Origin of the sequence: Endozoicomonas sp. ALC020, assembly GCF_049275935.1 — a bacterium.
Taxonomy (GTDB): Bacteria; Pseudomonadota; Gammaproteobacteria; order Pseudomonadales; family Endozoicomonadaceae; genus Endozoicomonas_A.
This window is the reverse complement of the sequence record NZ_CP184830.1, coordinates 4,368,432-4,426,102: the sequence shown is the minus strand read 5'-3', so window position 1 is coordinate 4,426,102 and position 57,671 is coordinate 4,368,432. Positions and strand designations below refer to the sequence as shown.

Here is a 57,671-nt window from a genome sequence, read left to right as displayed (position 1 = left end):
GAGATCTGTGATTAAAATCAATGTGTAAACGTTGCCAATGGAGAGGTTTTTTTTATTAACTTCTGAAAAGTTTTTACAGCACTGAACGGAACAATTTTTTTGATGGATAAGTATAAATACAGAGACTAGACTTCTTCTCGATTGCTTCAAGGGGTCCTGAGCATGATCACGCTGAAACACTATTTATTAGCCCGATTAGTCGTACCTTTACTCCTGTTGATGGCTTTGTTTGCAGAAGCCCGGACGACTCAATCTCCAAACGTCAACTCTTCTCCAGCCACAACCTCTTCTTCTACAGCACCCTATTCTCCTCTGCCGACAGTATTGTGTGACTCTCTTACGGGACTAACGACGGGGGTTATTCAGCGGCTGAACCAGTACAGCAAACTTTTTAGTGGACGACAGTGTATTGTTCTCACTGCTGATCCGACAGGGGAGACAGAAGATCTGAGTGAGACGATCAAACGGATTCCTGAAGACACTGTTATACTGCTCTCTTCCGAGACTCTGTCTACTGCGCCATCTACTTCTACATCCTCTCTCCCTCCGGTGGATAAAACCCAGGTTGAGTATCTTATTGATAAAGCAATAGTTTTGAAGAACGGTCAGGACATCATTGGTGCAGCAGACGATGGTTTTGAAATAGTTATCAGAGTTGATGCAGGTTTTAGAGATCTATCTATGGTCTTTATTGATGACATGCACGATTTCGATAAAACCAGAGACAGTCACATAAGGCATGTTACTTTCCAGCCCGTTGGACCTGATAACAATGTGGGGGCTTTTTCTATTATTTATGCTGGTTGTTATAACCGGAAACTGATTGTAGAAAATAACCTGTTCCATGTGTCTGTCAGACGGGCCGGACTTTACTTCTCTTGCGCAGGACCCCTTGATGCATCGGTGAACCAGAGTTCGGGCCTGCGGTTTGCCACTAACATCATGATAGGTAAATCCATACTCTACGACGGGAGGGATATTGTTCCCAAAGGGATAGATATTTATTATGCCGGTACGCAGCAGTTACAGAAGATCGCTGTTATTGGAAATACATTCAAGGGCGAGATGGCACACGCGGGTGACTTTTACCTACCGGCAGGGAGCAGTATGGATATTTTCAGAAACATTGTTGATATCAACAACAATACTCTAGGCAAGAAACCTCTTCCAACAGGATTAGCTCGTTTTAGAGATGGTTTCCTTCTCAGAGGTAGTTATGATACTAAAGTCAACTTGGTACCTCCTCTTTTTAATCTGGCAGGCAATCGGATACGCTCAAAAAATACAGCTATAGGTATCGAAGGACACATTAAACTGGCACTGGCCTGTAACCATCTCAAGGCGGTCAATCCGTGGCGACAATATCCACCTTCATGGTGGTGGCGACCACAACAATACGGCTTGAAAGCCGTTGATCCACTACCATTGGCAGGAGAGTGTGAAGGCACTGCGGATTCAACCGGTGCCATAGTAACGCCCACTTCAGCGAAAGTCTGCCAGGTTTTCAATACCTGGAGGTCTATCAATGGTTCCATGATCAATCCTTTGAGTGGACTGGACAGCCTTGATGGTCAGCTATTCAGTCTTGATGGTCAGTTATTTTTGATTTATGAGTCTGCCCCTCGGTGACTGTTGTTTCCTACAACACGAGCTCAGAGGCCGACGAGGTCGGCACGGTGTCCACTTAAACACCTTCAACCATTTTCCCCTGGCAGACGGTCGTTAAACTTCTGGAAAATGGTATTCCGCTTTCCAAACTCACAGGAGGTCACGCCATGGAATACCTATACGAATGAGATAAAGCATACGATCAGGCTTGTTATTTATACGGGCTTGTTTGAGAATTGGCTGAAGTTTCAACCAGTGCTTGTCACAGAGCATGAGGCGGGGCATAAAAGATTCGTATCAGGGCTTGTGGGAACTGCAATGATACGGGTCTGTGAACCTTTCTCAAGCCTGCGAACAAAACCTCAAAAGCCCCCGGGGCCACCAAAGCCCGAATTCGATTGAAAAGTATAAGAAACAGCTTGCAAAAACAGAGAGCTGATTTTTCCAGGGAAGCGTGTTATGCACCTTAACGTAGAAGAAATGTCTGATACACAAGCCTATCACTTATTGACCCAAACTGTGATTCCCCGGCCTGTGGCCTGGGTGCTCACTGCCAATGAAGAGGGCGATTTTAATCTGGCACCGTTTTCATTTTTTACCGCAATCAGCAGTAACCCACCGCTGATTATGTTTTCTGTCGGAAGTAAGCCCTCTGGCGAAATAAAAGACACACGTCGCAATATTTTGCGTAGCAGATCGTTTGTTGTTCATATTGCACCTTCCTCATTAGCAGAAGAAATGACTGAGACAGCTCGAACGCTGGACTATGGCCAATCTGAATTAGAGCGTATTCATCTGACAACCAACAATGATTGGCAACAATCACTGCCTCGCTTATCTGAATGTGATATCGCTTTGTACTGCCAACTCTATGAGTATCAGGAAATCGGCAAGAACAAACAGGGACTTGTATTCGGCGAAATCAAACAAGCGTATCTGTCGGATAAAGTCGCATCTAAAGGCGAACGGCTGGTCATTGATGCAACTCAGGTAGATCCCATTTCTCGACTGGGTGGTAATGATTACGCTGCGCTGGGTAAGATCATTACCATTCAGCGACCCGTTTAACTGACGCTATTTTTCGGGATGAAAGTCATTCAGAGGCCTTTGATGATCTCTTGAAGAAAGCGAAAATGACGATAACGTCCCGAACTGCGATCAGTCGCTGAATCCTTGGAGGCTTCTTGCTCAAAGACGGCAACGTCGAAGCTGGGCACCGTAGTTTGAGGCTCGGCTGTGCACTTTTTTAGAGGTATTCAACAGCCAGGTTTTTTTCTTGTGACTACCCCGTTTGTAGCCGCCCCAACCCTCATGGTAATTCAGGTACAGCAGATCGGTATGCCACAGAGAGACACCATTGATGGTACGCGTTTTATGGGTATACCAGCCAATAAAATCAATGGCATCCTCAAAGTCATCCCGCGCCTTGAACCAGCCACCATTCTCTTTCAGATACATCTCCCAGGTGCCGTCCAGGGCCTGGGCATAGCCGTAGGCCGATGAACTTCTGGGCAGTGGTATGAACAGGAAACGGGGTCTGGGGGGCCTTACATCATGACGATAAGCGGACTCCTGATACATAATAGCCATCATGACCTGGATGGGAGTCCCCCATTTTTCATTGGCTTTTTTAGCATGGCGATACCAGCTACGCTTTTCTTTAAAAATACTACAGAGGTTATGAGGGTTGGCAGGTGGTGTTGTACTGGTGGCACAGCCGGTCAGAAAAAGAAATCCGGCTATGGTTACGATCAGTGCCAACCTTCGTTTCACTTATCAAACTCCCCATTCCTTCAGCAAATGAGCAAACTCATCTTCTGTGACGACACGAACGCCGAGATTTTGAGCTTTAGTCAGCTTGGATCCTGCCTTTTCTCCGGCCAGTAACGCCGTGGTTTTTGCTGAAACAGAGCCGGTGACTTTGGCTCCCAGCTTCTGTAATACAGCCTTGCCTTCATCACGGGTCATAGTGAGCAGGGTACCTGTCAGCACCCAAACCTCACCTGCCAGTGGTTGAACCACGTCGGCTTCCGGTTCGGCTTCTTCTTCCCAGTGCACCCCAACCTTCAGCAGTTCATCAATCACTTCAAGATTATGTTCCTGCTTAAAAAACTTTTCAATATGAGCGGCAACGACCGGGCCAACGTCATCCACTTCCTGTAACTGCTCAAGGGTCGCTGACCTGATCGCCTCAAGATCACGATAATGAGCCACCAGACTCCGGGCAGTCGCTTCACCTACCTCACGAATGCCGAGGCTGTAGATAAATCTGGCCAGTGTCGTTTTCTGACTAACCTTCAGAGCATTGATCAGGTTAGTGGCTGATTTCTTACCCATGCGCTCCAGGGATGCAACAGGCTCTACTCCGAGCTTGTGGAGATCAGCGACAGTATTCACAAGACCTTTGTCGACAAACTGCTCCACCAGCTTATCACCCAGGCCATCGATATCCATGGCTTTTCTGGAAGCAAAGTGCTTGATAGCTTCCTTACGCTGGGCGGAACAATAAAGACCTCCGGTGCATCGGGCTGCTGCTTCGTCTTCATCTCTTTCAACGTCTGAATGACAAACCGGGCAGTGTTCAGGCAACTCAATATCTCTGGCATCATCCGGTCTTCGGTCGGGAATGACCCGAACCACCTTCGGAATCACATCCCCGGCACGGTGAATCACAACGGTATCACCGATTTTCAGCCCCAGACGTGCTACCTCGGCCATATTATGAAGGGTTGCATTGCTGACGGTGACCCCACCCACAAACACCGGCTCGAGTCTGGCAACCGGGGTAATGGCACCGGTTCTTCCCACCTGGAACTCGACCTCTTTCAGAATGGTCATTTCTTCCTGGGCGGGAAACTTGCGAGCAATGGCCCAGCGGGGAGCACGGGCGACAAACCCCAGTTGTTCCTGCTGGGCCAGACTGTTGACCTTGTAAACGATACCATCAATTTCGTAGGGCAAGGCTTCGCGCTTGTCTTCCATTCTGGAGAAATATTCAGCGCAGGCAGCAGCCCCTTTCACTACGCGCAGTTCAGGGTTTACCCGCAGGCCCCAGGTTCTAAAACACTCAAGAATATCGGCATGTCTGTCTGGTAACTCACCCCCTTCAACAATGCCGGCACCATAACAATAAATCTCCAGGGGTCTTTTCGCCGTTATTTTTGAGTCAAGCTGCCTCAGACTGCCCGCTGCTGCATTACGTGGATTGACAAACACTTTTTCATCCCTGGCTTTAGCTCTCTGATTGAGTCTTTCAAAACCTTCCCTGGGCATAAAGATTTCACCACGGACTTCCAGACGATCAGGCCAACCATCGCCCAGCAACTTCAGAGGAATAGAAACGATGGTGCGCACATTCAGAGTGATATCTTCACCGGTCCTGCCATCCCCCCGGGTAGCACCTCGCACCAGTGAACCCCTCTCGTACAGAAGGCTGACCGCAATGCCGTCCAGCTTGGGTTCGCAGGCATATTCCACCACTGAACCAGTGCCCAGACGCTCCCGTACCCTGCGGTCAAAGTCATCGAGATCATCCTGGTTAAAAGCGTTATCCAGTGACAACATGGGCAGTTCATGACGAATCTGTCCAAACGCCGACAGAGGTGCGGCGCCCACACGCTGGGTGGGTGATTCAGGTGTGACCAGCTCCGGAAAGTCCGCTTCGATGGACTTCAGCTGTTGCATCAGGCGATCATAACTGGCGTCGGCAATGACGGGATCGTCGATTACATAATAACGATAGTTATGATCATCAATCTGTTCTCGCAGCTTCTGAGCTTGTTGTTCGGCTTCCTTGAGAGAGAGCTTAGTCTGGGTCATGATTCTGTTACTTAAGCGGCCTGAAGTGATTGTAAACAGCCTTGAGCTATTAAACTGACAATTCCCGGGAGGTACGAAGCCGTCTCTGGTTCCCTCGCCGACGTCGAAGGAGCCTGATCGCGAGGAAACGAGATGTTGGAGTTTTGCGACCCTCAGTCCGGGAGAGGATTTGGATTGATGAAGGCTAGAAAGAAATCAGTCAACCATCTTCTGGGTTAACTGTTTTCTTTCGAAATCACGAATGCGTTGACGATAGTGCTCCAGCGTCTGTTGAGTCAGTACACTGAAGTGCTCGTCTTTTAGCTCTCCACCCAGATCCAGTGCTAACTGACGAACCGTTTCTTCCATCAGCATAAACGATTTGAGTGGCTCACGGGGCCCCGGCAATCCCATAAAGATACTGACTGCCGGTGTATCAGTCGATTCCAGTTTGCCGATGTCAAAAGTGCCCGGCTCTACCCCGTTTGCCATGCTGAACAGAATCTGCCCGGTTCCATCTTTGTTGGCATAACGATGAAAGATCGACATATCACCATAGCGCATGCCCGAAGCCAGCAGGCTTTGGAGCAACCTTGCTCCGTTAAACTTTTCGCCTCCTTTAGCCAGCAGATTGATGACCAGAACTTCACTGGCAGCAGGACGATCCGCCAGTTTTTCCTGATTGACAGGACGGTGACTTTTTTCCGCTCTTGCAGGTTTGGTCGTTGTAACAGGTGGGACAGCCACCTGGAGTTCTTCAACAAACCCGGGCGTCAAAGTAAAGCTTTCCTGCACAGGTGTGCGCTCTTCAACTCCGGGGGCTGGTTTTTCAATCTCTGGAGTGGGCTCTTCAACTCCAGCTCCGGGCCCTGCAGAAAGCACTTCCGAGACATCATCCACCTGGGTCAGGACGGGTAAGGGTTCCGACGCTTTCTGAACCTCTGGCGCTTCGACAGGCTGCGCCTGCACCGATGTCACTGGCCTGGCAGGCGCTACTATTTCTGATTCAAGACTGGATATTTCCGGCTCGATTCGCTCCCTTACAGGCAAATGGGATGATTCTTCCGAACGTACCCAGCCCTTGACTGTTTCCAGCTTCTGGGGGCTTCCCTCAGACTTTCTGGCTCCACCATTGGGCAATTCACTACCAAATTCGTCTTCGTTACCTTTTACATCTTCAAGACCGAAAGACAGTTCTGACGCTCTTTTTCTAGCCAGACGCATACGGCGGTATCCATCAGCCAGAACGCCAATAATGACGACGATTCCGATTACTACCAACCAATCTCGTAAACTCATGTCCATGCCGCCTGCTTACCCAATGGATTGTTGCTGCCTGAAAATCAACAACCCGAAAACGCAAAAAAATCTGAAAATTGTAAATCAGTAAAATGTGCTACTATATTACAGCAAAAAATCTTGTAATCAGACCGTTGTCTATGACTATTGTCCAAGACTGCTGCTGAAACACGTCCTTGATCGTTACTTTCACATCGCTGTTCGGAAAGTGCCAGAATCAGGACAAACGAATCGCTCTGACCTGAAGCCCTATTCTGGCGAGTATTTGTTGTCCCTTCAAGCGCAGACCACGGATATCATTAACAATCTTCTTCAGGCACCTGGCCAAATGGGCAGGCACCTGAATAGTGATAACTTTTTCCAGCCGCCAGTGCAACTCTGTAAACAGTTCACCATTCACAAGAGGGTTGCACAGCAACAAATTTCCGAATCTTAACAACGAATAACAAACCAATATATTAGAAAACAGCCTGTAAAGACTGTTCCCGAGACTCAGAGTTCTGCCATGGCTGCGGCCTCTTCCACATCCACAGATACGGGCCTGGAGACACCGGGTTCCTGCATCGTTACACCCACGAGTTGATTCGCTGCCTGCATGGCGATCTTGTTGTGAGTGATATAGATGAACTGAACCTTGTCACTCATTTCCGAAACCATTTTGGCGTAACGGCCCACATTGGCATCATCCAATGGCGCATCCACCTCATCAAGCATACAGAAGGGTGAGGGGTTCAACTGGAAGATGGCAAAAACCAGGGCAATCGCCGTCAGCGCTTTTTCACCACCAGACAGCAAATGAATGGTACTGTTCTTCTTACCCGGTGGTTGCGCCATAATCGCCACCCCGGTATCCAGCAAATCTTCACCGGTCAACTGCAGATATGCCCGGCCACCGCCAAAGACTCTGGGGAACAGCTCCTGCAAACCGGAATTGACCTTATCAAAGGTCACTTTAAAACGCTGGCGGGTCTCCCGGTCGATTTTGCGGATAGCATTTTCCAATGTTTCCAGTGCGGACTCCAGATCCTGGTTCTGTGCATCCAGATAGGTTTTGCGTTCCGACTGGGTTTCGTATTCTTCGATCGCTGCCAGGTTGATCGCTCCCAGCCTTTCAATCCGCGCCTGCAGTCTTTCCAGCTCCTGCTCCCAGGTTTTCTCGGTGGCTTCTTCCGGCATGTTGGCCAGAACGGTATCCAGATCAAACTGGTCTTCCCGCAATTGATCCGACAAGGTCGTACGCCGGACCTGCATGCCTTGCCAGTCCATTCTTAATTTCTCAAGTCTTGAACGGGCCGTCTGGGCTTTTTGCTCAGCTGACTGTCGGCTCCTTTCCATTTGTTGCAGTCGTTGTTCAACGTCTTCCAGTTCGCTGCGAGCCTTCTGCATGGCTTCCTCTTCTTCCAGCCTTCTGGCCAGAAGAATCTCCAGCTGTTCCTGCAACTCTCCTTCAGGAGAATGGGACTCTGACAGTGACGCCTGAAGCAACTCCCGGCGCTCCCGCAGCTTTGTGGATTGCTGGCTGAGTCGCTCGATAGCTGCCCGCAGGGATTCCGCCTGACTGTTGATGGTTTGCTGCCTCAAGGCCAGCTGATGCAGACGATCCTTATCCTGACGGGAAGTCTGCCGCAACTGTTCCAGCTTCTCCCGGCCCTTCTCTCTTTTTTCCAGCAAATCCTCTTTCAGACCACTGTCCATTTCCATTCGATCCAGAGCGTCCTGAAGTCGCAAACGAGACTCTCCGATACTTTCCTGTTCAGCCTGACTGAGCTCCTGACATTCAGCAATCTCGTGCTGAAGTCGGGTACGTCTTTCTGAAAACTGCTCGAGCCTGACTTTTCGGGCACCGAGATCCGCTCTGACCTCACCCTGGGTTCGGTTAAGCTCAGTGATCTGGTGTTGAGTCTGCTGTCGGCGGGTTTCCAGCTGCTCGGCCAGAGTTCTGGCATCAGCCAGACGTTCTTCTACCTGCAGGCTAAGCGCTTCCAAAGATCCCATCCGGCTGCCAAGCTCTTCAAGCTCCTGCTGACGGGCCAGAACACCGGAGTGATTGTCTGTTTCACGACAAACTCTAAGCCAGTTTCTGGACAGCCAGATACCCTCTCTCGTGACGATGGATTCGTGAGCCTGCAGGGAAGCTCGAGCAGATAGAGCCGCTTCCAGTGAATCAGTGACATAAATGCCTGCCAATAACCCTTTGGCCTCACTGCCTGACTGTACTTTGCTGGCCAGGCTATCCAGTCCCCCTTTGCCACTCTCAGTGACCTGATGGGCAGAAGCATCCAGCAAAACCGCTGTGCCCTGTTCCAGAGAATTCAAAAACCCTGCAACAGGGTCCAGATCATCCACACAGAGTGCCTGCAGGCTTTCTCCAAGAACGGTTTCAACGGCCAGTTCCCAGCCTGACTCCACCTGCAGTTTTTCGGCCAGCCTGGGTGCCGATGCCAGTCCATGCTGCTGCAACCAGACCATGACCCCGGTGTCCTGCCCCATAGCCGCCTGCTGCAGAGCTTCCAGAGAAGCATGACGCCCTCTGATCATACTCAGCTCATTGCGATGGCTGTCACGATCTTCCTGTAACTGATCAAATTGAAGGCGGTTTTCCTCTATGTCTGAGGTAACCTCTTCCAGTTTCAGTTCGTGATTTTCGCGAGTCAGCTCCAACTCGGTCAGCTTTTCGGAGAGCAATTCCATCTCTTCAATGTCTTCACCACCGCCAAGACTGCTGCTCTCTTCACGCAGACGCTGTTCACGCTCCTGCAAACGCTCCAGTACGGTTTCAGCATGTTGAATCCTGGACTGTTCTACTTCAGCCGCCTTCTGAGGCTCATGGGAGCGTTGATTAAACTGATCCCATTCCTGTTGCACACGATGCACTTCCGCTTCCACCTGGGCAAGGGAGTCACCGGACTGGTACTCCTGCTCCTGAAGCATCTCCAGCTCAGGCTCAATCTGCAATTTTTCTGCTTCCAGAATTTCCAGCTGAGACTGATCTTCAGCCATCTGTTCACGGGCTTCCTGCCAGCTTTGTTCAAGCTGTTGCAGGTCGTGGCTCAGTTCTTTGGCGCGCTCTTCTTTGTGGCGAAGCGTCTGCTCAATCCGGGTGATTTCATTGCCCGTGCCATAATACCTGGCCTGGGTTTCATGGAAATGATCACTCAGCTCCATTTGCTGGGCGCGGTCTTTTTCCATCCCGGCGTCGGAAGAGCGCTGTTCACTGACGGCAGCTTCCAGCTGGACTTCCAGCTCGGAAATCACATGTTCCTGATTCCTGACCTTTTCATCGATGCCGTGCCAGCGCAGGGCCTGAAGCTGGGCTTTTTTCAGTCGTTCATCGGCCTTGTATTCTTTGTACTTTTCTGCCGCTTCGGCCTGTCTCTGCAAATGCCCGAGACGACGCCCCAGCTCCTCACGCAGGTCAGTCAGTCTTTCAAGGTTTTCATTGGTTCGGCGAATGCGGTTTTCTGTCTCACGGCGGCGCTCCTTGTACTTGGAGATACCGGCAGCTTCCTCAATAAAGACTCTGAGCTCTTCCGGCTTGGACTCAATCAGCGTGGAAACGATACCCTGACTGATGATGGAGTAACTGCGCGGACCCAGGCCGGTTCCCAGAAAGATATCCATAACATCTTTCCGGCGACACTTGTTGCCATTGAGGAAGTAAAAGTTCTTGGCTTCCGAGGTGAGCATCCTGCGAACTGAAATCTCGCTGTAGGCAGCAAATTCGCCAGTGACCCGACCTTCGTTGTTATCAAAGATCAACTCTACCGTCGCCTTTGCTGAAGGCTTGCGACTATTGGAGCCCTTGAAGATAACGTCGGTCATGGATTCACCACGAAGGTGCTTGGCAGAAGATTCCCCCATAACCCAGCGCACGGCGTCAATAATATTGGACTTGCCGCAGCCGTTGGGACCAACGACACCGCACATATTGGAGGGAAAATGAACCGTTGTGGGATCCACGAAGGATTTGAAACCGGCCAGTTTGATCGATTTAAGACGCATCTTTTCCTTAGTTCGTAGCTATCAGGACCACAGCTGCCTGGTTATCAGTAGGTAACAATTCTCTACGAGTGTACACAGATTATGCCCATCAGGAAAAGTCGTTGTAACCGAAAGCTTTGATCATTAGCCTTCAGGCAAGTTCAGCAAGAAATAAAGAAAAAAAAGACACCCAAAAAAAAAGAAAAAGAAGAAGAAAAAGAAGAAGAAAAAGAAAACCAAAAGAAAAAAAAAAAAACACCCAAACACACCCACAACAAGAAAAAAAGAAAAAAGAAAAAAAAAGACACCCATGAAAAAGAAAACCAAAAGAAAACCAAAAGAAAAAAAGACACCCAAACACACCCACAACAAGAAAAAAAGAAAAAGAAAAAAAAGACACCCATAAATTTGCTTTACCATACACATAGTCTACTTTTGACCTACAACTGATTTTTTTGCCCAGACAGGTGAGTTCATGGCCCAAGCTCGCAATACCCTGATTGATCCCAGCTCAACTCCTTACTACCACTGCATGGCAAGATGTGTTCGTCAGGCTTACCTCTGTGGAGAGAACCATCTGACTGGCAAGAATTACGAGCATCGCCGCCAATGGGTGGTGGATAAACTTCGGGAACTGGTTTCAGTCTTTGCTATCGAAGTCTGCGCTTACGCTGTCATGTCAAATCATTATCACGTGGTTTTGCACATCAATCAGTCATCTGCCAGAGGCTGGTCACGGAATGAAGTGCTTCATCGTTGGACGACCTTGTTTGCAGGTCCACTACTTGTACAAAGGCATTTGGCTGCTGACAAACTGGGCAGCGCTGAGCTGACCCGTGTCGATGAATATGTTGAAGAATACCGGCGTCGTTTAACGGATATCAGCTGGTTTATGCGCTGCCTGAATGAACATCTTGCTCGTGAGGCCAATAAAGAAGACCAGTGTAAAGGACGCTTCTGGGAAGGACGCTTTAAAAGCCAGGCATTGCTGGACGAAGCAGCGTTACTGACCTGCATGACCTACGTTGACTTGAATCCGATTCGGTCTGGAAAGCTAGAAACACCGGAAGAGTCAGAGTACACGTCGATTCAGGAACGGGTGGAGCAGGTTACACATTCCGAGACTAAAAATCAGCCGCTGACCCTGAAACCTTTTTGTTTGCAGGGTCAGAATACGGACGTTGCCCTTCCCTACCTTCTTCACGACTATCTGGAACTGGTTGACTGGAGTGGCCGCATTGTCAGGACAGATAAGAAAGGTTCCATCCCGTCGTGTACCCCTCCTATTCTTCAAAGGTTGGACATTGATCCGGATGAGTGGCTGAAAACCATGCAATGGAATAATCGTTTTTATCGGGCAGTTGGCCGTCTGGAGGCGATGAAGGCTTACGCACTTGAAGCCGGACAGAAGTGGCTTCAAGGCTTAAACGTCTGTAGCCGTTTGTACCTGACAGGTTAGCGTAGAAGTCAGTTAAGAAATTAAACACTTTCTCTTTATCCCTCCTCGACTTTAAGTTGGAATAAGTTTGTGTTGTCTGAATCATGGCCTGAGCAGCCTCTGTTCGTGGGATGCTTCTGTATGGCTCGCTGATAGACTATTCGAAGATAGGTTTTTAGATCCTTTTTTAGGAATACAGTTTTTAGATGTCTTAATTATTTAATGGGTGTCTTTAAATCGATCAAACTGGCCGGTTTCAAATATTTTTTATTTTATGGGTGTCATGTGCCTCCTTTTGGGTGTCATGTACCTTATTATTTAATGGGTGTCTTATTTTTTTGGGTGTCATGTGCCTTTTGTTTATGGGTGTCATGTGCCTTTGCCTTTTGGGCGTCGTCCGTCGGACTTGTCTCGGAACACTCAATAATGCCCAGAATACTTCCTAAACAAGATGCGCCATGACAATCACCATAATTCTGGCTATTTATCAGCATATTATTCATTTCCTGCCTGACGTAGTCCGTCACACTTGCCCTTGCATCCAGGATAATGCGTAGCAAACCATTCGCATCAGTCCAACGCCTGGTTTTCAGGCTCTCTAACAGCATGTTGCTCAGTACCTGCTGGTCGTCGTCCAGCAGACTTGTCTCAGTGTCCTGAATAACGCCCAGAAAACGACCTACACTATCCCAATCCCAACGCTTCCGGGCCTCTATCAGCATGTTACCCAATACCTGCTGGAGGCCGTTCGTGAGACTTACCCTGGCATCCCGAATAATGCCTACTAAACGATCTACTTCATCCCAGTCCCTATTAATCAGGGCCTCTGTCAGCTCATAACTCAGTTCTTCGGGGGCTTCTTGCATCCCCGTTGCCCCAGTGCCCTGATCACTGAGTTGTTGTGTTCCCTGAGGCAGCAGGGTATCAACCGGCCTTTCCTGATTTGTTGTTGTCTCTGCTCTTTGAGTAGTCGCGTCGGAGACACTGGCAGAAGCCGTTTGTGAGGAATGAGTATCCGTCGGCTCGTTACAGGAATCGGGTAAGTCCACCTGTGCTTCTTCGAGTTCCCGCCGGGCGTCGTCCTTCGGACTTGTCTCGGAACACTCAATAATGCCCAGAATACTTTTTAAACGAGATGCTCCATGACAATCACCATAATTCTGGCTCTTTATAAGCATGTTACTCATTTCCTGCCTGACGTAGTCCGTCACACTTGCCCTGGCATCACGGATAATGCGTAGCAAACCATTCGCATCAGTCCAACGCCTGGTTTTCAGGCTCTCTAACAGCATGTTGCTCAGTACCTGCTGGTCGTCGTCCAACAGACTTGTCTCAGTGTCCTGAATAATGCCCAGTAAACAACTTACACTACCCCAATCCCAACGTTTCCGGGCCCCTATCAGCATGTTACCCAGTACCTGCCGGGGTTCGTTCGTGAGACTTACCTTGGCATCCCGAATAATGCTTACTAAACGATCTACTTCATCCCAATCCCCATTAATCAGAGCCTCTGTCAGCTCATAACTCAGTTCTTCGGGGGCTTCTTGCATCCCTCTTGCCCCAGTGCCCTGATCACCGGGTTCAGGACCCAATATTTCTGTTAACTCAGGCAAGTTTTTTCTACATAGCGGGCAGGTTGACCTTGCCTCAAGTGGAGTATGTTGAAACAACTTCTGCATACAATCTCTGTGAATTTTATTGTTACAACATGGAATGAGTGTCACGCCTCTGCCAAACACGCGCTGACATATACAGCACCTGCCGTTCGCTTCAGCAGGCTGTCTGTTTTGAGAATGATTAACTGAGTTACCTGGCTTTAAGTTATCCATCATTAATACTTCCCTGCAAAATTGTTTAAACCTGGTATTTTGACCACCAGTCTTCAGGAAAGTTCCATTTCGGTCTGCCCGTGGAAGAGCATCAAACTCCCTCTCATTTAAGATCTGGAGAACAACCACGATGAGGAAACTACCGCTCGTATCCACAACAATAATGCTTGCAGCCTGTTAGCAGGCTGTGTCACTGAGCGATGGTTCGGGACTGCATATCAACAATGACTGCTGGACCGCCAAATCTTGTTCTTCTTTACTATTTGCTCTGGCGAGTGAAAAGAGAATAAAACCTTTTTGATTTTCTGAGCGACACCTTTCAATGACCCGCTTGCTGACCTTGGCTCCTCGCGGAATTGACCCCGAATATGCATGAGCGGTCCCTCACGATGCCTTGCGTCTTCGCACGGACATCCGGGATGCAAGGGCTGGCACCAAAGGCGGTGAAACAGGGTCCACACTGATGCCAAAGATTTTACTCATGACGTGATCACCCATCCCGTCGGTAGTGAGTATCTTAAGCAAAGGGCTCAGTATTGTGGGGGTAATAGCCTGGGCAAACCCTGTTTTTAGCTTCTGCCACTGCTGCTGCATTGGTGATATTTCGCTTTGCCCTGACAGTGCTGAAAATTCCCTGCAGGCAGCTTTTTTAGCATCGTTTTCGTCGGCGTATATACCGAGACACTTAAAGCCTTTATCGCCAACATCACCACCTTGATGTTCGATAAATGTCAGCAATTGATCAAGCAAATGGCGCAAGCCCTGTTTATCATGACACGACAGGTTTTTGGCCGATTTCTCACCGATTTTGAAGATGATTCTGGAAAAAAGCATGCCAATTTCAGGGGATAAAAGGCTTTGTATCGCAGGCAAATTTAATGCTTTGGCTAACCCGGGATTATGATCCGATAACTGATCCACCAAGCGCTGAAAATCATTATACTTCTGTCGCAACCCATCAAGATCGGTTTTAATCTGCGAAGCCTCATAAATTAAATCATCCTGAGACAGCATTGCCGATTTTGGAACCGTTGTTGTAAACAGAAAAGATTGACTATCGTGATTGAGGAAACGATCACGGTACTTCTTTTGCGGATGCTCTGCATAAATTTCTTTCAGTTTCTTGTATGGCCACCGTTCGGTATAGCTTGGGCACTCGATGAAATTTTTGCGACCAGCCTGGCAGACAAGGTAGTGCCCCTGTTCACTGTACCCACCATCGACTTTGGGATCTAGCGGGTAACTGACACGGAGAAATGTTTTCTTATCCGTTTTGGCCAGATAACAATTGTCATCATCGTGTTCAACATCGCTTTTGCCCAATATGGTCTGAAGAACAGCCAGCATTGATTTCATTGATGCCAGATAACTCCCTGAGGAGTCCATATAATCGGTAAACTCCTTCAGGGTTTTACGGTATTCACAGCCATTACAGCGGACAAAACCATCTTTAAGATAAAACCCCTTTAGTGCCAGAAGGCTTATTAATTCCTTTACGTCAGCGCCTTGGATGTAAGGTAACAAGGGGTGAAAACTTCGTAATCTTTCAGCGTAATCTGGCACCTCATCAGCCAGAACAAATATTTTATCTTGCCCATGTTGGCCAACTATCCTGGAAGCCTTTATCACTCGCTTATCGGTGTAGTCGTTGACCAGAAATATTTTCACATCCCGGTGCCTGATGGCAGTCATACGAAACTTGCAATCAAACCCTGACACTGGCTGAAACTTCAGAAAAACTGACTCACCCCTGGCCACCGTTATTTCAAAATGATTTATTTGATCAGCTTTATCGCTGACAATTCCTGCCCAAACCAGATAACTCTCTTGGCTGGCCCGAGCATGCATTTCATCCAGATCAATACTGAACTCAGTGTCACCCTTATCATTCTTGACATCCAATTTTTTGATAGAATTTTGGGATACTGATGGTAAAGGTCGAACCGGAATAAAGATCCTTGACTGTGCAGGAAACATAATTAAAACTCCTTTAAAAAATACTCACTCCTTTTTAGGGCTTAAGCACCAAATAAGTACTATGAAACTTAATAATCCCTCAAGCTTTTCGTTGTCCCGACCAGCAGCTAACCGTTTAAGTTTTATACCGTCAACAGCGAATGACAGTCACATTTCTGCCAAACTTTTCTCTTAGCTGAATAATCGTCAAGCTTCGTAACAGCTTAAATTCCAGTAGATCACGAACTTTGTACGCCGTCCTTGCTCCGCTGCTCTTGATAATCTTCTGGAAAATATCTGCTTTATCCCAAGACTCATTATCCAAGGCCTCTATCAGCTTGTCACTCAGTGCCTGCTGAGCTCCGAGCATCAGCCTTGCCATCGTCCATCGGCCTTGCTCCGATGCTCTCCAGAATGCATCGAATTCTATCTGCGCTATCCCAGGAATCGTTATACATAGCCTGTACCCGCATGTCACTCAGTGCCCGCTGGTCGTCGTCTGCCAGCCTTACCCCGGTGATCTGGATAATGCCTTGAAAACTGTTTGCCTTATCCCACAACCTCTTTAGCACAGCCTCAACCAGCTTGTCACTGAGTACCCGCTGATCGTGGTCCGTCAGCCTTGCCACGGTGCCATCGTCCATCAGCCTTGCCCCGGTGCTCTGCATAATGCCTTGAAAACTATTTGCGTCATCCCACGCCCCATTTTGCACAGCCTCTATCATCTTGTTACTCAGTGCCCGCTGGGCGTCGTCCGTCAGCCTTACCATGGTGCCATCGTCCATCAACCTTGCCCCGGTGCCCTGGATAATGCTTTGCAAACTAAATGCTCTTTCCCATAACCCATTATTCACAGCCTCTATCAACATGTTAATCAGTACCCGCTGGTCGTCGTCCGTCAGCTTTGTCATGGTGCCCTGGATAATGCTTTGCAAATTATATGCGTTTTCCCACGATCCATTATTCACAGCCTCTATCAGTTTGTGACTCAATACCTTCATTTCGTCGTTCGGCAGTATTGTCCAGGTGCCTTTAAAAATCTGCTGTAAACGATCTGCGATATCCCAAGACTCATTATTCAAAGCCTCCATCAGTTTGTTCGCCAGTGCCTGCTGGTCGTCATCCGACAGCCTTGCCCTGGTACCCTGGAAAATGCGTTGAATTTTATCTGTGTCATCCCACAAGCCATTATTCACAGCCTCTATCAGCTTGTTACTCAGTATCCGTTCGTCGGCGTCCGTCAGACTTGCCCCGATGCCGTTAATAACCTGCTGTAAAAGATCTGCGTTATCCCACGACCCGTTATTCAAAGCCTCTATCAGCATGTTACTCAGTGCCCGCTCGGCTTCCTGCGTCGGCCTTAACCATAGAATTTTGCCCGTCGGCCGTGCCCCGATGTCCTGGATAATGCGTTGCAGGCTATATACTTCACCCCACAACCCATTATTCACAGCGTCCATCAGCTTATTACCCAGAGCCCGCTCGTGTTCGAACTGCGGTATTGCCCTGGTGCCCTTAATAATCTGCCGTAAAATATCTGCTTTATCCCAGGACTTATCATCCACGGCCTCTATGAGCTTGTTACACAGTGCATCCTGGAAATTGTTCGGCATCCTTACCACGGTGTCCTGGATAATGCATCGCAAACTATCTGCTTCATCCCACAACCCATTATTCACAGCCTCTATCAGCCTGTTACCCAGTGCCTCCTGGAAGTCGATGCTCGGCCTTGCCCCGGTGCCCTGGATAATGCATCGCAAACTATCTGCTTCATCCCACAACCCATTATTCACAGCCTCTATCAGCCTGTTATCCAGTGCCTCCTGGACGTCGTAGATCGGCGTTGCCCCGGTGCTCTTAAAAATCTGCTGTAAAAGATCTGCCTTCTCCCAAAACCCAGTATCCACGGCCTCTATGAGCATGTTACCCAGTGCCAGTTTAGCTTCATAAGTGACCCAGATATAATCGGGCTTCAGCTTTATCCCAGCATCCTGAATAGCGCGTTGAATGTTATATGCCTTATCCCATAACCCATTATTCACAGCCTCTGTCAGATTGCCAATCAGTGCCCACTGATCGTCTTCCGCCAGCCCTGCACTGGTGCCCTGAACACTGTCTTGTTGAAGTTCCGTAGGAGGCAGGGTATCCATCTGTCTTTCATGACTTGTTGTTGTCTCTGCTTTTTGGGTAGCGGAAAAATTACCAGAGGCCGATTGTGAGGAACAGGCACCCAGAGGCTCGTTAAGCGAACCTGGTATGTTCCGTTGCGCCCCGACGCTAACTGAGAAAGGTTCTGATTGCGCTGAATCAAGCTGCCCGGCGTTGCACAATGGGCATCTTAGCCTTACCTCCAGTGGAGTAGCTTGAAGCGCCTGTAGCAAATAGGCTGTATCAATTTTTTTCGAACAACAAGCGGTGACGGTCACATCTCTGCCAAACACTATTTTGCATATAGGGCAGCTACTACCTGCTTCAGCAGGTTGGCTATTTTGAGAATGATCAACTGGCTTAGTGGAGTTTGGATTTATCATGATTAATTCCTACATGAAAGTTTTTTCAGTTAAAGTGCGGACAAGTCATCTGCGGGATCTGCAAACCATTAAATGCCAGCTTGATAGTGAATTCTCTGGGCAGACCTTAGCACCACAGAATTTGATCATATATTTTGACAGCAGTTAATTAATTTGGTTCCGTAACCAACGCATTAAAGCTAATACGGGATTGATGCCAGCCAAGGGAAACAGGAACAGGAACAGGAAAACACCCACTGGAAAAAGAAAAAAAAGCCCCCCCCAAAAAAAAAAAAAAAAAAAAAAAAGACACCCATAAATTTGCTTTACCATCCACCTGGTCTACTTTTCACCTACGATTGATTTTTTTCCCAGACAGGTGAGTTCATGGCCCAAGCTCGCAATACCCTGATTGACCCCGGCTCAACGCCTTATTACCACTGCATGGCAAGATGTGTTCGTCAGGCTTACCTCTGTGGAGAGAACCACCTGACTGGCAAGAATTACGAGCATCGCCGCCAGTGGGTGGTGGATAAACTCCGGGAACTGGTTTCTGTCTTTGCTATCGAAGTCTGCGCTTACGCTGTCATGTCGAATCATTATCATGTGGTTTTGCACATCAATCAGTCATCTGCCAGAGGCTGGTCACGGAATGAAGTGCTTCACCGTTGGACGACCTTGTTCGCAGGCCCGCTTCTGGTGCAAAGGCATCTGGCCGCTGACAAACTGGGCAGCGCTGAGTTGGCCCGTATCGATGAATATGCTGAGGAATACCGACGTCGTTTAATGGATATCAGCTGGTTTATGCGCTGCCTGAATGAACATCTTGCTCGTGAGGCCAATAAAGAAGACCAGTGTAAAGGACGCTTCTGGGAAGGACGCTTTAAAAGCCAGGCATTGCTGGACGAAGCAGCGTTACTGACCTGCATGACCTACGTTGACTTGAATCCGATTCGGGCTGGAAAGGTAGAAACACCGGAAGAATCAGACTACACGTCGATTCAGGAACGTGTGGAGCAGATTGAACATTCTGAAACCAAAAGGCAGCCGCTGACCCTGAAACCTTTCTGTTTACAAGGACAGGATACGGACGTTGCCCTTCCCTACCTTCTTCACGACTATCTGGAACTGGTTGACTGGAGTGGCCGTGTTGTCAGGACAGATAAGAAAGGTTCCATCCCGTCGTGTACCCCTCCTATTCTTGAAAGATTGGACATTGATCCGGATGAGTGGCTGAAAACCATGCAATGGAATAATCGTTTTTATCGGGCAGTTGGCCGTCTGGAAGCGATGAAGGCCTTTGCACTTGAAGTTGGACAGAAGTGGCTTCGAGGGTTAAACGCCTGCAGTCGTTTGTACCTGACAGATTAGCGTAGAAGTCAGTTAAGGAATTAAACACTTTCTCTTTATCCTTCCTCGACTTTAAGTCGGAATAGTTTTGTGTTGTCTGAATCATGGCTTGAGCAGCCTCTGTTCGTCGAATCCTGTTGTGTGGCTCGGTGATAAGCTATTCGAAGATAGGTTTTCAGATCCTTTTTTGGGGATACAGTTTTTAAATTTTTTATTCAATGGGTGTTTTATTTTTTATGGGTGTCTTATTTTTTTTCTTTAGTTTTTTATGGGTGTCTTATTTTCTTGCCGAAAGCTTTGACCATCAGCCTTCGAGCAAGATCAACCCCTGATTTAACACTGAACCTGCCCCTTTGATAACAACGTCTATAATTCCTTATCACTCTTAATAAATACAAGACAGGCAAACACTCACTATGACAAAACTACTGCTCTTACCGACAACAACAATCATACTGTGCAGCCTTTTATCAGGCTGCGTCACCGAGCCAATGGTTCAGGATGATAGCTTCCATAACGACCAGCGCCCCGCTCCGGTATTGACTGAGGAAGAATCTGGCATCAGCCGCCAGAACCGAATTAATCACAACCAATACAGGATGAAACATGACCGACGGATGGAGTATCAGCCCTCTCCCGGACCGCAGACCATGCCCTCCTGGAAAATGACCTTTCCCAACATTGAGCCGGTCATCGTAGACTGAATCACAGTAAACAGGCATGAAGAGGCGAAAATGGAACGAGGTGTACAGGAAGAAAAAATAACGCTGCCCGGTCAGTCAACGAGGCAGCAAATTTAAAGAATTTAGAAGGGCAGCAAGATCAGCTGGCAGGTGCGATTCGCAGCTGAATAACGCCGTTATCCTTGATTTTTACATCACGGACCTCAGCCTGATAATCAGCCTGAGCCACATCGCCTGAAAGTGTAACACGAGCCACCACATCCAGACTTTCTGTATCCGACAGGCTGACTGAGCCCATCATCATGGCAGCATTATCATCCAGTATTACCTCTTTGGGAAGGTCACTGACCTGCAGAGGAACAGCAGCAATAGGGGGCTTTTTGGCACCGCTCTCACGGGCAAAAACAATGACTCTGGCTTTACCCGGAAGATTACTAAGCTCAGGAGCCAATTCGACATTGATCCGCAATTCTGCAACCGTTTCACCCATTAGTTTGCGTGCTTTGGTAATACCGGCAGACAAGGACTGTCGGGCAGCCATATCATCTTCAAAAGAGAGGGCTTTGGTCCAGGCCTGAACTGCCTGCTGGTAGTCTTCCTGCTCAAAAGCATCAATACCCTTGAGCCCTAATGCCGTGGTGTTGCTTTCATCCTTGCTGAGTGCATCCTGATAGAGGCCACGCACCTCGCCATTGATCTGGTTGCGGTTCGCCAGGAACAGCACCTGAGCCAGTTGGGCCGACGCCTGAGGACTGCCTTCGGTGACGGTGTACAGCTTCTTATAAGCGTCAATCGCCTTATTAACCTCACCCCTGGCCATGTAACGACCTGCCAGCATATACCAGGCCTGAGCATTGTCAGGTCGTTTGTCACTCCAGGCTTCCAGGGTAGAGATCATCTCTTCATGAGACACATCCCGGTTCATCATCTCAACGACAGACAGTTCTGTCTGCGAACCGAGGTAAAGGTAAACGGGCACAGCCATGGCTGGAATCAGGAAGGCCAGAAACAGAGCCAGGCTTTTGTTACTACTGCCGGTGTAACTGAGCTTCTCTTTCTTATCAGCCACATCCTCCAGCAGCTTCTTTTCCAGCTCAGTGCGAATCTGTTCAGCATCTTCCGGTGTCAGCAAACCCTGATCCAGCTGCTTTTTCAGTTCGGCTTCCTGCTCTTTGAAATAAGCAATATTGGAAGCCTTGTCGGAAACACCCTGATCCGCACCAGGTCGACTGCGGAACCACAGTGGCGTAACGACGAGAGCCATACCCATGAGAGTTAAAATGGAAGCGATTATCCAGAACTGCGTCATTTATCTTTACCACCCAGTATCTTTTCCAGCACGGCTTTGTCCTGCTCGTCCAGCGTTTCATCTGCGATCCCGGGACGATGCTGTTTAAGGATTCTGAACAGTATGAAAATGCCCAGCAACAGCAGAATCAGAGGACCAAACCAGAGGGCGATGGTGCGGGCATCCATTCGGGGCTTGTAGAGTACAAAGTCACCGTACCGATCCAGCATAAACTGGATAACGGTGTCATCATCGGCCTTCTCTTCAACAATCATACGGTGAACTTCACGACGCAGATCCTGAGCAATAGGCGCATTGGAATCGGCAATAGACTGATTCTGACATTGAGGGCAGCGCAGTTCTTCGTTCAGACGGAAAAACTGCTCCTGCTGCCGGGGAGAATCAAACTGATAGTTATCAATAACCCCGGCATAGGCGCCCGTGCTGACCACCACTGCGACGAACAGCGCCAGTATGAGCCTGAAAGAAAGAACAACACTCGCAGATTTCAGCAGCGATGAGTGCCTGAACAAATAGTCGAGAGTCATTGTACTAACTCCTTCTGCAGAGCGTCGTAACGAGGCTTGAGATCTTCCTTCCAGACCCGGTCATCAATGATCCCGATGTGTTTGTGACGAATCACACCCTTTTTGTCGATCAGAAAGGTTTCCGGTGCGCCATAAACACCCAGGTCCAGACCCAGCCTGCCATCCTTATCAACAATGTTAAAAAGGTAAGGATCTTCGAGGCGATCCAGCCACTCCAGAGCATCCTGACGCTCATCTTTGTAGTTGAGGCCTACAATATTGATGCCTTCCCGGGCAAGCTTTATCAGGTAAGGGTGCTCAACCTTACAGGCCGGACACCACGAACCCCAGACATTGAGTAGCAGAACCTTGCCTTTCAAGGCTGCTTCGGTAACGCTCTCTTCAGGCTGCTTCAGTTTTTCGAGGCTGAATTCCGGAACAGGTTTATCCAGCAGCATAGAAGGTAGTTCACTTTTATCTTCCATGAACAAACCGATATAAAGCAGCACACTGAACGTCAGAAAGAAACCTAATGGGAGAAATAGTTTCCAGCGCTTCACGCCTGACCTCCTGTCGTGATGGCTGCATCCTTATCTGAATCCCCGGCGGGCTTTTTGTTACCCAGTAAAGCCTCTTTCCTGTTCTTGAGACGGACACGATATCGCTTGTCAGAAATCGCCAGCAAACCACCCAGAGCCATAAAGATGGAACCCAGCCAGATGAAACGAACATAAGGCTTAACGTGGAGACGGACTGCCCAACTATCGCCGCCAAGCGGCTCACCCAGGGCAACATAGAGATCACGGGTTAAGCCCGGATCAATATCTGCATCAGTCATTGGCATGTTCTGCACGGTATAAATACGCTTTTCCGGTTCGAGGACGGCTATTTTCCTCTCATCCTCAAAGACGCTTATAGTGCCGTAGTCCGCTACATAGTTGGGCCCCTGACGCTGACTCACACCATCAAACCGAAAGACGTATTCGCCAACCTGGGCAGAGTCACCCGGGCTCATTCGCAGATCTTTTTGAACACTGTAACCAGACGTCAGTGCCACACCAATAAAGGTAACCGCCAGACCCAGGTGTGCCAGTTGCATGCCATAGTAGGCTGGCTTGAGCTTTGTCAGCCCTCTCAGCAGACCGGTATTACGGGTTTTATTGCGTACATCCTTGCCAATGGTGAGTACCATCCAGAAGACAAGCCCCATCGCCAGAGCTTCACTGACCAGGAAGCGATCTCCGTACAGGAAGCTGAATGCGACGCCGCCGATAACAGAGACAACAAGAATCCAGCGTACCTGCTGTTTCAGCCAGTTGACGGAGCCTTTTTTCCAGTTCAGCAGAATACCGATACCCAGGCAGGCAGCCAGCAGCATGGCGAGAGGAACAAACAGCAGATTAAAGTAAGGAGGGCCTACAGAAATCATGCCCAGATCCAACGCATCCAGCAACAGTGGGAACATAGTACCCAGTAGTACCGTGGCACAGCTGGTCACCAGAATAATGTTATTCAGCAACAACAGGGTTTCACGGGAAAGCAGGGAGAAACTGATTTTACTTCTCACTTCCGGTGCCCTGAATGCAAACAGGCTCAGGGAAGCACCCACCACCACCAGCAGATAGACCAGGATAAAGAGACCACGTTCAGGATCATTGGCAAAGGCGTGAACCGAGGTCAGCACACCGGAACGAACCAGGAAAGTACCAAACAGACTCAGGGAGAATGTGGTGATCGCCAGCAGCAATGTCCAGCTCTTGAACAGTCCGCGTTTTTCAGTCACTGCCAAAGAGTGAATAAGTGCCGTACCCGTCAACCAGGGCATCAGGGAAGCATTTTCCACAGGGTCCCAGAACCACCAGCCACCCCAGCCCAGCTCGTAATAGGCCCACCAGCTACCCAGGGAAATACCTGCTGTCAGGAAACACCATGCCACAGTTGTCCAGGGGCGAGCCCAGCGTGCCCAGGCACTGTCCAGCTGGCCACCGAGCAATGCCGCAATAGCAAAGGCAAAAGCGACCGCAAAACCAACATAGCCCATATACAACATGGGCGGATGCACAATCATACCCAGATCCTGCAGCAGCGGGTTCAGATCAGAACCGTCGGCAGGAGGAAATGGCAGAATACGGGCGAACGGGTTTGAGGTCAGCAGGATAAACAGCATAAAGCCAACGCTGATCATACCCATGACCGATAACACTCTTGCAGACAGTTCCGGAGGCAGTTTATTACTGCGCAGAGCAACCGCCTGTCCCCAACCGGTCAGGGTCAGAACCCAGAGCAACAGAGAACCTTCATGGCCACCCCAGACGGCAGTGACCTTGTAGTAAACAGGCAACAGGGAGTTGGAGTTGCTGGCTACGTACTGAACCGAAAAGTCATCCGAAAGAAAAGCAACTACCAGACACATGAACGACAACAGGACAAAAACAAACTGACCTGTTGCCAGCGTTTTACCGGTAGCCATCCAGTTCAGTCGGCCATTGTAGCTACCTGCCAGTGGGATAATACTTTGCAGCAGAGCCAGACAGGTTGCCAGTATCAGGGCAAACAGCCCCAGTTCAGGATTCATTACTTGCTCTCCGATGCCTGAGAGTGAAGGCTCTCAAGGGGCTGTTGACTCTCCTGTGGGTATGACGGGGCGCCATCAGGCTTATCTGACGGATTGCCTGACTTCGAACCATGAGCTTTGTCGATGGCCTTCTGTACTTCCGGAGGCATATAGTTTTCATCATGCTTGGCTAACAGCTCCTCGGCTACAAAACGACGGTTTTCATCCAGTTTGCCGGTTCCGACAATGCCCTGACCTTCTTTGAAAAGGTCTGGCAGGATTCCGGTATATTCCACTTCCACTTCGCCATCGCCATCACTGATTCGGAATCTGGCTTTCAGGCTGTTCGGATCACGTATGACCGAACCCGGAACGACGATACCGCCACCACGGATCCTCTGACCGACGGGCGCTTCGCCTCTGGCCATCTGGGCTGGAGAAAAGTAATGGTTGATGTTTTCCTTCAGGGCAAACAGAGCAAGGGCCACAGCAATACCGACGCCGGCCACCAATAAAAGCACTAATAATAAGCGTTGTTTGCGAACTGGATTCATTCCATTTCTCCCTCCCGGACACCTTGATCTTCAATGTTGACTCTGTCTTCCCGCTGACGGGTTATTGTCATTTTTTGCTTTCTGTCAGCTGTCAAGCTTTGGCGCCTGTTCGCTGTTAAGCTCCGGTCTCTGGACAGGCTGCTGCGCACCTGACGCAGAACCTGGGAAAGGATCCGCTTTCTGGCCCGCAACGGAGAAATTATGTTGTAGGCAATGATCACCAGACCAATGCCGTAGGCCGCCCAAACAAAGACACCGTGACCATCCATGCGTATCAAACTGGCCAGACTTTCAAAATACATAGTTTTCAGTTCTCCAGTTTGGCCAATACGGTCTTGTGAACCCATTTGGTTCGGCGCTCACGGTCCAGTATTTCGGTTCGCAAACGGAGAATAAGGACAACGGTAAAAAACAGATAAAAAGCCGCAATACTGATCAGCAGAGGCCAAAGCATCTCAGGTGCCATGGACGGCTTTTCAGTCAACTTGAGCGTGGCGCCCTGATGAAGGGTATTCCACCACTGGACAGAAAATTTGATGACCGGGATATTGATCACCCCAACCAGAGTCAGAATGGCACAGGCCTTTGCCGCAGTATTGGTGTTCCTCATAGCACCACGAAGAGCGATGACACCCATGTAGAGGAACAGCAGAATCAACATAGAGGTCAGCCTGGCGTCCCAAACCCACCAGGTACCCCAGGTCGGTTTACCCCAGATAGCACCGGTTACCAGAGCCATCAGGCAGAATGAAGCTCCGATGGGTGCACAGCACTTCAGTACCATGTCAGCCAGCTTCATTTTCCATACCAGAGTGACAACACCAGCACAGGCCATCATCACGTAGATAGCAGAAGCCAGAAAGGCGGTAGGAACGTGGATAAATATGATCCGGTAACTATTGCCTTGCAGATAGTCCGGTGGCGCAAACATCAGACCCCAGATCAAGCCGGTGGCCATCAACAGGGCTGCCAGAATGGCCAACCAGGGCAACCACTTGCCACTGATCTCGTAAAACCATTTGGGTGATCCCAGTTTGTGAAAAAAAGTCCAGTTCATTATTACTCTACCGTGACTGGTTCCTGTTGCTCAGTCTGCAACTATTCTCAGTGATGCGGCTATCGCCAGCGGCGCCAGACACAATCCAAACATCAGCAATGCTGCCATCCACAACAAGTGCCCTGAATAGGACATACCCTCAACTGCCGTCTGAACAGCCCCTGTCCCGAATATCAGAACAGGAATATATAAAGGTAAAGACAGCAATGTCAGTAGTATTCCTCCCCTCTGAACACGCACTGTCAACGCTGCACCAATACCTCCAGCGAGACTCATCAGGGGTGTACCCACCAGCAGACTCAGTATTAATGCAGGAAAAGCCTGTGACGGTAAATGCAGCATCAAGGCCAGTAAGGGGGCCATCACTATCAGTGCTACGCCGGTCGTCAGCCAGTGCGCAAAGATTTTAGCCAACACCAGTAAAGGCAATGGGTGCGGCGATAACAATAGCTGATCCAGTGAGCCGTCTTCCTGGTCACTTCTGAACAGGGAATCCAGGGAGAGAAGAACCGCCAGCAGAGCGCCTATCCAGACGATGCCACCGGCTAACTGAGACAAAAGTTCTTTTTCAGGGGCGATACCCAGAGGAAAAAGACTGGCGACCATCAGATAAAATGCCACGGGATTCAGGGTCTGTCCCGGTGTCCGAAAGGCCAGGATCAGATCTCGTTTAACCAACCCCAGAAACGCCCGACCGCCCTGTAATGAGCTGCTGCCCTGCAATGAAGTGTCACTCATAACCAGGCCCCCGACTCTTCATGACCGGTCTCTTCATCGGAAGTTGCATAGGCCTCCAGACGAAGCTTTCTGAACCGGTCAGACAGCTTTGACAGGCTCTGGTGGCTGGTCATCACCACAGCGCCATTTTTTTCAATGTGCCGGACCAGCAATTGCTCAAGCCAGGCCACGCCATCGACATCAATAGCCGTAAAGGGCTCATCGAGAATCCAGAGCGGCACGGTTGAAAGTGAAAGGTCTGCCAGAGCCACCCGTCTGTGCTGCCCTGCAGAAAGTTGCCCGCAGGGAACTTCTTCATAGCCAGCAAGGTTCACTTGCTCCAGCGCAGAAACAACCCAAGGCTCCGGGTAACGTTCGTTACGAAGGTTTGAGCGCCAGAGAATATTTTCTATTGGAGTGAGTTCGGTTTTAACGGCAGGTTTGTGACCAAAATAAAAGGTTGACAGCCGAAAGTCTGCATAAACGCTGGAAAGCTTCTGCCCTTGCCAGATCACCTGGCCACGATAATCACCACAGAGGCCTGCCAGCACTCTCAAAAGCGTGGTTTTACCCGCTCCGTTACAGCCTTCTATCTGTAGCAGTTCACCGGGAAACAGTTGAATGGAGAGGTTTGAAAAAAGAACACGATCGTCTCGTTCACACCCCAGCTTAGCCACTTCGAGCAAGTCGTTTTCCCTACAGTCTGTCAGTCAATTGAGTGATTCAGAGACCTGAAGCCTCTACCCCCTTATACGGCTGAAATTTCATAGCAGTTTACGATTGCTGGTAGCTGTTCAAAAAACACTCTAACAGCCATAAACTCGGGCAGGATTATATCGAAAAAGACGTTCGTTCCGAAGTAATTAACTATCTAGATTGGGTAAATTCGCTGACATTGACCTGACTCGATTCAGCCCAACACTCTCATTCGCAAGGGGCATCAACGGTCCCGGCTGTTCACCCACCAGACTGCGGCCTCAACCCGCGAACGAAAGTCCAGTTTTCGAAGCATACGTTTGACATGAACCTTGACCGTGCCTTCACTGATGTCCATTTTTCGGGCAATCACCTTATTTGCATCCCCTTCCGCAATAAACTGGGGAACCTCCCTCTCTTTAGGTGTCAGCAGATCAATCTTGCTGGTCTCGCTGCTATCAGGCCTGAGAACAGAAGCCAGCACTTCTGCCAGCCGGGCATCCACTGCCAGTTTTCCCATGGCCGCAGCTGGCGATAGGCACTGTTAATGCCTTCACGAATTTCTTCGACAATTGAGTCGACGGATTCTTCCGCTCCCATCCGCTTTAGAACCTTCCTCAATCGAGTGACCTGAATTTTCTGGTAAGACAATGCCTGAGCCAGCGAATCATGTAACTCCCTGGCTATGACGGCTCGCTCTTCCATCAAAAGCAATTGCTTCTCCTGAGTCTGGTAGCCACTGCGATACAGTGAGGCAGAAACAATATCGCCAAACGTTCTCAACCACTGCCTGCTCTCTTCGGTCAATGACTGCCCTTCTTGCAGAGAGATTTGCAGATAACCATAACCCTCATCATTCTGGCTCAGTGAAAACTGGACATCCGATGAGGGTTCTCGAATACAGCCTTCACACTGACCCGTGTTGCAGACATCATTAAAAGCCTCGCTTTGCGGAAAAATCCGCTGTAATTTCATGCTCCCGGCATTGCCAGTCAAACAGACGCAGGCACTTTTAAGTCCGAGCAGCCGCTTCCAGCGTTCCAGCAACAACGCCAGTTGATCTTCGTCGTAGGGGTTCATGCCCAACGTCCGGGACGTTTCATACAATAGTTGCAAAGCCGTGTTTGAATGTTCCAGTGATCGAGTCTTCCCTGATACCTGGGCCTCGAGATCACTATAAAGAAGCGAGAGGCTGTCGGCCATGGCAGAGAAGGTCTCTGTCAACTGCCCCATTTCATTGGCATTCTTATAATTGAGACGCAGGTGGTCAAACTTACCAAGACGGACCTTCTTTGCCGCATAACTGAGCTGTTCAACCGGCTTGATCAGGTTCAATTGGATGTAACGTATCGTCAAAGCCCCAATGGCCAGAATGGAACAAAGTGAAAAAATCGCCAGTATCATCAGCCAGTGCAGTTTTCGCTCGGTATGCAACTGTAATGAGGTCACCAGATCGTTCAGACGATCAACAAAACCGGGAACCTTATCCGCAAACTCTCGCCATCCGACTTTATCTCGCAATAAAGGTCGCATCTCACTGTGCCATTCACTGACCAGAGCCTGATAACGACGGCCAATAATATCGGTTCTGTCAGCCAAATGCCTCAAAGTAGGACTGTCAAGGCTGCTGTCATAGATCTTGATTAACTGGCTCAATCCGTTGTGGCTGGTCTCCTCAGAGTTGACCCGGTCTACCAGACGCCATGCCTGCATTCTCAATGATCCGGCAAGGTTGATAGCGGCGGCATCACTCTCTGTGGTCGCTGCAAACCACAACGAACCACTGACACTGAGCAACCCCAAAAAACAGATGGTAATAATAGCGGCCAGCGCCTTGAACCGAATGGGCTTCAACAACATGCACCTTAAATAAAGACTCGACACTCAGAGCTGTCAGACAGCTCTGAGAAAAGATTTAGACCCGGGAAGAGAGCCATGACACAAAGTCGTCACGACTTTATCAGAACCAGTGCCGCAGACGCCACTGCCGCAGGAGTGGGGAAAAATTTGGGAATTGAGACAAGTGCTTATCAGATACCCTCTCATAGCCATTAATTATTCAAGATTCATGCATTTTTCAAAGGCTTCTCTAATCTCACCACCAACGCCCTGAAAGACATCGCCTAATGTTGAGTAAACTTTATACAGCAGCCAGTCTTTGCTAAGTATGCTGACACCAGCGAAATAATTTGTATCCTGAGCTTTACTCAGTCCACCAACACCCATGCAACAGTGATAACGCTTGCCAGTAGGACAATAGCCATTGACATCGAAAAGATTACATTGATTTCCGGTGGCAGCCGTTGGATCACTGTCGGGTGCAAAATACCAAGCGTACCATTTATCCTTATGAGGAGTGTATAGATAGTGACAATCACGTTCTTCCAGTTGTCGACCGACGGCATAACTGGTACTCATAAAACCAAGATAAACGACAACAAGCAGCAGTAGTTGATATTTCCTCATAGTGTTACCACCATTTCATGTACGTCAGCTCAAGCAGAGTATAGAACTCTGGAGAAGGTGGTTGCTGTGAACCCTTGATTAATCTTAAAACAGGCTAACAATAAAAACAGAGGCTACAACAATACATACCGGACAGCCTCTCAGGTCTATTATTGACTCATACATTTTTCGTAGGCTTTTCTAAGCTCGCCTTTGCTGACGCTCTGGAAGAGTTCAGCTTTGGTCAGGTAATCTTTATACACTAGCCATCTTCCGCTAAGAAGAATACTAACACCGCCGTAATAAGCTGTATCTGGCGTGTTATTGTCTCCGGCAATAATCAGGCAACAAGAATTATGCTTCCCAATAGGACAAGACACATCGTACGCTTGTAAAAGAATGCATTGAGCCCCTGAGTCAGTATATTGATTTTCAGGAGTAAAACTCCAATATGTATCTGATGGAGTGTATAGAGACTGACAGTCACCATTGGTGATTTGTGAACCAGCGTAGCTTACATTGATAAAGCCAATGCAAAACAAAAAAAGCAGCTCGTACTTCTTCATCGTTTCCACCATTTCCTTTTCTGCCGGGTACCAAGTATAGCCCTACCCGTTCAGCTGTCTCTCAGTCACAAATTCCGGAAGGCCACAAAACCTTCCAATCCCTTTATTCCTATGGAGTAAGGGATTGCTCAGTATGTCGATTTAGTGATTTTTCATACTCAAATAATGACTCATATACGACAATGTATGCGAATACCCTGCCAGAGAAATTATTCAGTTAAACATTTTTGATAGACTCTCTTGAGCTCACCACTATTAACGTCATGGAAGAGCTCAGCTTTGGTTGAATACTGTTTATAAACTAACCAGCCTGCTTTATAGGTATTCACACCACCGAGATAATCTGTATCTGAAGTTTTGTTCGCTCCAGCTATGGTGAGACAACACCGATAATGCTTACCAGCAGGACAGCCCTGGTCACCCCACGTATACAGAAGAGTACATTGAGCCCCGAGAGCACTGCTTGGATCACTGGCGGAGGTAAAGTCCCAAAATGTACCCGAAGGAGTATATAGACTTACGCAATCACCTTCGTTTAATTGTGAGCCCGCATAACCAACATTAACAAAACCGAGACAAATCAAAAAAAACAGCTGACACTTACTCATCATTAACACCACTTTGTCTGCTTCAGCCATCGCTAAGTATGGCCCTATCCTCCTGCCCTGTGGTCGGGTAGCACTGACATTGAGTACCCCTAAATAACCGCTTGCTGCTGAAAACAGAGGTTACAAAAATCCGTACCGCATTGCTAAGCCAACGCTTTATCAAGCCTTCGCAGAACCACTACCTCCTAAGGGGTATGCCAGATTTACGTCTTGCTTACACAACATCTAAAAGGGCTTTTTTGTACGTCCATCCTTATTAAAATACGCTTCCGTAAAGCTTGAAACTTCAACCCGGATTCCATGCCAGAAAAGTCGTACAACACTAGAGTCACAGCATCGTGAGTCAAAAATTAGATCTTGATCGCCGTGGATTCTTGACTGGAAAAACGGTTTCAGCACCCATTGAGCCGCCTGCCCGCCCCCCCTGCAGGTTCTGTGGTACTGGCTGCTCGGTACTGGTGGGCACACAGCATGGTCGTGTAGTAGCCACTCAGGCGGACCCTCAGGCACCTGTGAACAAAGGCCTGAACTGCATCAAAGGTTACTTCCTGTCGAAAATCATGTACGGCAAGGATCGTCTTGAAACACCGCTGCTGAGAATGAAAAACGGCAAATTCGACAAAAATGGTGACTTCACTCCGATCTCCTGGGATCAGGCGTTCGATATCATGGCGGAAAAATGGAAGGCGGCCATAGCCAAAACCCGTAATTCCGATGAGATGCCCCCCGTGGGCATGTTCGGCTCTGGTCAATGGACTGTCTGGGAAGGTTACGCAGCCTCCAAGCTAATGAAAGCCGGTTTCCGTTCCAACCACATCGATCCTAATGCACGACACTGCATGGCTTCTGCGGTGGTAGGCTTTATGCGTACCTTTGGTATTGATGAGCCCATGGGTTGTTATGACGACTTTGAACATGCCGATGCGTTTGTACTCTGGGGCTCCAACATGGCCGAGATGCACCCGGTACTCTGGTCAAGGCTGGTTGACCGTCGTCTATCCAACCCCCATGTCAAAGTAGCGGTAATGTCCACTTTTAAGCACCGCTCCTTTGAACTGGCCGACCAGCCCATCATCTTCAACCCTCAGTCTGACCTGGCTATTTGTAACTACATCGCCAACTACATCATCCAGAACGGCAAGGTCAACCAGGACTTTGTTAAGAAGCATACCGTTTTCCGCAAAGGTGTAACGGATATTGGCTATGGCCTGCGCCCGGATCACGAGCTGGAAAAGAAAGCCAAAAACCCGGGAAATGGCGGCACAACACCTCTCGACTTTGATGGCTTTGCAGAGTTTGTCAGCGAATACACGGCTGAAAAAGTCTCAAAACTGTCTGGCGTCTCCGAAACACAGCTGGAAGAGCTGGCGAAACTCTATGCTGACCCCGACACCAGGGTGATGTCCCTCTGGACCATGGGCGTAAACCAGCATACCCGTGGTGTCTGGATGAACAACATCATCTACAACCTGCACCTGCTGACCGGAAAGATTTCCCAGCCGGGTAACAGTCCATTCTCTCTGACCGGCCAGCCATCTGCCTGCGGTACCGCCAGAGAAGTCGGTACTTTTGCTCATCGTCTGCCTGCGGACATGGTCGTAGTTAACAAAGCCCATAGAGACTAAGCCGAGAAAATCTGGAAACTGCCTGAAGGCACCCTTCCTGCCAAACCGGGTTTCCACGCCGTATTGCAAAACCGGATGCTCAAAGACGGCAAACTCAATGCTTATTGGGTCATGTGCAACAACAACGCCCAGACAGCTCCGAACCTGAACCATGAAACACTGCCCGGCTACAGAAATCCTGACAATTTCATCGTGGTTTCTGACCCTTACCCAACCCTGACCGGACAAATTGCCGATCTGATTCTGCCAACCGCCATGTGGGTCGAGAAAGAAGGTGCTTACGGAAACGCAGAACGTCGTACCCAGTTCTGGTATCAGCAGGTAAAAGCTCCTGCCGAAGCCAAATCCGACCTGTGGCAGCTGATGGAATTCTCCAGGCGTTTCAAGGTTGAGGAAGTCTGGTCAGACGCCCTGTTGGCAAAGCACCCACAATATCGTGGCAAGACCCTGTTTGATGTTCTGTATGCCAACGGACAGGTTGACCGGTTCAAACTGGATGAGATTCCTGAAGACCGATTGAACGACGACGCCCGAGCTTTGGGTTTTTATGCCCAGAAGGGTCTGTTTGAAGAATACGCCACCTTCGGTCGTGGCAAAGCTCACGATCTGGCGGACTTTGAGCGTTATCACCAGGAGCGAGGCTTGCGCTGGCCTGTAGTGGATGATCAGGAAACCCTCTGGCGTTTCAAGGAAGGCTCTGACCCTTATGCCAAAGCGGGCAGTGACTTCGACTTCTATGGCAAGCCCGATGGCAAAGCCTGGATTTTTGCCCTGCCCTACGAACCACCCCATGACGCTTCGGACGAAGAGTTCGACCTTTGGTTGTCCACCGGTCGTGTTTTGAAACAACGCTGCTGAGAGTGAAAGACAGCATGTTCGACAAGAACAGTAAATTCGGCCAGAAGTCTGATGCCTTACCGCAGGTTTGAAAGCAAAATACTCATGGAGGAGAGTTATCCGGCTCTGAAAAGAAAATTAATGGAACTTATTTATAGTTGAACGATCAAACAAGTAATAAAGAAAATTAATGGAACTTATTTATAGTTGAACGATCAAACAAGTAATAAATTTAACTCTATTATCAGACTCGGAGGCACATGCAATTAACCTCTGGAATTTTGCAAGCTATGCTAGCTCACACTCCATCTGATGAAAGAGCAATCAGGAAATCCAGTTCTACCAATATTCATTGACCAATGGAGGTGTAACCATGCACATCAGTAACACAATTAAGACCAACCCACCCAGCTCTCCTGCAGACTGGCAAACTGCAACAACTGAAACAGTCAAAGCCTTTGCCCGGGAAGTTGCTGCATATCCAGGAAAAACCTACCTGCCAGAATCTAAAAATGGATCCTTCAGTCATAATCCATTCTGGCAACATAAGGGTCAATTCAGGTTTACTCCTACTCTGAAAACACCATCCCATATTGGAGTGGTATATAGGGGCGATTCGAGGCCTCCGGAAACCATTTTCAAAACGGGATTTAATCGAAAATCAGATGATTCGGACTCTATTAACGATAATGATTTCCTTGAAGCTCTGCTCAGTACAAAATTAAGTGGCCATAAACTAGCGTATCAACCAATCTTTAGTAACTACCAATTGGTGAATGACTCAGCAAACAAGATCATCTGCACTAGCCGCAACATCGCAGTTGCAACCTGGTTCCCAATGTTTTTATCGCAGAATCAGCCTGACTCGCCTGTGTTTTACATTCCTGAGCCTGGAGAGGAAGACAGCACCTATGTTTATCAGTGTTATGTCAATACCGGTATCGACATGTGCAAAACAGCTGCAGATCTGAAGGGACCTGGGCTACGCACTACTTCTATCAAATCTGCTGAAGAAGTAATCACGACACGCATACCACCTGAACATGTAGTGAGTGCATGGCCGGTTAAACGAACGGTATTTAATGCTGGGCCTTATTATATATTTGGTTTAAAAACCAGAATTCAGGAAAAAATAGTAAACCCTGACATTGATCAATGTGTAAAAACATATACAGCAGCATTTCTGCCACCTTTGGATCCAGTAAATCGCACCCATTCAATTTCATTAAACGCAAGTGCAATATTTAAAATAGCTCCTGACTGACAGGATGATGAGCCGAAAGGCATTCAGGGGCAGGTCTTTCTTCTTGATTCGACCCAGGAAGAAAGGCCCATCCCGGTTTTCTTTTCGTCGGTAGCCAGAGGCATCCAAACAGGCAAGGTAGACACCCCGGTGAAGTTTGAAGCCCATCGAAAGGCAATGGCTGAGCGGGAATGGGCTCGCATGGAAGCCAATGATTCTCAGGAGTGCCGTAACTGCCATACCCAGGAATCTATGGAACTATCTGAACAATCACTTTTGGCGGTTAAAAACCATACCGCTGCAGAGAAAAACGGTGAAACCTGCATTCAGTGTCACAAGGGTATTGCCCATAAGCTACCTGACATGACCGGTGTGCCAGGTTGGGAGTAGCTACCCACTGGTACTGCCCTCACACAGGCTTCGGAGTTCCGTCAGGGAAATACCGGAGCCTGTCCACATGAAAACAATGAGCAGGTAATCGTTTGATTATCGGTGCAGGCTGACAGTCTCTGTTTTTTTATGAACTGACGTTCAGGATCATTCATTAAAAAAGAATCAAACAAAGGAACTTTTCTGAAATCAGCCAGTCTATATCTTCATTAGTCAAAACTCTCTTGTTTGGCCTGACCCGACATACACATATTAAGGAGAATTACGATGTCACTCCCTGTTTCCGGTCACAGCACCTTAATCCACGGAAGATTTGGCTATGCACCAGAACAATCCACAAAATCAGACAAGAAAAAACAATGGGGTCGCCGGAAAGTAAGAAAAAACACCCTTCCCAAAGAAACCACAAAGAAACAAACGGCTGCAGTCCGTGGTAAACATTTTTCTGATATGTCGATAACAGAGCGCTTCGTTTTTGCTCTTGGTCTTTTTTCAGGCTTGCAGTCAGTGCATGCACTAAGCAATGGAAGAAGTAACGTTTGTAGCATGGCTTCCCTGGCAAAAGCTGAACTCAACACTTGCCCAAAAACTGGCCTTACAGACTGGGTCACAAAGTTAGAGAAAACAGGCGGAAAAGATGATGCGAAGGCAGTGTGCCTGGCAGATAAGTGCTCAGCCCCCACAGAAATAATTCACAAAAAAAGAACAGCGCCTAAAAGAGAAGTTCAGTCTCAGTCCTGTCACCAACCAAGCCTGATGGAGCAGATCGGTCCTGAGAATAGAATGACCGGGGTTTATAAAAAATCAGATGAGACCGGCATAGTGCTTGGTATTCAGAACCCTGAATCGGTTCCTGTAATGAAAAAATATAAAGACCTTGTCCGTTTGGAGTCCAAGACATTACAATTAAAAAAGATTCTGGAACAGACTAACAACTACATCCATATACACAACAATGATTTCGGAATGCTTGTTTTTGATGAGAAGCAACTCACTGTTCTTAAGAAATATGAGTACTTCCCTCTAAGCCCCTGTATGAAAAATCTGCTCGATGAACTCGATAGCTACGATACGGCATTAAAACAAATTTTCATGTATCAGAAAGAATCCGGAGATTACAAAGCCTATGCTAGAGAACTGGACCACTTAATAAAAGGACGCAATACTGTATTTGTGAGCTTGTTACAATCATTAAAAAGCAAACTTGATGATTTAGAAAGACAGACATCAACTGCATTAAAAGTTAATAGTGATCACAAAAAAGAGGATATCCTGCAGCACAGAAAATACATTAATTCCCAGATTAGAAAATCTGCAGCCATTCTTAGCCCTGTAGAAATAAAAAAAATGTTCCAACAATGCATAAAGGATCGTCAAGCATGCCTCAACGAGCACAAGCGGACTGAAGCCAGGGAGCTTGCTGAAAGAGTAAGAGCCAGGAGAGAAGCAAACAACAACAGCTTTACTATGAAGCTCTTTAATTTAGCGTCTGTAGCTTCCTATACATTTTACCTTCTGTGCATGTTAGGTTCTACACTTGCATTGGTGCCTTTACCGAAAAAAATAACCCGTTACTTCGCCTACAGAAAGAAAATAGACACTAGTCGTTTGTTAGAAAAAATAATCAGAACCGAGAAAAAGAAGATGCCAGTGGACATCAAAAAATCTATGGATAAGTGCGACAACGCTCAAGACTTAGCGTTTTCAACCAAAACCAACGTCAATTACCCCGACGACTGGAAGCAGCCGTATTTACCCTTCTATCATGACTTAACACAGATCAAGAAAAAAAAACGCCCTAAAAAAAGTCGAAGCATTGGGGCAATAGCCAGGAAACTCAAGGATATCATTATGCCGAAGGACCAGTTGCCTGCGAGGCCGTGGAAAGAGGATATACCGATAGACAACCAATACATCAGACCTATTTACAGAAGAGGCTTTACCCCGTCAAGTAAAGATACGGGTAAAAAAAACATTGTTGCCTATGCCTATTTTGACCCTTCATCAGATGCAATCAAAAGCACAATATCCGATAATGCCCTTAAAAAAATGCAAAGCATTCACGAAACAGGCCGGTATGCAGCCCATGAAGAAGGCGCTACAGGCTACAAATGCTTTAAATATAAGAGCGAGCCATTATGGGAGTTTAAAGTGGCTGGAGATGAACGGGTTTACGGCTTAACGATTCAGGCAAATGAAGAAGGGAGACATGCGGGTGTCGCTCCACTGGTTATATTCGACACAATATTGAATAAAAAATTATAGGCATCAACTGGCTCTTGTATACCATGGGTTTCTGCAAGTTATAAAAAAAACGCCACATGACGCCTTTTTTATAACTTGAAATAACTTATTTCATCAACATGGACGAGAATGTCTGCGAATCACTCATATCATCTATCTTTTGCTTTCCTGGCTTCCAACTGATGACTTCTTCTGTTTCCAATTCTGAATAAAGTGTTACCGGATAATCAAATGCCAACCAGGAAAAGTAGCCGTCCCTGAAAAAGAACACTCTCTCGTAACCCCAGAGTGCGGCAAGGTAACTCGCTATCGCTCCCCTCATGTGATACGTGCTGTTTCCGTAGATGACAATAGGCGTCTTTTTATCCAAAGTGCCAGGCTTGAACAGCTGTCTGAAGCCCGCCCTTAAATCCAGACTTTGAGACCGGTCAATATGCCCCCATTCCCACTGCTGATATGGTCTCACATCTATAAATAAAGCCCCCAACTCATGAAGGCGCTTGGCCTGATGAGTGTTAATGGTAACAACGTTCTTGATATTCACTGGCGCTTCCTGTGCAGACAGGAAGCAGGAGGTAAGGGCCAGAAAGCACCCTGCGAGATAAGAATTCCATTTCATATTAATACAGGTCCGTTATAAGACTACTTAATAAAAACTACTTTATAAAAAAGTATATGGAGTAAGGACCTGCGTACTTGGAATAATAGGAAGCTAAAAGCTTGCTGCTCACTGCCAGAGAGCATATAGAGTGAAAAAATACCGTTTACTCTACAAATCATTCATTCCAGCCACAGGGTTTGGAGAAGCAATGACCCTGGATAGAAACAAAAAATGCTTGCTTTAGAGCTTGGGGACCCTATACCCACGAGTCCCCCCGGGTACACTGGTGGTTTAACCTAACCAGTTATGGAGCTTGGCTCTTAATCTGACGGCTGCCTGAGAGTGAATCTGGCTGACCCTGGACTCACTGACGCCCAGAACCTTACCAATTTCCTTGAGATTCATCTCCTCATCGTAATAAAGCATCAGAACCAGCTTTTCCCGCTCGGGTAACTTCTCTAAAGCTTCTACCAGGGCATACTTGAACTTCTCTTCCTGAATATCGGCTGATGGACCTCTATCTCCAGAGCGAGCCTGCATTCTGGACTCTTCGCTGTCGAACAGTTCTTCAAAACTGAACAGTCGGCAACCACGAAGGTCACTGAGAATGGTGTAGAACTCATCCAGATTGACTTCCAGCTCCTTAGCCACTTCGAAGTCTCTGGCATCTCTTCCAAGGCGGGCTTCAACCTTCTGAATCGCCTCAGTCACTCTGCGACTGTTTCTGTAAACGGATCTTGGCCCCCAGTCACCTTTTCGGATTTCATCCAGCATGGCACCACGGATACGAATGCCCGCAAATGTTTCGAAACTGGCACCTTTACTGGCATCGTACTTTGAGGCCGCTTCCAGCAGACCGATCATGCCTGATTGAACCAGGTCATCGATCTGAACGCTGGCCGGCATCCTCGCGGCCAGATGATTCGCAATTCTTTTTACCAGAGCCTTATGAGTTTCAACCATTTCGGTCTGAATCAGTTTCTGACTCTTTTCCTGATTGGCTTGAGTTGCCTGCACTCCCTGTGCTGTAGCATCCATGCTTATACCCTCTCTTTTATTCTTGTTGGCAAGAAGAATTCGATACGACCTCTTGGCGGTGTTACTGGTATCGCCATCATCTGATGTGCAATACGCAAAATGGCTTTCGAAGCCCGGCAATCCGGATTTACCTGCAGAAGTGCCTGCTGACGGGTGAGTGATTCTGCGACAGCCTTGTCGAATGGAATCGCCCCCAGATAACGGAGAATAATTTCTACTTCATCATTCAGATAGGATTGCAACCTTTCAAACTGGTTCGATCCATACCGACGGTTATTAACGGCGTTGACAATCACTCCAAAACGACGAACACCGTATATTCGGTAAAGCATACGTATCATTCTCACGGCATCCAGCAGTGATACAACTTCCTGATTGATAACGATAAGAATTTCTCCCGCAGCCTGAATAAGAGCTACATTGTCCGGAGCTAATCCAGGTGCGGTATCAATAACAAGGGTATCAAGAGTAGGAGCCAGAGACTCCAGGCTTTCTATCATTCGGACAGCATGACCAGTTTCTACGGTCTCCCTCCAGATAGGCTCCCCTTTTGGCGACAGCACCTTCAGACCCGAGGGCCCATCCTGAATAAAAGTGGAAAAAGAGTCGTTGGCATCGAAGTGAGTCATATCCAGCTTCTTCTCAAGCCCAAGACTTATTCCAACATCGGGGACAGCCAGGTTTCCATCCATTAAAACCACACGTCTTCCGTTGTTTGTGAGAGCCAGTGCGAGATTGACTGCAACTAATGTTTTACCTACTCCACCCTTACACCCCGCAACTGCAATAATCTGTTTTGTTGATGAGTTCATGGCTTTCAGCTTCTTTTCAGTGATTACTGCATAAAATCTGGAATCAAAAACGTTTTTTCTTTTTTTACTGCCTGTACTTTATTAATAACAAGAGCCGTGCCAATTTTTTAAAACGCCTGTTTTTCACTCATGGTCACATAGCTGACGTGACATCATTTTGACCAGTTCCAGCCTAAAGATCATAACCTACTGTTTTTATTGAGATTTATTTTTACCGGTCGAATTTCCGTCATGTTACTTTTTTGACAGAGTCAAAATCGATCTAAAAAGAAGACATCAAACGTCGTTTCATTGAAAAATAAAAAGAAAGTTATTTGACAGTGTCATTTTATAGTGACGAATTACTGTCGCATAATATTTTCCAGAGGGATATAAAGTGTTACTTAATTGACAAAATAAATTCCGAAACTGAGAGATTTAAAAAACGACAAAATAAAGTTAATTTCCAATGTTGGATAAAAACACTTTATCCAGAGATAAAAAACGTCAAAAATTTTATCTTCCTACTTGTTTGATAATTGATAAAACCGACTTACTTTTAGATAAAAAAGACAGCTACCAGGTAAAAATTTTCGGGATTCTAAAAATACAAAAACGGCCTCGTCTACTTTTTTTCAAAAGCAGACGAGGCCGTCATAAAATCGAACCTGGTAAGTTAAGACAAAAAAAAATGGCTATCAGCTCACGCTGATAGCCATTTTTTTGAACCGATCTGATTAACGCATGGTCTCTTCATAACGATGAAGGCCATACTTTCTCATTTTCTCAACCAGTGTCGTCCGGCGAATCTGAAGTTTGTCAGCCGCTCTGGCCACAACGCTGTTGCAGTCACTCAGAGCTTGCTGGATCAGGCTTTTTTCCAGCCGTGTCAAAAATTCCTTCAGATTCAGGCCGCCCACAGGAAGAATCGCCAAATCATCGACTTTTCCGGTTCCTGCAGGTTGAATACTATCCGGGAACAGCTCGGCAACACCGTCATCATCAGTAATAGCTTCCATATGACGGAAATTCTGTGGCAGATCCTGAACACCTACGACACCGTAGGGATACATAATCGCCAGTCTTTCCAGCAAATTGGACATTTCCCTGACATTACCCGGCCAGTCATGACGGCATAGCGACATAATCGCAGCAGAACTCAGACGAATGGAGCCGCGACTCTGTTTTTCCATTGCACTGACCAGCTCGTTGAGAATCAGCGGAATATCTTCCGGACGATCCCTGAGAGCAGGCATTTCAATGGGGAATACATTCAGCCGGTAGTACAAGTCTTCCCTGAACTCACCGGACTCAATCATTTCAGAAAGGTTTTTATGAGTAGCCGCTATAATTCTGACGTCTACGGGAATCTGCTCGGATCCCCCCACCCTTTCAATAGTGCGCTCCTGCAAAACCCTGAGCAACTTAACCTGCATGTGCAGCGGCATATCACCAATTTCATCAAGAAACAGTGTGCCACCCTGTGCCAGTTCAAACCGCCCTTTTCTTGAGCTGACCGCACCGGTAAAAGAACCTTTCTCATGGCCAAACAGCTCACTTTCCAGCAATTCATTAGGAATAGCACCACAGTTTACCGGCACAAAAGGCATATCCCGACGATGGGAGTGGTCGTGCAGATTCCTGGCCACCAGCTCTTTGCCTGTTCCTGACTCACCGGTCACCATAACATTGACGTCACGGTCAGCCACCTGTGCCATGGAAGCGCGAACTTTGCGGACTTTATCACTTTTACCCACCAGCCCGCGGAACAGCTCTACTTGCTGATTCATACCTGTCTGATGAAGGTGGCGCCATTGTTCACGATACACCTGACCGTAATGCAGGCAAGAGAGTAACTGCGAACGATTGCAGGGCCAGTCGATACGGGCAATGACCTGTCTGCGGAGTGAGGATTGGAGGTTTTCCGGAAGGGGTTCGGCTATACGAATGACGGGGACACCGCCACTCCAGTTCTGTATGCGGGCGATCATGCCCTGCATTGAGCTTTCTGCCTGGAGAAAATCGCCAAGAAAAAGCGCACAGAATCCATCTTTGCTGGACTCGCTGATAGCATCTTCCCAGTAGGCGGAACTGACCGCCCTGGCACGATACCCCATAAATTCGATAACGGTACTTAGATCATGTCGGCGCTGTTGAGAGTCCTCTATGATCAATACCTGATCTGCTGCATCCATTGTAACGACTTTCCTTGTCATCAACGCAATGTAACAAACAGCTCTGAATAATATGAATTGCAATAAGCAAACTCTTATTCATTCATTTAAGGTCTAAAATTCTATTTCGTCAAATTTCTCGGCCACTTTAATTCATTTTTTGATTTTTTTATAAAAAATGACGTGAAATAGCCCTGTTCATCGATCGCTTGCTGGAATAACCGGAGCATTCTCTCCATAAAACCGATAGCCTGATTCTCCACTGATCGAGTTGGTATTGATGAGCTTTCAGAAGAAAATAATGAAATCATGGTTTACCTGTTACAAGAAGCTGCATAAACGGTAACATAACCACTGTCGGGTATGGGCAGCCATCAGGAATTTGAATGCTGATTATCGAAACGCTTGGAGATATTGCCGCCATGCGGGAAAGTGTGGACGTGGAGTGTAAACTGGCACAGGGGCGGGATGGCAAAGGTGCTATCCCGAAAGACATGTGGGAAACCTACAGTGCTTTTGCCAATACCCAGGGCGGCGATATTTTTCTGGGCCTTGAAGAAAAATCGGGTCACCGATTTGTTCTGGAAGGTATTACCGACACCCCGAAAGTTCTGAAAGAGTTTTGGGATACCCTGAACAATCCACAGAAAGTCAGCACTTGTATTATTCGAGATCGTTGGGTCAAGGTTCTGGAGATTGAGGGGAAATCTCTCATCCAAATTCATGTCCCTCCCGCCAATCGTAAGCAAAAGCCAGTCTACATCAAAGGTAACCCCATGATCGGCACCTATCGTCGCTTTAACAGTGGTGATATGCAGGTGAGTGAAGAGATGGTTCGCCGGATGATGGCTGAGCAGGTTGAGGAGAGCCGGGATGCCGAAACCCTGGGGGAAGTAGTTTTTGATAAATTAGGCAAGCAAGAGCAGCTTATCCTGATTACTGCTCATATTGAAAAGACAGTGGATCATGCCAGAATGATGTCTATTCTGGATATTCACCCTCGAGACCTCTCGGCCCTGCTTGCCTCTCTTGTTGACAAAAAGCTTCTATATCAAGATGGTAGTGGTCGTGGAACAATTTATTTCACCGCCCAGGCTATGGCAGAAGATACGATGCTAGAACGGATTTTCGAAGGTATGGAGATGGAAAGATCCTGGTCTGAAGGCGAAAGGTCCGGAGCTTGGCCCGAAAGGTCCGGACCTTTAGAGAACCAGCTTTCGACTCTGGCAGAGCCTGTCGCTACAAAAAAGCGAGCCCCCAGCGAAGAGGTGCGCCAAGCCATCCTTAACTTGTGTGCGCTGCGAACATTACAACTGGAAGAACTGGAAAAACTGCTGAATCGAAGTGGCGAATCTCTGCGCAAAAAATACCTGCAACCATTGATCAAAGAGCACAAACTCAGGCTGATGTACCCCACCAGGCTCAACCACCCTCAACAGGCGTATATTACCGTTGGGTCAGTGATCGATAAGGAGTACAAATGATCACAGAAGATCAACTGGAACAGCTCTGTCCGGGCTGGTTCCAGAATCTCAATTATGACCATGTATGCGGATAAGATATCCCCCCGGAGAACCGGCTGCAGAACATTTTGGCTTAGCCAAAAAGGCCCCGCAAAAGCAGGGCCAGGCTCACACACTAAGGAACTGAATGGGGATCAGAACACGTATTGCAGGCGGGATACGATAGCGCTTCCCTTATCATTTTCTATGTTTTCGTTGGTTTTGCCTTGAACATAGTTCAGGCTGGCGCGGATATTCCTGGTCGCAAAGTAGTTTACGCCCAGAGTAGTGGTTTTCAGTTCAAGATCATCACTCGCACTATCCTGGTCGATAGTCGCCTGAGTATAACGTGCGAACACTTCCCACTGACCACCGGTTGGCTTACCAAAAGCACCTTCTTTATAAGAACGCTTGCCACCGTCCAGCAGGTAAGAAATCTGTCCGTAGTAGCCTGAGACTTTTGCGTCGCTGTTAGCGTCTTTAGACTTCAAGTCTCTAACCGCATACTCACCCTGAAGCTGGAGTGATTGGAACTGACCCGCCAATTCCAAAACATATTCAGAATCTTTATCAACGTTTGTGACCGTTACAGCACGGTCTGCACCTTTTTTAACGCCTAAGGAGGACTCTAAATCAACATTAGAAGCACCATCCGGATTCTTGTTGTAATAGTTCAGACCCAGATGAAGCAGCATGTCATCATTCATGATGGGAGCATAGGTAGCACGCACGATGTAGCTGGCAGTCCGTTCTACTTCCGGCTTGTCTTCTTCCGCCTGTCCATCATGGTGAATGCCAAACACTGCGGTATAGTTATCACCACCGGTCGCTACCTGAATACCGTAGTCATTACCTTCATCGCCCTGCAGAAAGTCGTAGATCATTGGACGCTCGATCGCCATGATCCAGGAAGAACTCACGGTATTTTCCAGTCCATAATCACGACCCCAGCGACCCAGAGTCACTTCTACAGGTTTGAAGCCAACATAAGTGATCTTGGCATCATCCAGTTCGATTGAGTCGTCGCTTTTGGTTTTCAGCTTAAGCTTGTATTTCCAGTCGGTGTAAGCCTTACCACTGAAACCAATCTCGGCACGGCGAATATAGCCTTTACGGGCTTCAGCGTCATTACCAGTGTCTGCGACATAGAGATCATCAAGGCTTGCGTAGTCCCACTGCAGCTTGCCGCTTACCTTAAAGGAAAAGGCGCCGTCATCTGTTTTCAGCTGAAGACCACCGTTCTTGGTGCTGACGATAATATCTTCGCCTTCCGTCTTAACAACACCAGCGTGGGCAGAAGACAGGGTCAGACCTGCAGCAACAGCGGCTACTGCCAAAGAAACAGGTTTAAGTTTCATTCAAAACTCCATTTATATCGTGCTTTTGTATTTATTACTTGGCTCTAAAGAGCGATGTGTTGGCATTTTTTGTTATTCGCAGCCTGATAAGCCCTACCGCCTCCCCAGATTCCGGAGCACGGCTGCAAGACTCTCATGGCTGTTTTTTTGTTAACTGCGGGTGAGTATATTGGGCTGGAAATATTTCTTGGAGGTGACAGCAAAAAGAAGGTTTTATGACAGTACTGTTCACCTCCCATAAAAAGCAGGCATCACTATTCAAGAGCCTGGGACTATTCCTAAGCATGTCAGAATGCTCTTGCAGCAATAAGATACATTGAGTCCAAAAAAGGCAAATCCCGGCAGGTGATAGAGGGAGTTTGCTTCACTGATAAGGCGTTGCCTGAAGTTACCTGCATTGCCTACATTAACTGTCAGGGTCGATTTCCATGGCCTGACGCTGCCATACTCGGCTAATGCCTCAAACTGATAAACGTCACCATTTTGGTATTCGGGTTTGAGAATAACCAGGCGCTCGCCTGCATACTGACATAACCAGCTATCAACTATGGTTCCTTTATCGTTCAGCAGGCGGACCTTGCTGTTGGGCGCTTCACAAAGTGCCACCAGCGGGTGATTTGCTGCATCTGAAATATGTTCGGTTTGAGTCTGGTTGTAGCCGATCAGCCACACTAACTCAATGGATCGTGCCGGTGGATGATGATATCCGGCTGAAGTGGACTCAGCAGCCCCGGCAGTGGTCGCTTGAGTCACTGTTGTGGTATCAGCGACAGTGTCATCATAGGTCTCGGAAATAGTGTTAGGAACAGGAGTCGTCAACGGAGCAAGAGTCGTCACGCGACCAGGATCAGCAACAGGATCAGCAACAGGATCAGCAACAGGATTGGTTGCAGGACAAATATTTGACTTGGGATCATAGGGTCCACCGCAGTTGGGATCAGGATCAGCAAATGATTTACAGACATGAATCCTGATGCGCATATTATGTCTAAGACAGTTTCCACCTTCACGGCTATTGATTGAAGACTCAAGACCATTGGATGTGGATATCAAATAGTAATCTTTGCCCCCTTCAAATACCCCTGTAGAATCGAAATATTTTTCAAGAAAAAGCAGTGTCAAATAAGTCAAAGAATGAGGTTTATTACATAAAAAAAGCTCTGCCTTAGGATCATACTTTTTATCAACCCGACAGTTATCGTAGCTCGTTTTGTTCTCTACCAACCATATATTTTCGAACAGATTAGAGCTTTGTCGACTTTTAATACTTTTCCTTACAGCAATGTAAGAGTTTGGGCAAATAAACCTTATCTTTGAGTTTAAAGATACGTATAGAGTCGTATTCAACTCGTGCGAAAATAAATCCTTATAAAAAAAAATGCTTTCGTATTCATCTATCGCATAACACACCGGCAACAGGTTAAATAACAGTACGAACCCAAATAAAACAAGCTTCATGTTTTTTCCTCAATACAGCTCAAGGACAAAAATAGCAGAAATTCTTGCATACCCATGTCTTTTATCTTTTCGCTAAACGTTTACGAGTTCACCGAGTCTTTGATGCCCTGAAGAGCCTGCTCTTACGGAGGTTTGGTTATTTATCATGGCGTACAAGCCAATGTAGTGCTATAGAGTCCGGTGTTTTCAAAAAAGGTCAGGTGCCTGTTATGATCCGTCAGTATTTCCGCATTTCATGGAGGAATTGCATTGCAGCAAATTTGTTTGGAGTCGCCTTACTGCTACTTCTGTTTAAGGCTCAGGCGACTGATCACTACCCTTCAATATTTTGGATGGCCAGTGATTTTTCAAAGAATGAGAATAAAACTCTATTCGTAATACCTGAAGCAATAGTCTATTTTATTTGTGACAATACTCATATCTTTCTGAAGCCAGCAGTGCATCCTAAAAGCAAAAACGAACTGTATGATAACCTGTGGCTAGTTGATAAAGCCGACTATGAGCAATGCAAAGTGAATGTCAGCAAGCCCACAAGCAGGCGTTTGGAGCTGTGTCGAAAACCTTTTGAATTAAATACATACAGAGTAATTTTTAGAGAATACGGTGCTGGCAATCTCCCAGTCTATTTACCGGGTCAATTCTACTATTATATATCCACAGCAAATGGGGCTGAATCTTCACTCGGTGACCTTGAAGGCGGTCACTGCAGATCTCATAACATGCGCCTTGCCGTATATGTCTGTGAAACCCATGATGACCCCAAATGCACTGATAAAAAAACTGAAACAACGACTCATCCTGTAATAACCACTTACCCTTATTCTGAGACAAGCAATTACACTGAAACAACAAACTACACTGAAACAACAAACCACACTGAGACAGCGAATGTCACTCAGACAGGAAACTATTCTGAAGCAACGACTTACCCCGTGACAACAACTTACCCAACAACCATTCCAACGACGTACAGTCATTCAATTAAACAACCTTTCGAAATCATTTGGAGTGTTCGCTATAACGAGAATCAGAATCTGTATATTCACAGCACATCAGAGTTTCCAATCGTTGCACTGTGCGAAACTAACAGTGTCATTTACCGGTTGGGCGATGAAGGCGAATACATCAAGAGCTGGCCATGTCAGAATGGGGACCAGCATTTAGTTATTTTACAACCAGAATATAATAATGGTGACGTTTATATCTTTGAAGCCCTACCCGAACAACGGAGCTTGCAGGTACGGAAATCATCCCTGACCGTGAATATAGGAAGTGCAGATAACGTCAAATATCTTGCAAGTGAAGCAACCCCGTCTCCCGGTAAGCCAGCATTTGCTTTTCTGATTTCATTGTATGTTTTAACGGCAAGCGCATGGTAAAACACCATGCACTTGCAGGATACTGAGTCCACATCCTTCGACTCCGCTCAGGATGAACAAGAATCCTGATTCGCATATTATGGGTAAGACGGTCATGGCGCACAAGCCAATGTAGTGCTATACAGTGCGGTGTTTTCAAAAAAGGTCAGGTACCTGTTATGATCCGTCAGTATTTCCACATTTCATGGAGCAATTGCATTGTAGTGAACTTGTTTGGACTCGCCTTGCTGCTACTTCTGTTTAAAGCTCAAGCATCTACTTTCAACCCTTCAATATTTTGGATGGCCAGTAATTTCTCAAAGAATGAGAATAAAACCCTATTCGTAAGATCTGAATCAATAGTCTATTTTATTTGTGACAATACTCATCTCTTTCTGAAGCGGACAACGGGTTTTAAAACAGATAACGACCTATATGATAACCTGTGGCTAGTTGATAAAGCCGATTATGAGCAATGTAAAGTGGATGCCAGCAAGCCCACAAGCTGGCCCTTGAAGACATGTCGAAAACCCCTTCATTTCAGTTCACACAGGGAAGTTTTCAGGGAATACGGTACCGGTAAACCTGTCTATTTACCAGGTCATATCTACTATTATATATCCACAGCAAATGGGTCTGAATCTTCACTCAATAGCCTTGAAGGCGGTCATTGCAGATCTCATAACATGCGCCTTGCTGTGTATATCTGCAAAACCTATGGCCCCGAATGCATTAACGAAAAAACTGAAACAACCACTCATCCTGTAATAACCACTTACCCTGAACCAACGACTTATTCTGAGACAAGCAATTACACTGAAACAACAAACCACACTGAGACAGGGAACTATTCTGAAGCAACGACTTACCCCGTGGTAAAAACTTATCCAACAACCGTTCCAACGACGCATAGCCATTCAATTAAACAACCTTTTGAACTCGTTTGGAATGTTCGCTATAACGAGAGTCAGAATCTCTATATTTACAAGGAATCAGATTTTCCAATCGTTGCATTTTGCGAAGCCAACAGTGTCATTACCCGATTGGGTGACGAAGGTGAAGTCGTCAATAGCTGGCCATGTCAGAGTGGAGTTCATCATTTAGTTATTTTAAAACCAAAATATAATAACGGTGATGTTTATGTCTTTGAAGCATTTCCTGAGCAAGGAAGCGTGCAGGTATTGAAATCGACCCTGACCGTGAATATAGCAAGTGAGGGTAACCTTGAGTATCTTGTAAGTGACGCCATACCCTCTACTGGCAAGCCAGCATTCGCTTTTCTGATTTCACTTTATCTTTTGACTGCAAGCGCATGGTGAAAACTATGCCCTTGCAGAATATTGACTGCAGAAGGTATTAATAGTCCTGCTCTGCGACGCTTTGATCATGATCAGAATCATCACTGTATTCGTCATCATCGTATTGGTCGTCATCGTACTTTTCTTCATCAAACCTTTCTTCATCAAACCTTTCTTCACCGGCCTCATCCTCACCTTCTGATTCAAAGTACGGGTCCGGATACTGAGTCGTTTCATTGTGATACAGATCTTCTGCGTCATAGACGTACTGCCCGGAGTCAGTATCATTCTGTTCTTCAAAAAGATCCATCTCATTGGCAACGGTAAATCCGGGTCCCAGGGAAGTCAGGATGATAATAAACCCCTTCAAAAGCTTTTTCATGGGTGTGGCCTCCCTGCCAAACCGTGTTTAACGACTTTCTCTGAAGGTTAACGACTTTTTTCAGACTTCCTGAACCTCCAGCCAGAGTTTCCTGAGGCGTTTGTCGGATACCGGGAAACGGGTTCCCAGTTTCTGGGCAAATAACGAGACGCGGTATTCCTCTAGCATCCAGCGATAAAGCATCAGGTTTTCATCAACAATTTTATGCTTCTCATGAATGGCTCTACGCTTTTCCCAGGCTTTGAAAAGGGTAGCCAGCTCCTCTGACCAGGCCCGGTCTTTATTGACCTGGGCAGGCAGTTTCTCCAGTCTTACCTCAATGCCTTCGAGGAACCTTGGATAGTGCCTGAGCCACTCAATGCCTGCATCACAGAGAAAACCGGGATAGATCAGCTGCCCCAGATGCTGTTTGATATCGGAAAGTGAAAATGCCCGATCAAAGGATATTTTGCCCTTCAGCTGCTTGCTGATGTTGTGAGTCTTCTGGAAAATCTCAAACAACAGGCCATCGACCTCTTCGGCAAAAGGCACCAGGTGACCTTTTCGATCTTCAATCAGAGCATTGAAAGCCGCTTCATCCCTCGGCCCATTATTCCCGGATAACAGGGCAGGATCTCGAAAAAACACCTCCGAAATCACAAACGCCTGAAGGTCTTCCTCCAGTGCTCTGGCCTGCACGATGCCCGTGGTCAGCAGTTTCACCTGTTTCAGATGGTTCATTTTCGACAAGGCAAACTTCAGCTGTTTGGACAGCCTGAACTGAAGCAGACGAGTCACCCCCATACGGTGAGTCGCTTCAGCCATAGCTTTGTCTTCAAACAGTTTAACGGCCACAGAGCTGTTCTGATCCACCAGAGCCGGATAGCTTTTTAGCACCAGCCCCCCCACTTTGCGGGTTATCTCTTCCGGCAGTTCACCACAGCTCCAATCTTTCAAACCTTCCTGCTGTAATGAACTGTCCGTGAGTCTGCGCATACTGTCTTCAGACTCGCGACCAAACTTTTCTTTGAGCTTGATCAGATCACGGCCCTGTCCCAGCACCTTCCCGCTTTCATCCATCAGCCGAAAGTTCATCTGCAAATGATCGGGCAGATCATCAGTGTCCCAGTGCTCATCCAGAATGCGCATGCCGGACATACGATGCAGATGATGACCCAGAATATCGGTCAGTGGCTCATCGCAGATAGACATAGACTCCATAGCGCCCCGAACATAATCCGGTACCGGGACAAAGTTTTTGCGCACCGCCTTGGGCAAGGCTCGTACCAGGGCCACACACTTGTCGTAAAGCATACCCGGCACCAGCCATTCCAGCCGGTGTTTAGGCAATAGTCTCAGGGCCTGTACCGGTAATGTCAGCGTCACCCCATCATCCAGAGCACCTGGCTCAAAATGATACGACAGCGGCAATTCCAACCCTTCCCAGCGGAAAAGGTCGGGGTACTTGTTCTCGGTCACCTCATCAGCATCATGCCTCATCAGATACTCTTTGGTGAGGTACAACAGCTGAGCATCCTGTTTCTCAGCCTCTTTTCGCCACTTTTCAAAACCCGCTCCGTTGTGGAGATTGGCTGGCAGCTTCTCATCGTAGAATTGATAAAGAGTTTCCGGGTCCACCAGAATATCTCTGCGTCGAGACTTGGCTTCCAGTTCATCCACTTCCTGAATCAACGACAGGTTGTGAGACTGGAACTTGCCCTGTGAATGATAATGCCCCTCCACCAGAGCTTCCCGGATAAAAATCTCACGGGATACCACGGGATCAATGGCGCCATAACCGACCCGACGACGACCAACAATAATCAGGCCGTATAAAGTCACCTGCTCAAAAGCCACCACCTGGGCTCTTTTCTTCTCCCAGTGGGGCTCAAAATAATTTCTTTTGATCAGATGACCCGCCAGCGGCTCAATCCACTGGGGCTCCACTTTGGCATTAGTGCGGGCATAGAGTCTGGAGGTTTCCACCAGCTCTGCCGTCATCAACCACTTGGGCTTGCGCTTATAAAGCGTTGAAGACGGGAACACATAAAAACGACGGTTACGTGCTCCCATATAATCTGCGTCGTCATCTTTGCTACCCAGGTGAGACAGCAAACCCGCCAGCAGGGATTTATGAATATCAGCGTAACTGGCCTCGTCTTCATTGGTTTTCAGACCGACTTCTTTGCAGGCCAGCGCTAATTGTCGATGCAGGTCCCGCCACTCTCGCATTCTCATAAACGACAGGAACTGTTGTTTGCAATATTTACGCAACTGGTTCTGGGACAGCGTCTGACGCTGTTCTTCATAGGTATTCCAGAGCTGTACCAGGCTCATAAAGTCGGAGTCGTCGTGATAATGTTCACGGTGCCGCTGATCGGCAGCCTGCTTTTTCTCTGCCGGACGCTCTCTTGGGTCCTGAATAGCCAGGGCACTGGTGATGACGAGCAATTCGCCAAGAGCACGGTTTTTATCCGCTTCCACCAGCATCCGGGCCATTCGGGGATCTACCGGCAATCTGGAGATCTGCTGGCCGATTCGAGTCATACGACGTTTGTCACTGACGGCACCCAGCTCCTGCAACAGTTTGAAACCGTCGTTAATCGCCCTGGCATCCGGTGCATCAACGAAAGGAAAGGCCGCAATATCACCCAGACCCAACCGCAGCATCTGCAAAATAACCGCCGCCAGATTGGTTCTGACAATTTCGGCATCGGTAAATTCAGGACGCCCCAGAAAGTCTTCTTCAGAATAAAGTCGGTAGCAAACACCCTCTGCTACACGACCACATCGCCCTTTTCGCTGATTGGCAGAAGCCTGGGATATCGGTTCAACAGGTAGCCGCTGAACTTTTGAACGGACACTGTAACGGCTGATTCTTGCCGTACCCGGGTCTATAACGTAGCGAATACCCGGCACGGTCAGGGAGGTTTCCGCTACATTGGTAGACAGGATCACTCTTCGACCGCCACCATGAGGCTGAAAGATGCGGTTCTGTTCTGCTGCAGACAGGCGGGCATAAAGGGGAAGAATCTCGGTATGAGCCAGCCGCGCATCCTTGAGGAATTTATTGGTTTCCCGGATTTCCCGTTCACCGCTGAGAAAGACCAGCACATTCCCCAGACGTCCGCCTTTGCCGGAACGTTCCAGATGCTCAATCTCCCGCAGACAGGATAATATACCCTGTTGAACTCTCAGGTCAGCATCCCGACCTTCCAGCTCCAGTTCTTCCACTGGGCGATAATTGACTTCCACGGGATAGGTTCGGCCAGAAACCTCAATAACAGGTGCATTATCGAAATGTTTGGAGAAACGCTCAACATCAATGGTGGCCGAAGTAATAATCAACTTCAGGTCAGGTCGTTTGGGTAACAGAATTTTCAGATAACCCAGCAGGAAATCAATATTCAGACTGCGCTCATGGGCTTCATCAATAATGAGGGTATCGTAGCGGTTCAGAAAACGATCATTCTGAATCTCTGCCAGCAGAATACCGTCGGTCATCAGTTTAATCAGGGTGTTCTCATTACCGTGATCGCTGAATCGAACCTGATAACCTACCTGCTCTCCCACAGGCACTTTCAGCTCCTGCGCTATCCGGCTGGCGACTGATCGCGCGGCCAGCCTTCTCGGCTGGGTGTGACCTATCTGGCCAACAATACCCCGGCCAGCTTCAAGACAGATTTTCGGAATCTGGGTGGTTTTACCGGAACCTGTTTCGCCAGCAATAACAACCACCTGATGTTTTTCAATCGCCTTACGGATCTCATCACGACGGGCTACGACGGGCAGCGCCTCATCGTATTCAATGTCTGGCACAGCCTGTCGCCTTTCCTGAACTCTGAAAGTGGATCGATTGATTTTTTCCTGCAGCTTATCCATCGCTGACTGGTCGCCGGTTTTCAGTCTCTGAATCTGCCTGCGAACAGGAAAACGATCCCTGAGCATGCACTGGTCCAGAGCGTCGTATAGTGCTCTCTTGTTTAGCTGGCCGCCCTTTGCAGGGCCGCGCTCTGGGGAATGTTCGCTGGGCGATGACCTTTCTTGACGCTGGGTGGGTTCAGGGCTCTGGGTAGGCTCAGGGCTGTTTCGGCCGGACACTCATATCTCCCGGAAAATGCATTTCAATCAAAACGCCCAATTATACTCGGTCCGGGCTCTGATATCCGATTTTCTTTCATACGCTTGCAGGGAATGAAGCGGCTTCTGAGAGTCATTCGCCAGAAGCGACGGGGTGTCGAAGATGATCATTTTTTCTGTTTTCCCGGTAGTGAGCCGGTAGAAAAAATCGTTAAACCATTTACTAATTGTTTCATTTTTGCCATAAAGTGTCCTCTGACTTTATAAGTCTTGAGCCGCCCTGTCTCGCCTGTCTTATAGAGGTACTAACCTGTAGTCATGGCTAAAGAGCAAAAATTCAACAATAACGAGAGCAGCTCCACGGCATGAAAATCTACACACTGAAAAGCGACGACCACAGCATTCCTCTCTATTGCTGGAATAACCTGCCTGAATGTGTGGACCGCAAAGGCATTGTTCACATCAGCCATGGCATGGCGGAATATGGACAGCGTTACCGCTCTTTTGCCTCAGAACTGAATCAGGCAGGCTACCTTGTCTTCGCCCATGATCATAGAGGGCATGGCGCTTGTATTGAGCAAGAGGGTGCAGGCTATTTCGCCGGGCAACGAGGCTGGCATAAAGTAGTGGATGATCTGGCAACCGTTGTTGAGTTTATCCAGAAAAAGTTTCCCAGCGCCCCGCTGGTTCTCATGGGTCACAGTATGGGGAGCTATATCTTGCAGAGCTACCTGATCCATCACACTCCCAGGCTGGCTGGAGCTATTCTCTCCGGCTCAAATTATGCCCCCAGGCTGTTACTGGAAGTCGGCCTGCTGGTCGCCAAACTGGAATGCCTGAGACAGGGCAAGAAAGGCATAAGCCCCCTGATCAAACAACTAACCTTCTCCAGTTATAACCGCCGATTCAAGCCAAACCGTACTGAGTTTGACTGGCTCAGCGGAGACCCACAAGCGGTGGATGATTATATCTCCGATGAGCTCTGTGGTTTCTCCTGCAGCAATCAATTGTGGCACGACCTTTTCCAGGGTTTACTTCATATCGGGGCCACCCACCATCTTAAACAAATCGAATCGAAGCTGCCTTTTCTGGTCATGGGCGGTGAAAAAGATCCAGTCAGCGCTCCTTTGGGGCAACAGAAACTTACCAAAGCATTACGGAAAGCCGGTTTAAGAAATGTCACACTGAGCCTGTACCCTGAAGGCCGTCACGAAATGTTGAACGAAACGAATTCTCAGCAAGTGATAAAACGCTTGTTACAATGGATCAATCAAACAGTCATGAGTCAGGAATATTGCTCAGTGAATAATTCCGCCCCGGAGCTCACAGAGTCCTGATCGTAAAAAGCTTTTCGGGGCATTAATGGATTTGTCAGCCGGTAGTGTTTACTGCCGCCCTTTCTTGTTGTGTTGCCTTTAAGGGCCAATGATAATGCGTAAACTGGAAAACACCCCGTTTGATGAGCTAAAAATCGGGGATAAAGATACTCTGACCCGGACACTGACCGAGCAGGACCTGCTGCTGTTCGCCAAGGTTTCCGGCGATACCAATCCTGTGCATCTGGACAAGGATTATGCCGCCAAGACTCAGTTTGAGGGTCGTATTGCTCATGGAATGTGGACGTCATCCCTGATCTCCTGTGCCCTCGCCACCCAACTGCCCGGTCCCGGCGGCATTTACCTGTCACAGGAAGTGAAATTCATGCGTCCTGTCAAAATCGGTGACACGATAACCGTTGAATTGGAAGTGATTGAGATTAATGAACGTCGCAAACGCGCCACTATCTCCACGAACGTAGTGAACCAGAACGGCAAAACGGTGGTCAAAGGCAAAGCGGAAGTCATGCCCGCTGTCGACAAAGTGGTGGTGGATGAATATCCATTACCCGATGTGGAGCTGATCAACAGAGCCTGATTATCCTGGAGCCGGGCAGCCCTGGCTGAACGCTTCGATTGTCTGTCTACGACTCTGGAAATGCCTTTCAAGGACAACGTGGACTCGCCGGATGAGTACCAGGGCTGGATCCCCCGGGGTTTTATGGATTTACTGGAAACTGCCCCGAAGCAAGCTACTTTGAATGAGCACCTCAGAAACTAAACCTTTTTAGAGAAGTATGCTCTATGAATTTCAAAAATTGTAACTTCTTCAAACCAGACTCAGTGACGCGACGACAGTTGTTTTTTCTCACCCTGGCGATTCTGCCATTGTCGATGAATGCAACACCGGCCAGGTCTCAGTCTGCTGATTGTTCTCTCATTGTTAAACCCGGCGGAGCATCGGCAGGATATGGTCGATGTCCTGTCGATAAACGCTGCAAACCTTCTGATGATGAAAAGGATTGTATACCGGAGTTTGGACCCAGACTAAAAAATGGCCATTTCGGCCCATCAATTCGTCAATGGGGTAGTTCCAGAATCGGAGGCCTGAACAAGCCTGTAGCAGTGGCAGAGAACCCCAATGCAAGAGGTCAGTTCTTTGTGCTGAACAGCGGCGATGACAGCATAAGTATTTTTTACTGTCCCGGTGTAAAGTCCGCTTCTTCATATAAACCGGAACATCGTCGTGACCTGGCTTCCTGTCATTTTATGCACCGACCCACTGATATCGCCTTTGGTGGCTCACCCACCCTGGGTGATGTCCCGCAATTCGAAGGGCAGGAGGTTCATAATATAAGCCAGACCGGAACATTTGCTACCACGGGTGGTAGCTGTAACGATTACACGGCATCTGCCTTTATGGGATACGATTTCACTCAGCGAACCTGCTCGGACTTTATGGGACCGACTCTTTGGGAAAACAACCTTAAAACCTTTGCGATTAAAAACAATGATTTTTTTCCGGATGATCTCGCCACAAAACCTTTTGGTTCCCATATCGACATGCTTCATCAGGAACCCTACGCAATGGGTATCACCTGGGAAGGCAGGCAAGCGGGTTACTGGTCGTGGGACGCAGGCCCCGACTCTAAATATGGAAGTATTGTGTACAGCAATATTACCCGCTCCCATGGCTATGGTGGACATGAACATACCCATGCCTTTCTGTATCGGTACGCCAATACAACCATGAACTTAAAGCCCGGAAGCAATATTGTCCCCGGACAAATGGCCAGGTACGAGAAGTATTTGTTTGTAGCCAATCCAGCAAAAGGCGTAATTAACGTTCTTGATACTGAAAGCGGAACCGAAGAGGGGGATGTAAAGCCCGAAAATGAATGGCGTGAAAAATATGCCGCCTATACCAGAATAGTAGGTGCCAGCTTCACCGAACTCAGTGTCGCCGGACTTGAACTAAAAAGCCCCAGCGGTCTGGTTATTTCTAACAAGAGGCTGTTTGTCAGCGATTCTGAGACCGGAAAGATCCACGCCATAAGTCTCGACACTACAGGAAACCATACCTACATAGGCTGCATTCAAACGCCCGCAGGCCAGATTGCAGGTCTTGAGGTCGATCAAAAAACCGGACGCCTCTGGTTTGTTGACGCTACCTGGCACACACTGAATGTTGTTGAACCTCTGTGTCCGAGCCGCGATGACTGTGTATCTGATTCACCCTGGGGTCAGCAATGTGCTCCCGACACCGATGAAAATGGCAAGACTGTCTGGCAAGTGCATCTGGAAGAATCGAACAATTATGATAATTTTCAAGGGTGTGCCAGGTATTACTTTCTTGCTTGTCCGGGAGGCGATTCACACAAGAACAGTAAGCTTCCCGTTTGCAAGGCACAGGGTGGCACATGGCGGGATGCAAAAGTCAGCTGGATTGACGGACAGAGTACCTGCAAATGCATACCCCCTGAATTAAGACTGTCCTCCGAATCCAATCGGGTCGCTGCTGCCTGGCTGCCAC

45 protein-coding genes and 1 pseudogene (1 of these 46 only partly in view) are annotated in these 57,671 nt (G+C 47.9%); 16 read left to right on the top strand and 30 right to left on the bottom strand.

Annotated elements, in window-relative coordinates:
* The first annotated feature begins 162 nt into the window (after positions 1-162).
* Positions 163-1,629 (top strand): hypothetical protein, encoded by a 1,467-nt coding sequence (locus ACOJUO_RS16915; protein WP_422137586.1) that lies wholly within the window; start codon positions 163-165, stop codon positions 1,627-1,629.
* Between the two features lie 438 nt (positions 1,630-2,067).
* The gene (locus ACOJUO_RS16910) at positions 2,068-2,676 is read left to right on the top strand and encodes a flavin reductase family protein (RefSeq protein WP_422137585.1); all 609 of its coding nucleotides are present in this window, start codon (positions 2,068-2,070) and stop codon (positions 2,674-2,676) included.
* A 120-nt stretch (positions 2,677-2,796) separates the two neighbouring features.
* Here ACOJUO_RS16910 and ACOJUO_RS16905 read toward each other — a convergent pair whose 3' ends face one another.
* The 5 genes from ACOJUO_RS16905 to smc all read right to left on the bottom strand — a co-directional run bounded on the left by ACOJUO_RS16905 (position 2,797) and on the right by smc (position 10,707).
* Positions 2,797-3,381, bottom strand: a complete 585-nt coding sequence (locus ACOJUO_RS16905; protein WP_422137584.1) for a hypothetical protein — start codon at positions 3,379-3,381, stop codon at positions 2,797-2,799.
* Between the two features lie 3 nt (positions 3,382-3,384).
* Positions 3,385-5,427 (bottom strand): NAD-dependent DNA ligase LigA, encoded by a 2,043-nt coding sequence (ligA, locus tag ACOJUO_RS16900; RefSeq protein WP_422137583.1) that lies wholly within the window; start codon positions 5,425-5,427, stop codon positions 3,385-3,387.
* A gap of 195 nt (positions 5,428-5,622) precedes the next feature.
* Positions 5,623-6,705, bottom strand: a complete 1,083-nt coding sequence (gene zipA / locus ACOJUO_RS16895; RefSeq protein ID WP_422137582.1) for a cell division protein ZipA — start codon at positions 6,703-6,705, stop codon at positions 5,623-5,625.
* Positions 6,706-6,922: 217 nt separating this feature from the next.
* Entirely contained in the window at positions 6,923-7,105 is a 183-nt protein-coding gene (locus ACOJUO_RS16890; protein ID WP_422133170.1) for a hypothetical protein, read from the bottom strand.
* 92 nt (positions 7,106-7,197) lie between these two features.
* The gene (gene smc, locus ACOJUO_RS16885) at positions 7,198-10,707 is read right to left on the bottom strand and encodes a chromosome segregation protein SMC (protein ID WP_422133169.1); all 3,510 of its coding nucleotides are present in this window, start codon (positions 10,705-10,707) and stop codon (positions 7,198-7,200) included.
* A gap of 116 nt (positions 10,708-10,823) precedes the next feature.
* On the opposite strand from smc, the gene ACOJUO_RS16880 reads away from it, so the two are divergent.
* Together ACOJUO_RS16880 and ACOJUO_RS16875 are read left to right on the top strand one after the other, a co-directional pair.
* Positions 10,824-11,000, top strand: coding sequence for a hypothetical protein (locus ACOJUO_RS16880; RefSeq protein ID WP_422137581.1), 177 nt, complete (start codon positions 10,824-10,826; stop codon positions 10,998-11,000).
* 161 nt (positions 11,001-11,161) lie between these two features.
* On the top strand, positions 11,162-12,145 hold the full coding sequence (locus tag ACOJUO_RS16875) for a transposase (protein ID WP_422137580.1): 984 nt from the start codon (positions 11,162-11,164) through the stop codon (positions 12,143-12,145).
* Between the two features lie 293 nt (positions 12,146-12,438).
* On the opposite strand, the gene ACOJUO_RS16870 is transcribed toward ACOJUO_RS16875, so the two are convergent.
* From ACOJUO_RS16870 to ACOJUO_RS16860, 3 genes are all read right to left on the bottom strand, one after another.
* Positions 12,439-13,803, bottom strand: coding sequence for a hypothetical protein (locus ACOJUO_RS16870; RefSeq protein WP_422137579.1), 1,365 nt, complete (start codon positions 13,801-13,803; stop codon positions 12,439-12,441).
* A gap of 534 nt (positions 13,804-14,337) precedes the next feature.
* The gene (locus ACOJUO_RS16865; RefSeq protein ID WP_422137578.1) at positions 14,338-15,930 is read right to left on the bottom strand and encodes a hypothetical protein; all 1,593 of its coding nucleotides are present in this window, start codon (positions 15,928-15,930) and stop codon (positions 14,338-14,340) included.
* Positions 15,931-16,250: 320 nt separating this feature from the next.
* On the bottom strand, positions 16,251-18,440 hold the full coding sequence (locus ACOJUO_RS16860; protein WP_422137577.1) for a hypothetical protein: 2,190 nt from the start codon (positions 18,438-18,440) through the stop codon (positions 16,251-16,253).
* Positions 18,441-18,806: 366 nt separating this feature from the next.
* On the opposite strand from ACOJUO_RS16860, the gene ACOJUO_RS16855 reads away from it, so the two are divergent.
* Positions 18,807-19,790 (top strand): transposase, encoded by a 984-nt coding sequence (locus ACOJUO_RS16855; protein WP_422137576.1) that lies wholly within the window; start codon positions 18,807-18,809, stop codon positions 19,788-19,790.
* Between the two features lie 395 nt (positions 19,791-20,185).
* Positions 20,186-20,473: a hypothetical protein gene (locus tag ACOJUO_RS16850; RefSeq protein ID WP_422133162.1), complete on the top strand. Its 288-nt coding sequence runs from the start codon at positions 20,186-20,188 to the stop codon at positions 20,471-20,473.
* Between the two features lie 118 nt (positions 20,474-20,591).
* Here the strand turns inward: ACOJUO_RS16850 and ccmI are convergent, their stop codons facing one another.
* From ccmI to ACOJUO_RS16780, 14 genes are all read right to left on the bottom strand, one after another.
* Positions 20,592-21,761, bottom strand: a complete 1,170-nt coding sequence (ccmI, locus tag ACOJUO_RS16845; protein ID WP_422137575.1) for a c-type cytochrome biogenesis protein CcmI — start codon at positions 21,759-21,761, stop codon at positions 20,592-20,594.
* Positions 21,758-22,288: a cytochrome c-type biogenesis protein gene (locus tag ACOJUO_RS16840; protein ID WP_422137574.1), complete on the bottom strand. Its 531-nt coding sequence runs from the start codon at positions 22,286-22,288 to the stop codon at positions 21,758-21,760. The genes ccmI and ACOJUO_RS16840 overlap by 4 nt, the downstream gene beginning before the upstream one ends.
* Positions 22,285-22,827: a DsbE family thiol:disulfide interchange protein gene (locus ACOJUO_RS16835; RefSeq protein WP_422133159.1), complete on the bottom strand. Its 543-nt coding sequence runs from the start codon at positions 22,825-22,827 to the stop codon at positions 22,285-22,287. The genes ACOJUO_RS16840 and ACOJUO_RS16835 overlap by 4 nt, the downstream gene beginning before the upstream one ends.
* Positions 22,824-24,842: a heme lyase CcmF/NrfE family subunit gene (locus ACOJUO_RS16830; protein ID WP_422137573.1), complete on the bottom strand. Its 2,019-nt coding sequence runs from the start codon at positions 24,840-24,842 to the stop codon at positions 22,824-22,826. The genes ACOJUO_RS16835 and ACOJUO_RS16830 overlap by 4 nt, the downstream gene beginning before the upstream one ends.
* On the bottom strand, positions 24,842-25,375 hold the full coding sequence (gene ccmE / locus ACOJUO_RS16825; RefSeq protein WP_422133157.1) for a cytochrome c maturation protein CcmE: 534 nt from the start codon (positions 25,373-25,375) through the stop codon (positions 24,842-24,844). Before ccmE ends, ACOJUO_RS16830 begins: the two co-directional genes overlap by 1 nt.
* The gene (gene ccmD, locus ACOJUO_RS16820) at positions 25,372-25,677 is read right to left on the bottom strand and encodes a heme exporter protein CcmD (protein WP_422137572.1); all 306 of its coding nucleotides are present in this window, start codon (positions 25,675-25,677) and stop codon (positions 25,372-25,374) included. The genes ccmE and ccmD overlap by 4 nt, the downstream gene beginning before the upstream one ends.
* Before the next feature lie 5 nt (positions 25,678-25,682).
* Entirely contained in the window at positions 25,683-26,432 is a 750-nt protein-coding gene (locus ACOJUO_RS16815; protein WP_422133155.1) for a heme ABC transporter permease, read from the bottom strand.
* 30 nt (positions 26,433-26,462) lie between these two features.
* Positions 26,463-27,170, bottom strand: coding sequence for a heme exporter protein CcmB (gene ccmB / locus ACOJUO_RS16810; RefSeq protein ID WP_422133154.1), 708 nt, complete (start codon positions 27,168-27,170; stop codon positions 26,463-26,465).
* Positions 27,167-27,835, bottom strand: coding sequence for a cytochrome c biogenesis heme-transporting ATPase CcmA (gene ccmA / locus ACOJUO_RS16805; RefSeq protein ID WP_422137571.1), 669 nt, complete (start codon positions 27,833-27,835; stop codon positions 27,167-27,169). Before ccmA ends, ccmB begins: the two co-directional genes overlap by 4 nt.
* 254 nt (positions 27,836-28,089) lie before the next feature.
* Positions 28,090-28,365 carry a LuxR C-terminal-related transcriptional regulator gene (locus tag ACOJUO_RS16800; protein ID WP_422137570.1) on the bottom strand — a complete coding sequence of 92 codons (276 nt, stop codon included), beginning with the start codon at positions 28,363-28,365 and terminating at the stop codon, positions 28,090-28,092.
* Positions 28,272-29,699 carry a histidine kinase gene (locus tag ACOJUO_RS16795; protein ID WP_422137569.1) on the bottom strand — a complete coding sequence of 476 codons (1,428 nt, stop codon included), beginning with the start codon at positions 29,697-29,699 and terminating at the stop codon, positions 28,272-28,274. Before ACOJUO_RS16795 ends, ACOJUO_RS16800 begins: the two co-directional genes overlap by 94 nt.
* Before the next feature lie 201 nt (positions 29,700-29,900).
* Positions 29,901-30,311, bottom strand: coding sequence for a hypothetical protein (locus ACOJUO_RS16790; protein WP_422133150.1), 411 nt, complete (start codon positions 30,309-30,311; stop codon positions 29,901-29,903).
* Between the two features lie 149 nt (positions 30,312-30,460).
* Complete coding sequence (locus tag ACOJUO_RS16785) at positions 30,461-30,856, bottom strand: hypothetical protein (protein ID WP_422137568.1); 396 nt, start codon at positions 30,854-30,856, stop codon at positions 30,461-30,463.
* Positions 30,857-31,065: 209 nt separating this feature from the next.
* Positions 31,066-31,494 carry a hypothetical protein gene (locus ACOJUO_RS16780; RefSeq protein WP_422137567.1) on the bottom strand — a complete coding sequence of 143 codons (429 nt, stop codon included), beginning with the start codon at positions 31,492-31,494 and terminating at the stop codon, positions 31,066-31,068.
* A 308-nt stretch (positions 31,495-31,802) separates the two neighbouring features.
* On the opposite strand from ACOJUO_RS16780, the pseudogene napA reads away from it, so the two are divergent.
* The 4 genes and pseudogenes from napA to ACOJUO_RS16760 all read left to right on the top strand — a co-directional run bounded on the left by napA (position 31,803) and on the right by ACOJUO_RS16760 (position 37,824).
* Positions 31,803-33,947: pseudogene (gene napA, locus ACOJUO_RS16775) on the top strand (nitrate reductase catalytic subunit NapA).
* 352 nt (positions 33,948-34,299) lie between these two features.
* A complete protein-coding gene (locus ACOJUO_RS16770; protein WP_422137566.1) occupies positions 34,300-35,190 on the top strand; it encodes a hypothetical protein in 891 nt (296 codons plus the stop codon).
* Between the two features lie 21 nt (positions 35,191-35,211).
* A complete protein-coding gene (locus tag ACOJUO_RS16765) occupies positions 35,212-35,559 on the top strand; it encodes a NapC/NirT family cytochrome c (protein ID WP_422137087.1) in 348 nt (115 codons plus the stop codon).
* A 267-nt stretch (positions 35,560-35,826) separates the two neighbouring features.
* The gene (locus ACOJUO_RS16760) at positions 35,827-37,824 is read left to right on the top strand and encodes a hypothetical protein (protein WP_422137565.1); all 1,998 of its coding nucleotides are present in this window, start codon (positions 35,827-35,829) and stop codon (positions 37,822-37,824) included.
* 85 nt (positions 37,825-37,909) lie between these two features.
* On the opposite strand, the gene ACOJUO_RS16755 is transcribed toward ACOJUO_RS16760, so the two are convergent.
* From ACOJUO_RS16755 to ACOJUO_RS16740, 4 genes are all read right to left on the bottom strand, one after another.
* Complete coding sequence (locus ACOJUO_RS16755; protein ID WP_422137564.1) at positions 37,910-38,347, bottom strand: rhodanese-like domain-containing protein; 438 nt, start codon at positions 38,345-38,347, stop codon at positions 37,910-37,912.
* A 348-nt stretch (positions 38,348-38,695) separates the two neighbouring features.
* Positions 38,696-39,442 carry an RNA polymerase sigma factor FliA gene (locus ACOJUO_RS16750; RefSeq protein ID WP_422133144.1) on the bottom strand — a complete coding sequence of 249 codons (747 nt, stop codon included), beginning with the start codon at positions 39,440-39,442 and terminating at the stop codon, positions 38,696-38,698.
* Between the two features lie 2 nt (positions 39,443-39,444).
* Positions 39,445-40,254 carry a P-loop NTPase gene (locus tag ACOJUO_RS16745; RefSeq protein ID WP_422137563.1) on the bottom strand — a complete coding sequence of 270 codons (810 nt, stop codon included), beginning with the start codon at positions 40,252-40,254 and terminating at the stop codon, positions 39,445-39,447.
* 716 nt (positions 40,255-40,970) lie between these two features.
* On the bottom strand, positions 40,971-42,428 hold the full coding sequence (locus ACOJUO_RS16740) for a sigma-54 dependent transcriptional regulator (RefSeq protein ID WP_422137562.1): 1,458 nt from the start codon (positions 42,426-42,428) through the stop codon (positions 40,971-40,973).
* A 365-nt stretch (positions 42,429-42,793) separates the two neighbouring features.
* Between ACOJUO_RS16740 and ACOJUO_RS16735 the strand changes: the two genes are divergently transcribed.
* Positions 42,794-43,891, top strand: a complete 1,098-nt coding sequence (locus ACOJUO_RS16735; RefSeq protein ID WP_422133140.1) for a helix-turn-helix domain-containing protein — start codon at positions 42,794-42,796, stop codon at positions 43,889-43,891.
* Positions 43,892-44,064: 173 nt separating this feature from the next.
* Here the strand turns inward: ACOJUO_RS16735 and ACOJUO_RS16730 are convergent, their stop codons facing one another.
* Together ACOJUO_RS16730 and ACOJUO_RS16725 are read right to left on the bottom strand one after the other, a co-directional pair.
* Positions 44,065-45,267: an OprO/OprP family phosphate-selective porin gene (locus ACOJUO_RS16730; protein WP_422137561.1), complete on the bottom strand. Its 1,203-nt coding sequence runs from the start codon at positions 45,265-45,267 to the stop codon at positions 44,065-44,067.
* A gap of 258 nt (positions 45,268-45,525) precedes the next feature.
* Positions 45,526-46,725 carry a hypothetical protein gene (locus tag ACOJUO_RS16725; RefSeq protein WP_422137560.1) on the bottom strand — a complete coding sequence of 400 codons (1,200 nt, stop codon included), beginning with the start codon at positions 46,723-46,725 and terminating at the stop codon, positions 45,526-45,528.
* 209 nt (positions 46,726-46,934) lie between these two features.
* On the opposite strand from ACOJUO_RS16725, the gene ACOJUO_RS16720 reads away from it, so the two are divergent.
* Together ACOJUO_RS16720 and ACOJUO_RS16715 are read left to right on the top strand one after the other, a co-directional pair.
* Positions 46,935-48,104, top strand: coding sequence for a hypothetical protein (locus ACOJUO_RS16720; RefSeq protein ID WP_422133137.1), 1,170 nt, complete (start codon positions 46,935-46,937; stop codon positions 48,102-48,104).
* A 461-nt stretch (positions 48,105-48,565) separates the two neighbouring features.
* Positions 48,566-49,402 (top strand): hypothetical protein, encoded by an 837-nt coding sequence (locus ACOJUO_RS16715; protein ID WP_422137559.1) that lies wholly within the window; start codon positions 48,566-48,568, stop codon positions 49,400-49,402.
* A 37-nt stretch (positions 49,403-49,439) separates the two neighbouring features.
* Here the strand turns inward: ACOJUO_RS16715 and ACOJUO_RS16710 are convergent, their stop codons facing one another.
* Both ACOJUO_RS16710 and hrpA read right to left on the bottom strand, forming a co-directional pair.
* Positions 49,440-49,763 carry a hypothetical protein gene (locus ACOJUO_RS16710; RefSeq protein WP_422137558.1) on the bottom strand — a complete coding sequence of 108 codons (324 nt, stop codon included), beginning with the start codon at positions 49,761-49,763 and terminating at the stop codon, positions 49,440-49,442.
* A 60-nt stretch (positions 49,764-49,823) separates the two neighbouring features.
* Positions 49,824-53,843 carry an ATP-dependent RNA helicase HrpA gene (gene hrpA / locus ACOJUO_RS16705; protein WP_422137557.1) on the bottom strand — a complete coding sequence of 1,340 codons (4,020 nt, stop codon included), beginning with the start codon at positions 53,841-53,843 and terminating at the stop codon, positions 49,824-49,826.
* Between the two features lie 344 nt (positions 53,844-54,187).
* On the opposite strand from hrpA, the gene ACOJUO_RS16700 reads away from it, so the two are divergent.
* The 3 genes from ACOJUO_RS16700 to ACOJUO_RS16690 all read left to right on the top strand — a co-directional run.
* Entirely contained in the window at positions 54,188-55,159 is a 972-nt protein-coding gene (locus tag ACOJUO_RS16700) for an alpha/beta hydrolase (protein ID WP_422137556.1), read from the top strand.
* A gap of 94 nt (positions 55,160-55,253) precedes the next feature.
* Positions 55,254-55,736, top strand: coding sequence for a MaoC family dehydratase (locus tag ACOJUO_RS16695; protein ID WP_422137555.1), 483 nt, complete (start codon positions 55,254-55,256; stop codon positions 55,734-55,736).
* 206 nt (positions 55,737-55,942) lie between these two features.
* On the top strand, positions 55,943-57,671 hold the 5' portion of the coding sequence (locus tag ACOJUO_RS16690; RefSeq protein ID WP_422133130.1) for a hypothetical protein. The gene runs 38 nt beyond the window's last position; only the first 1,729 of its 1,767 coding nucleotides appear in the window; its start codon is at positions 55,943-55,945; its stop codon lies off the right edge, out of view.

What these genes read in the sequence shown, in the direction of transcription:
- ACOJUO_RS16915 (WP_422137586.1), top strand. Translation starts at nt 163, where the DNA reads ATGATCACGCTGAAACACTATTTATTAGCCCGATTAGTCGTACCTTTA.
- ACOJUO_RS16910 (WP_422137585.1), top strand. Translation starts at nt 2,068, where the DNA reads ATGCACCTTAACGTAGAAGAAATGTCTGATACACAAGCCTATCACTTA.
- ligA (WP_422137583.1), bottom strand. Translation starts at nt 5,427, where the DNA reads ATGACCCAGACTAAGCTCTCTCTCAAGGAAGCCGAACAACAAGCTCAG.
- zipA (WP_422137582.1), bottom strand. Translation starts at nt 6,705, where the DNA reads ATGAGTTTACGAGATTGGTTGGTAGTAATCGGAATCGTCGTCATTATT.
- smc (WP_422133169.1), bottom strand. Translation starts at nt 10,707, where the DNA reads ATGCGTCTTAAATCGATCAAACTGGCCGGTTTCAAATCCTTCGTGGAT.
- ACOJUO_RS16875 (WP_422137580.1), top strand. Translation starts at nt 11,162, where the DNA reads ATGGCCCAAGCTCGCAATACCCTGATTGATCCCAGCTCAACTCCTTAC.
- ACOJUO_RS16870 (WP_422137579.1), bottom strand. Translation starts at nt 13,803, where the DNA reads ATGCAGAAGTTGTTTCAACATACTCCACTTGAGGCAAGGTCAACCTGC.
- ACOJUO_RS16865 (WP_422137578.1), bottom strand. Translation starts at nt 15,930, where the DNA reads ATGTTTCCTGCACAGTCAAGGATCTTTATTCCGGTTCGACCTTTACCA.
- ACOJUO_RS16860 (WP_422137577.1), bottom strand. Translation starts at nt 18,440, where the DNA reads ATGATAAATCCAAACTCCACTAAGCCAGTTGATCATTCTCAAAATAGC.
- ACOJUO_RS16855 (WP_422137576.1), top strand. Translation starts at nt 18,807, where the DNA reads ATGGCCCAAGCTCGCAATACCCTGATTGACCCCGGCTCAACGCCTTAT.
- ACOJUO_RS16850 (WP_422133162.1), top strand. Translation starts at nt 20,186, where the DNA reads ATGACAAAACTACTGCTCTTACCGACAACAACAATCATACTGTGCAGC.
- ccmI (WP_422137575.1), bottom strand. Translation starts at nt 21,761, where the DNA reads ATGACGCAGTTCTGGATAATCGCTTCCATTTTAACTCTCATGGGTATG.
- ACOJUO_RS16840 (WP_422137574.1), bottom strand. Translation starts at nt 22,288, where the DNA reads ATGACTCTCGACTATTTGTTCAGGCACTCATCGCTGCTGAAATCTGCG.
- ACOJUO_RS16830 (WP_422137573.1), bottom strand. Translation starts at nt 24,842, where the DNA reads ATGAATCCTGAACTGGGGCTGTTTGCCCTGATACTGGCAACCTGTCTG.
- ccmE (WP_422133157.1), bottom strand. Translation starts at nt 25,375, where the DNA reads ATGAATCCAGTTCGCAAACAACGCTTATTATTAGTGCTTTTATTGGTG.
- ccmD (WP_422137572.1), bottom strand. Translation starts at nt 25,677, where the DNA reads ATGTATTTTGAAAGTCTGGCCAGTTTGATACGCATGGATGGTCACGGT.
- ACOJUO_RS16815 (WP_422133155.1), bottom strand. Translation starts at nt 26,432, where the DNA reads ATGAACTGGACTTTTTTTCACAAACTGGGATCACCCAAATGGTTTTAC.
- ccmB (WP_422133154.1), bottom strand. Translation starts at nt 27,170, where the DNA reads ATGAGTGACACTTCATTGCAGGGCAGCAGCTCATTACAGGGCGGTCGG.
- ACOJUO_RS16800 (WP_422137570.1), bottom strand. Translation starts at nt 28,365, where the DNA reads ATGGGAAAACTGGCAGTGGATGCCCGGCTGGCAGAAGTGCTGGCTTCT.
- ACOJUO_RS16790 (WP_422133150.1), bottom strand. Translation starts at nt 30,311, where the DNA reads ATGAGGAAATATCAACTACTGCTGCTTGTTGTCGTTTATCTTGGTTTT.
- ACOJUO_RS16785 (WP_422137568.1), bottom strand. Translation starts at nt 30,856, where the DNA reads ATGAAGAAGTACGAGCTGCTTTTTTTGTTTTGCATTGGCTTTATCAAT.
- ACOJUO_RS16780 (WP_422137567.1), bottom strand. Translation starts at nt 31,494, where the DNA reads ATGGCTGAAGCAGACAAAGTGGTGTTAATGATGAGTAAGTGTCAGCTG.
- ACOJUO_RS16770 (WP_422137566.1), top strand. Translation starts at nt 34,300, where the DNA reads ATGCACATCAGTAACACAATTAAGACCAACCCACCCAGCTCTCCTGCA.
- ACOJUO_RS16760 (WP_422137565.1), top strand. Translation starts at nt 35,827, where the DNA reads ATGTCACTCCCTGTTTCCGGTCACAGCACCTTAATCCACGGAAGATTT.
- ACOJUO_RS16750 (WP_422133144.1), bottom strand. Translation starts at nt 39,442, where the DNA reads ATGGATGCTACAGCACAGGGAGTGCAGGCAACTCAAGCCAATCAGGAA.
- ACOJUO_RS16745 (WP_422137563.1), bottom strand. Translation starts at nt 40,254, where the DNA reads ATGAACTCATCAACAAAACAGATTATTGCAGTTGCGGGGTGTAAGGGT.
- ACOJUO_RS16740 (WP_422137562.1), bottom strand. Translation starts at nt 42,428, where the DNA reads ATGGATGCAGCAGATCAGGTATTGATCATAGAGGACTCTCAACAGCGC.
- ACOJUO_RS16735 (WP_422133140.1), top strand. Translation starts at nt 42,794, where the DNA reads ATGCTGATTATCGAAACGCTTGGAGATATTGCCGCCATGCGGGAAAGT.
- ACOJUO_RS16730 (WP_422137561.1), bottom strand. Translation starts at nt 45,267, where the DNA reads ATGAAACTTAAACCTGTTTCTTTGGCAGTAGCCGCTGTTGCTGCAGGT.
- ACOJUO_RS16725 (WP_422137560.1), bottom strand. Translation starts at nt 46,725, where the DNA reads ATGAAGCTTGTTTTATTTGGGTTCGTACTGTTATTTAACCTGTTGCCG.
- ACOJUO_RS16720 (WP_422133137.1), top strand. Translation starts at nt 46,935, where the DNA reads ATGATCCGTCAGTATTTCCGCATTTCATGGAGGAATTGCATTGCAGCA.
- ACOJUO_RS16710 (WP_422137558.1), bottom strand. Translation starts at nt 49,763, where the DNA reads ATGAAAAAGCTTTTGAAGGGGTTTATTATCATCCTGACTTCCCTGGGA.
- ACOJUO_RS16700 (WP_422137556.1), top strand. Translation starts at nt 54,188, where the DNA reads ATGAAAATCTACACACTGAAAAGCGACGACCACAGCATTCCTCTCTAT.
- ACOJUO_RS16695 (WP_422137555.1), top strand. Translation starts at nt 55,254, where the DNA reads ATGCGTAAACTGGAAAACACCCCGTTTGATGAGCTAAAAATCGGGGAT.